This is a genomic window from Streptomyces sp. 1331.2, from assembly GCF_900199205.1.
Taxonomy (GTDB): Bacteria; Actinomycetota; Actinomycetes; order Streptomycetales; family Streptomycetaceae; genus Kitasatospora.
The window spans coordinates 2085656-2143326 of the sequence record NZ_OBMJ01000001.1 but is presented as its reverse complement, the minus strand read 5'-3'; the positions used below and the strand labels follow the sequence as shown (position 1 = coordinate 2143326).

The 57671-nt window shown below is 71.6% G+C and carries 43 protein-coding genes and 1 pseudogene (2 of these 44 running past the window's edge); 21 read left to right on the top strand and 23 right to left on the bottom strand.

Annotated elements, in window-relative coordinates; translation table 11 throughout:
- Together CRP52_RS09005 and CRP52_RS09000 are read right to left on the bottom strand one after the other, a co-directional pair.
- Nucleotides 1-813: the 5' portion of a PucR family transcriptional regulator gene (locus tag CRP52_RS09005; RefSeq protein WP_097235920.1), read on the bottom strand. The gene continues 303 nt to the left of window position 1, outside the view; the window shows 813 of its 1116 coding nt (coding positions 1-813); its start codon is at nt 811-813; the stop codon falls past the left edge of the window.
- 120 nt (nt 814-933) lie between these two features.
- Nucleotides 934-1731 carry a GntR family transcriptional regulator gene (locus CRP52_RS09000; protein ID WP_179852731.1) on the bottom strand — a complete coding sequence of 266 codons (798 nt, stop codon included), beginning with the start codon at nt 1729-1731 and terminating at the stop codon, nt 934-936.
- 274 nt (nt 1732-2005) lie between these two features.
- Here CRP52_RS09000 and CRP52_RS08995 point away from each other — a divergent pair, with 274 nt between their 5' ends.
- Nucleotides 2006-2767, top strand: coding sequence for a tyrosine-protein phosphatase (locus tag CRP52_RS08995; protein WP_097235918.1), 762 nt, complete (start codon nt 2006-2008; stop codon nt 2765-2767).
- A 20-nt stretch (nt 2768-2787) separates the two neighbouring features.
- On the opposite strand, the gene CRP52_RS08990 is transcribed toward CRP52_RS08995, so the two are convergent.
- Complete coding sequence (locus tag CRP52_RS08990; protein ID WP_097235917.1) at nt 2788-3645, bottom strand: ABC transporter permease; 858 nt, start codon at nt 3643-3645, stop codon at nt 2788-2790.
- Entirely contained in the window at nt 3642-4553 is a 912-nt protein-coding gene (locus CRP52_RS08985; protein ID WP_097235916.1) for an ABC transporter ATP-binding protein, read from the bottom strand. Before CRP52_RS08985 ends, CRP52_RS08990 begins: the two co-directional genes overlap by 4 nt.
- 134 nt (nt 4554-4687) lie before the next feature.
- Here CRP52_RS08985 and CRP52_RS08980 point away from each other — a divergent pair, with 134 nt between their 5' ends.
- Together CRP52_RS08980 and CRP52_RS08975 are read left to right on the top strand one after the other, a co-directional pair.
- A complete protein-coding gene (locus CRP52_RS08980; protein ID WP_097235915.1) occupies nt 4688-5866 on the top strand; it encodes a sensor histidine kinase in 1179 nt (392 codons plus the stop codon).
- A gap of 56 nt (nt 5867-5922) precedes the next feature.
- Nucleotides 5923-6549, top strand: a complete 627-nt coding sequence (locus CRP52_RS08975; RefSeq protein WP_373560549.1) for a LuxR C-terminal-related transcriptional regulator — start codon at nt 5923-5925, stop codon at nt 6547-6549.
- An 83-nt stretch (nt 6550-6632) separates the two neighbouring features.
- Here CRP52_RS08975 and CRP52_RS08970 read toward each other — a convergent pair whose 3' ends face one another.
- From CRP52_RS08970 to CRP52_RS08925, 9 genes are all read right to left on the bottom strand, one after another.
- Nucleotides 6633-7742, bottom strand: a complete 1110-nt coding sequence (locus tag CRP52_RS08970) for a hypothetical protein (protein ID WP_218893081.1) — start codon at nt 7740-7742, stop codon at nt 6633-6635.
- Between the two features lie 350 nt (nt 7743-8092).
- Nucleotides 8093-8746 carry a hypothetical protein gene (locus tag CRP52_RS40400; protein ID WP_097235914.1) on the bottom strand — a complete coding sequence of 218 codons (654 nt, stop codon included), beginning with the start codon at nt 8744-8746 and terminating at the stop codon, nt 8093-8095.
- Nucleotides 8747-8919: 173 nt separating this feature from the next.
- Nucleotides 8920-9939: an N-acetylglucosamine kinase gene (locus CRP52_RS08960; RefSeq protein ID WP_097235913.1), complete on the bottom strand. Its 1020-nt coding sequence runs from the start codon at nt 9937-9939 to the stop codon at nt 8920-8922.
- Nucleotides 9940-10116: 177 nt separating this feature from the next.
- Nucleotides 10117-11397: a 6-phospho-beta-glucosidase gene (locus tag CRP52_RS08955; protein ID WP_097239947.1), complete on the bottom strand. Its 1281-nt coding sequence runs from the start codon at nt 11395-11397 to the stop codon at nt 10117-10119.
- Nucleotides 11398-11405: 8 nt separating this feature from the next.
- Nucleotides 11406-12335: a carbohydrate ABC transporter permease gene (locus tag CRP52_RS08950; RefSeq protein WP_097235912.1), complete on the bottom strand. Its 930-nt coding sequence runs from the start codon at nt 12333-12335 to the stop codon at nt 11406-11408.
- A 21-nt stretch (nt 12336-12356) separates the two neighbouring features.
- Complete coding sequence (locus tag CRP52_RS08945) at nt 12357-13370, bottom strand: carbohydrate ABC transporter permease (protein WP_097235911.1); 1014 nt, start codon at nt 13368-13370, stop codon at nt 12357-12359.
- A gap of 27 nt (nt 13371-13397) precedes the next feature.
- On the bottom strand, nt 13398-14753 hold the full coding sequence (locus CRP52_RS08940) for an ABC transporter substrate-binding protein (protein ID WP_097235910.1): 1356 nt from the start codon (nt 14751-14753) through the stop codon (nt 13398-13400).
- A 113-nt stretch (nt 14754-14866) separates the two neighbouring features.
- Nucleotides 14867-16057 (bottom strand): ROK family transcriptional regulator, encoded by a 1191-nt coding sequence (locus tag CRP52_RS08935; RefSeq protein ID WP_097235909.1) that lies wholly within the window; start codon nt 16055-16057, stop codon nt 14867-14869.
- Between the two features lie 547 nt (nt 16058-16604).
- Entirely contained in the window at nt 16605-16958 is a 354-nt protein-coding gene (locus tag CRP52_RS08925; RefSeq protein WP_257032373.1) for a hypothetical protein, read from the bottom strand.
- Nucleotides 16959-17376: 418 nt separating this feature from the next.
- On the opposite strand from CRP52_RS08925, the gene CRP52_RS08920 reads away from it, so the two are divergent.
- Both CRP52_RS08920 and CRP52_RS08915 read left to right on the top strand, forming a co-directional pair.
- The gene (locus CRP52_RS08920; RefSeq protein WP_179852730.1) at nt 17377-18204 is read left to right on the top strand and encodes a helix-turn-helix domain-containing protein; all 828 of its coding nucleotides are present in this window, start codon (nt 17377-17379) and stop codon (nt 18202-18204) included.
- On the top strand, nt 18201-18422 hold the full coding sequence (locus CRP52_RS08915) for a DUF397 domain-containing protein (RefSeq protein ID WP_097235906.1): 222 nt from the start codon (nt 18201-18203) through the stop codon (nt 18420-18422). Before CRP52_RS08920 ends, CRP52_RS08915 begins: the two co-directional genes overlap by 4 nt.
- A 470-nt stretch (nt 18423-18892) precedes the next feature.
- On the opposite strand, the gene CRP52_RS08910 is transcribed toward CRP52_RS08915, so the two are convergent.
- Nucleotides 18893-20248, bottom strand: a complete 1356-nt coding sequence (locus CRP52_RS08910; RefSeq protein WP_097235905.1) for a transcriptional regulator — start codon at nt 20246-20248, stop codon at nt 18893-18895.
- 121 nt (nt 20249-20369) lie between these two features.
- Between CRP52_RS08910 and CRP52_RS08905 the strand changes: the two genes are divergently transcribed.
- From CRP52_RS08905 to CRP52_RS08895, 3 genes are read left to right on the top strand one after another with little or no spacing between them, the layout of a single operon-like run.
- Nucleotides 20370-21422, top strand: a complete 1053-nt coding sequence (locus CRP52_RS08905) for an NAD-dependent epimerase/dehydratase family protein (RefSeq protein ID WP_097235904.1) — start codon at nt 20370-20372, stop codon at nt 21420-21422.
- 17 nt (nt 21423-21439) lie between these two features.
- Complete coding sequence (locus CRP52_RS08900; protein ID WP_097235903.1) at nt 21440-22495, top strand: NAD-dependent epimerase/dehydratase family protein; 1056 nt, start codon at nt 21440-21442, stop codon at nt 22493-22495.
- A gap of 35 nt (nt 22496-22530) precedes the next feature.
- Complete coding sequence (locus tag CRP52_RS08895; protein WP_257032372.1) at nt 22531-23631, top strand: DegT/DnrJ/EryC1/StrS family aminotransferase; 1101 nt, start codon at nt 22531-22533, stop codon at nt 23629-23631.
- A gap of 17 nt (nt 23632-23648) precedes the next feature.
- On the opposite strand, the gene CRP52_RS08890 is transcribed toward CRP52_RS08895, so the two are convergent.
- Nucleotides 23649-24527, bottom strand: coding sequence for a glycosyltransferase family 2 protein (locus CRP52_RS08890; RefSeq protein WP_097235901.1), 879 nt, complete (start codon nt 24525-24527; stop codon nt 23649-23651).
- Between the two features lie 27 nt (nt 24528-24554).
- Here CRP52_RS08890 and CRP52_RS08885 point away from each other — a divergent pair, with 27 nt between their 5' ends.
- The 5 genes from CRP52_RS08885 to CRP52_RS08865 all read left to right on the top strand — a co-directional run bounded on the left by CRP52_RS08885 (nt 24555) and on the right by CRP52_RS08865 (nt 28746).
- Complete coding sequence (locus CRP52_RS08885; protein WP_097235900.1) at nt 24555-25301, top strand: hypothetical protein; 747 nt, start codon at nt 24555-24557, stop codon at nt 25299-25301.
- 10 nt (nt 25302-25311) lie between these two features.
- Nucleotides 25312-26682 (top strand): hypothetical protein, encoded by a 1371-nt coding sequence (locus CRP52_RS08880; RefSeq protein WP_097235899.1) that lies wholly within the window; start codon nt 25312-25314, stop codon nt 26680-26682.
- Nucleotides 26679-27170, top strand: coding sequence for an AAA family ATPase (locus CRP52_RS08875; RefSeq protein ID WP_257032371.1), 492 nt, complete (start codon nt 26679-26681; stop codon nt 27168-27170). The genes CRP52_RS08880 and CRP52_RS08875 overlap by 4 nt, the downstream gene beginning before the upstream one ends.
- 54 nt (nt 27171-27224) lie before the next feature.
- Entirely contained in the window at nt 27225-28037 is an 813-nt protein-coding gene (locus tag CRP52_RS08870) for a pentapeptide repeat-containing protein (protein WP_097235897.1), read from the top strand.
- A 157-nt stretch (nt 28038-28194) separates the two neighbouring features.
- The gene (locus tag CRP52_RS08865) at nt 28195-28746 is read left to right on the top strand and encodes a tetratricopeptide repeat protein (RefSeq protein ID WP_097235896.1); all 552 of its coding nucleotides are present in this window, start codon (nt 28195-28197) and stop codon (nt 28744-28746) included.
- Nucleotides 28747-28757: 11 nt separating this feature from the next.
- Here CRP52_RS08865 and CRP52_RS08860 read toward each other — a convergent pair whose 3' ends face one another.
- Nucleotides 28758-29951: a mechanosensitive ion channel family protein gene (locus CRP52_RS08860; protein WP_097235895.1), complete on the bottom strand. Its 1194-nt coding sequence runs from the start codon at nt 29949-29951 to the stop codon at nt 28758-28760.
- A gap of 502 nt (nt 29952-30453) precedes the next feature.
- On the opposite strand from CRP52_RS08860, the gene CRP52_RS08855 reads away from it, so the two are divergent.
- On the top strand, nt 30454-31098 hold the full coding sequence (locus CRP52_RS08855; RefSeq protein WP_097235894.1) for an HNH endonuclease: 645 nt from the start codon (nt 30454-30456) through the stop codon (nt 31096-31098).
- A 162-nt stretch (nt 31099-31260) separates the two neighbouring features.
- On the opposite strand, the gene CRP52_RS08850 is transcribed toward CRP52_RS08855, so the two are convergent.
- Nucleotides 31261-35211 carry a beta-N-acetylglucosaminidase domain-containing protein gene (locus tag CRP52_RS08850; RefSeq protein ID WP_257032370.1) on the bottom strand — a complete coding sequence of 1317 codons (3951 nt, stop codon included), beginning with the start codon at nt 35209-35211 and terminating at the stop codon, nt 31261-31263.
- Between the two features lie 189 nt (nt 35212-35400).
- A complete protein-coding gene (locus tag CRP52_RS08845) occupies nt 35401-35826 on the bottom strand; it encodes an RICIN domain-containing protein (protein ID WP_257033033.1) in 426 nt (141 codons plus the stop codon).
- Between CRP52_RS08845 and CRP52_RS08840 the strand changes: the two genes are divergently transcribed.
- Both CRP52_RS08840 and CRP52_RS08835 read left to right on the top strand, forming a co-directional pair.
- A complete protein-coding gene (locus CRP52_RS08840; RefSeq protein WP_143685695.1) occupies nt 35825-40861 on the top strand; it encodes an RHS repeat-associated core domain-containing protein in 5037 nt (1678 codons plus the stop codon). The two genes, CRP52_RS08845 and CRP52_RS08840, sit on opposite strands and share 2 nt — an antisense overlap.
- A 26-nt stretch (nt 40862-40887) precedes the next feature.
- Nucleotides 40888-41334 (top strand): hypothetical protein, encoded by a 447-nt coding sequence (locus tag CRP52_RS08835; protein ID WP_097235892.1) that lies wholly within the window; start codon nt 40888-40890, stop codon nt 41332-41334.
- Here the strand turns inward: CRP52_RS08835 and CRP52_RS40775 are convergent.
- Nucleotides 41270-41740 carry a tyrosine-type recombinase/integrase gene (locus tag CRP52_RS40775; RefSeq protein ID WP_373560470.1) on the bottom strand — a complete coding sequence of 157 codons (471 nt, stop codon included), beginning with the start codon at nt 41738-41740 and terminating at the stop codon, nt 41270-41272. The two genes, CRP52_RS08835 and CRP52_RS40775, sit on opposite strands and share 65 nt — an antisense overlap.
- Before the next feature lie 264 nt (nt 41741-42004).
- Between CRP52_RS40775 and malQ the strand changes: the two genes are divergently transcribed.
- Together malQ and CRP52_RS08820 are read left to right on the top strand one after the other, a co-directional pair.
- A complete protein-coding gene (malQ, locus tag CRP52_RS08825; RefSeq protein ID WP_257033032.1) occupies nt 42005-44083 on the top strand; it encodes a 4-alpha-glucanotransferase in 2079 nt (692 codons plus the stop codon).
- Between the two features lie 123 nt (nt 44084-44206).
- Nucleotides 44207-44437, top strand: coding sequence for a hypothetical protein (locus tag CRP52_RS08820; RefSeq protein WP_097235890.1), 231 nt, complete (start codon nt 44207-44209; stop codon nt 44435-44437).
- A 157-nt stretch (nt 44438-44594) separates the two neighbouring features.
- Here CRP52_RS08820 and pepN read toward each other — a convergent pair whose 3' ends face one another.
- Nucleotides 44595-47180: an aminopeptidase N gene (gene pepN, locus CRP52_RS08815; RefSeq protein WP_097235889.1), complete on the bottom strand. Its 2586-nt coding sequence runs from the start codon at nt 47178-47180 to the stop codon at nt 44595-44597.
- Between the two features lie 214 nt (nt 47181-47394).
- Nucleotides 47395-49071 (bottom strand): outer membrane protein assembly factor BamB family protein, encoded by a 1677-nt coding sequence (locus CRP52_RS08810; protein WP_143685693.1) that lies wholly within the window; start codon nt 49069-49071, stop codon nt 47395-47397.
- Between the two features lie 603 nt (nt 49072-49674).
- Between CRP52_RS08810 and CRP52_RS08805 the strand changes: the two are divergent.
- From CRP52_RS08805 to CRP52_RS08795, 3 genes and pseudogenes are all read left to right on the top strand, one after another.
- Nucleotides 49675-50852 (top strand): annotated as a pseudogene (locus CRP52_RS08805) (ROK family transcriptional regulator).
- Nucleotides 50853-51183: 331 nt separating this feature from the next.
- Nucleotides 51184-53088 (top strand): 1-deoxy-D-xylulose-5-phosphate synthase, encoded by a 1905-nt coding sequence (gene dxs / locus CRP52_RS08800; protein ID WP_097235887.1) that lies wholly within the window; start codon nt 51184-51186, stop codon nt 53086-53088.
- 155 nt (nt 53089-53243) lie between these two features.
- A complete protein-coding gene (locus CRP52_RS08795; protein WP_257032369.1) occupies nt 53244-54770 on the top strand; it encodes an ArnT family glycosyltransferase in 1527 nt (508 codons plus the stop codon).
- A gap of 101 nt (nt 54771-54871) precedes the next feature.
- On the opposite strand, the gene CRP52_RS08790 is transcribed toward CRP52_RS08795, so the two are convergent.
- Together CRP52_RS08790 and CRP52_RS08785 are read right to left on the bottom strand one after the other, a co-directional pair.
- Nucleotides 54872-57019 carry a 3-hydroxyacyl-CoA dehydrogenase NAD-binding domain-containing protein gene (locus CRP52_RS08790; protein WP_097235886.1) on the bottom strand — a complete coding sequence of 716 codons (2148 nt, stop codon included), beginning with the start codon at nt 57017-57019 and terminating at the stop codon, nt 54872-54874.
- A 2-nt stretch (nt 57020-57021) separates the two neighbouring features.
- On the bottom strand, nt 57022-57671 hold the 3' portion of the coding sequence (locus CRP52_RS08785; RefSeq protein ID WP_097235885.1) for a thiolase family protein. Its footprint extends 568 nt past the window's final position; only the last 650 of its 1218 coding nucleotides appear in the window; its start codon lies off the right edge, out of view; it ends in the stop codon at nt 57022-57024.

Sequence of the window (57671 nt, the reverse complement as noted above, 5' to 3'; positions counted from 1 at the left end):
GAAGACCAGCAGTTCCTCGGCCTTCAGATGGGTGGCCGACAGGTCCAGGCGCTGCGCGTAGTCCAGCGCGTCCAGCGCCTCCTCGTAGCTGCGCGGCACCCCGCTCGGCCCCGAGTGCCGGCGCCCGGTGGCGACCCGCAGCACCGGGCGGTAGCCGGGGCCGGGGCGCAGCGTCAGGTCCGCGAAGGCGTCCAGCACGGCCCGCTCGGAGTCCGGGGCGATGCAGACCAGCCGGCCGTCCTTGCTGGCCAGCAGGACGTCCCGCTCGCCGAACCGTCCGGCCAGCTCCCGCTCCACCCGGTGCACCAGCGGATGGACGTCGGCGAACGGCTCGTCGCCCACCGCGACCGCCACCGTGTACGCGCCCGCCAGCCGCAGCCCGAAGTGCTCCGCGCGCTCGGCGAGCAAGCCGAGTTCGCTGCGGCCGAACAGCAGGTCGTCGATGAACTCCCGCCTGGCTGCCTCCTCCTGACGGACCGCCAGACGCTGCGCGCGCTCATGGCCCTCGCCGAGCGCGGCCAGTGCTGCGTCGGTGGCGGCCAGGACGGCGTCCACCATCCGGCGCAGCTCGTTGACGCTGCTCGCGGAGGCCGCCCCGGGCAGCGTCTGCCAGGCCCGCCGGGCCGCCGCCAGGCAGTGCGACACCACCTCGCGCAGGCCGTACCCGGCCTCGGCGCAGTGCTCGCCGAGCTTGCGCAGGCCCTCCAGCTCGTCCCGGCGCAGCAGCCGGCCGGTGCGCGAGACGTCGGCGAGCAGGACGAGGTACGCCTCGGCCAGTTCGGCGGGTATGTCGTGGTCGAATTCCTCGGTCATCGCGTCCTGCCATCCCCCGTGCGACCTGGTATTTCGGCGCAGCACACTAGCAGGATCGATACCTCCGCCGGACAGGCCCCGGCCCCGGACGGAGGCCCTGCCGCTCGCTGCTGCGCCGCCCTACCGCTCGCGGAAGTGCAGCACGAAGCGCGCGCTGCTGCCGTCGATCCGCCGCCGCACGTACAGGGCCGGGGTGCCGTCCGGGGTGCAGCTGACGCCCTCGCGGACCAGCAGCGCGGTGCCCGGCGGGACGCCCAGCAGTTCGGCGTCCGCGAGGTCCGCGCCGACCGCCCCGAAGGCCCGCCAGTCGTACTCCAGCTCCACCCCGGCCGTCCGCGCCAGGTCCAGCACCAGGTTCCCCGGGCGGCCCGGCCGGACCAGCTCCGCGGGCAGCGGGCCGAACGGCACCCAGTAGCTGGAGGCCGCCCGGGCCCGCCCGCCCAGCCGGATCACCGAATCCACCCGGGACAGCTCCTGCGGCGTACGGCCCAACTGGCGGGCCGCCTCCGCGTCCTCCGCCGTGCCGGTCACGGGCGGGGCGGCCACCACGAACTCGCCGTCCGCCGTGCCGTCCTCCCGACCGGCCTCGGGCAGGGCGGCGTGCACGCTGCCCAGGTCGAAGCGCTGGCTGCGCGGATCCACCGCGATCGACACCCGGACCGCGGGCGGGCGGACGAAAGTGCCCACGCCCCGGCGGATCTCCACCACGGCCGCCCGCTCCAGCTCCGCCACCGCCTGCCGCACGGTCAGCCGGTTCACCCCGAACTCGGCGCTCAGCTCCGGCTCGCTGGGCAGCCGGGCGCCGGCCGGGTACGCACCGGCGTCGATGCGTTCCTGGAGCCGACGGGCCAGCCGGCGGTACAGCGGGGTGCTCGGGGTGCTCGGGGGGTTCGGAGTGTCCGCGGGGTTGGTCGCCACGGGCTCGATCCTACGAAGCCGACCGCCCGGGCTCGGCCGGTCCGCCGTCCCGTGCGGGTCGCCGTCGCGTTCGGGTGGCAGCCCCGTTCGGGTCGCCGCGGCGCAGCGACGGGAGTGGGATGGAGGGAGCGCAGGGCGCCCGCCGCTTGCCCGGGGGCCCCGGGACGCGTTAGACATCTAGACGTCTAGATGTCCCTTGTCCCGCCCGTCCGGTCCGTCCCGCCCCGCCGGCCCGCTCCGCTCGTCCCGCGCGGCTCCACCGAAAGGCCCCAGCATGTCCCTGGTCAACTTCCGCGACGCCGCCACCCTCGGCGACCCCGAGGGCCGACGGGTCCGCCCCGGCGTGCTGTACCGCTCCGCCCAGCCCTTCCCGGCCGCCGACGAGGCCACCGTCGCCCAGCTGCGGGCCTGCGACATCCGCACCATCGTGGACCTGCGCGACCCGCGCGAGACCCACCCCGCCGACTGGGCCGCCGCCGAGGCCGCCGGGATAGCCGTCGTCGCCGCCCCGGTGAACCCCGCCACCGACGCCCTCACCGCGCGGATGGGCACCATGACCACCGCCGCCGACCTCGGCGACTTCTACGTCCTGCTTGCCGAGTCCGCCCCCGAGGCGGTGGCGGCCGCGGTCGAGGCCACCGTCCGCCCCGGCGCCGTCCTGCTGCACTGCGCCGCCGGCAAGGACCGCACCGGCCTGCTGACCGCCCTCCTCCTGGACCTCCTGGACGTCCCCGCCGAGCGCATCGTCGCCGACTACGCCCGCACCACCGACGCCCTCCCGCAGATCTTCGCCGGCCTCGCCGAGCGCCACCGCACCGCCCTCAACGACGCCGACCACAGCCGCGTCACCGACTCCCAGGGCCGCCACCTCACCATCCCGGCCCCCCTCCTGGAAGCCCCGGCCGAGGCGATGTCCGTCTTCCTCGACCGCGTCCGCACCCACCACGGCGGCGCCGCCTCCTTCCTCCCCGCCTGCGGCGTCCCCGCGACGACCCTCGGCGCCTTCCGCACCAAGGCGGGCGCAGCCACCGCCTGACCGCCGCCGGATTCCCGAGCTCACACGTCCCGCCGCCGCACCAGGACCACCGTCACGGTGACGGCGGCGGCCGCCCACACCCCCATCGTGATCCAGGAGTCCAGCACGCTCGGCGCGTACTTGCCCATCGTGGTGGCGGAGCCGGGCCGGATGGTGAGCCGCGAGACGGTGGAGAGCGGCAGGTGGGTGCCGATCTCCTTCAGCCACCGGTAGCGGTCACCGCCGAACATCAGCGGCAGGATGAACATCACCAGCACGAGCGCCACGATCGAGGCGGTGGCGTGCCGCAGCAGCGCGCCCAGGGCCATGCCGATCAGCGCGCAGACCGGCACGATCGCCGCGTAGCCGAGGACGGCCCGCAGGCAGCCCTGGTCGGTGATGGAGACCCCGACGTGCCGGGAGGCCAGCATCGCGTTGACGGCGAAGAACGAGCCCGCCGACACCCCCGCCCCGGCGAGCGCGGTGATCCCGCCGATCAGCAGCACCTTGGCCGCGATCACGCCCCGCCGGTCCGGTACGGCGGCGAAGGTGGTGCGGATCATGCCGGTGGTGTACTCGCCGAACACGGTGATCGCACCGAGGCTGCCGGCGGCGATCGCCATCAGGTCGCCGGCGATGTTGCCGAGGCCGTGGAACAGCGGGTCGTACGGGGCGCGCTGCTCGCCGAACAGGGGCGCCTGCGGGTGGTCGATGTACGGCAGGTCGGTGTGGACGGCGTTCAGGTTGACGACGATCGCCACCAGCGAGGCGAGCGCCAGCACCCAGTACGTGGACCGCAGCGAGCGCAGCTTGATCCACTCGGCGGCGAGCAGGTCGGCGAATCGGGCGCGCGGCTCGGGGCGGGCGATGACGGTACGGCGGTCGGTCAGGGTGCTCATCGGGCTTCTCCGGCCGGGTACTCGACGCTGTCGGCGGTCAGGGACATAAAGGCGGACTCCAGGGAGGACGTCCGGGCGGTGAGTTCGTGCAGCACCACGCCGTTGCACAGGGCGAGTTCGCCGATCCGCTCGGCGGACAGCCCGGTGACGTCCAGCAACCGAGGTGCTGTGCACCGGACTTCGCCCACAGCGGCCCGCAACACCGCGGCGAACGCGTCGAGTTCGGGGGTCCGCACGGTCACCATGGAGACGGCGTTGCGGGCGGCGAACTCGGCGAGGCTCTCGTCGGCGATCAGCCGGCCGCGGCCGATCACCACCAGCCGGTCCGCGGTGTGCTCCATCTCGGCCATCATGTGGCTGGAGACGAAGACCGTCCGCCCCTCGTCCGCGAGCCGCCGGAACAGCCCGCGCACCCAGAGCACGCCCTCCGGGTCCAGCCCGTTCAGCGGCTCGTCGAAGAGCAGCACGGGCGGATCGCCGAGCAGGGCGCCGGCGATGCCGAGGCGCTGCTTCATGCCCAGCGAGTAGCCGCCGATCCGCCGCCCGGCGGCCTTGCCGAGCCCGACCTCGGCCAGCACCTCGTCGACCCGCCCGAGCGGGATCCGGTTGCTGCGGGCGAGCGCCGACAGGTGCGCCTTGGCGCTGCGCCCGCCGTGGACGTCGCCCGCGTCCAGCAGGGCGCCGACGTGCCGCAGCCCGCGCGGCCGGCCGGCGAAGGGCACGCCGTCGACGGTGACGCTCCCCTCGGTGGGGGTGTTGAGGCCCAGGATCATCCTCAGCGTGGTGGACTTGCCCGCGCCGTTGGGGCCGAGGAAGCCGGTGACGGTGCCCGGCCGGACGGTGAAGGTCAACTGGTCGACGGCCGTGGTGGCGCCGTACCGCTTGGTCAGTCGCTCGATCTCGATCACGGGGGCAACGGTGCCGGTCAGGGCCGTACTCGGGCATCGGGCAGCGGGACACAACCGGGGGCGGCCGCCCCCGCCCCCGGGATTAGTCCCGCGGGCCGATGTGCCGCCGTACGGCCCGCCGCTACCATCGCGTCATGATCATCGAACCCCGCCCGCCCCTGCTCAGGCGCCTGCCCGCCGGCGTGTGGGTGGGGGCGTTCTGGACGCTCGTCGTCGTGTTCCGGCTGTTCACCCGGCGCGACGAGCTGCGCCACCTCTTCGAGTACGAGGGCAACATCGAGGACATGCCGCTGCTGGTCACCGCGGTGGTCACCACCCTGGTCGCGGCGCTGCTGGTGCGCCTGCCGCAGGCCGCGATCGCGGCGGCGCTGGCCGGCTGCCTCTTCACCCTGGGGATGCGCAACGTCCCGGAGACCCCGGTCGTGCAGTTCCTGATCGCCGACGCCGTGGTCGGGTACACCGCGGCCACCCGCTCCCGCACGGTGTCGCTGTTCGCGGCGGCGATGCCCGTCGCCATGCTCGCCGGAATGCTGGCCTGGGGCGCCTGGAACGGGTACCCCGTCAACCCGATGGCCTACGGCGGGCTCGCCGGGACCGTCCTGATCGCCTGGCTGGTCGGCCACACCGTCCACCAGGGCCGCGCGCACGCTGAGGCCCTGCGCGGGCGGGCCACCGAACAGGCGGTGACCGCCGAACGGTTGCGGATCGCCCGAGAGTTGCACGACATGGTCGCCCACAGTATCGGCATCATCGCGATCCAGGCCGGCATGGGCAGCCGCGTCATGGACACCCAGCCCGCCGAGACCCGCAACGCGTTGAACGCCATCGAGGCCACCAGCCGGGAGACCCTGGCCGGGCTGCGCCGGATGCTCGGCGCGCTGCGGGCCGGCGAGAACGAGTCCGCTCCGCTCGAAGTAGCCCCCGGGATGGCCGAGTTGGACCGGCTGGTGGAGCGGAACGCGGGCGCCGGCGTCCGGGTCGCGGTGACCCGCGGCGGCGAGCCGCGCACCCTGCCCGCCGACGTCGACCTGGCCGCCTTCCGGATCGTCCAGGAGTCGGTCACCAACGTGCTCAAGCACGCCGGCACCCGCGACTGCCACGTCACCGTCGACTACCGGCCGCACGAATTGGCCGTCACCGTGGTCGACTCGGGCGCGGGCCGGCCGACCGCTTCCCCCGGCACCGGCTACGGCATCGCCGGCCTGCGCGAGCGGGTCGCCCTGCTGCACGGCGAGTTCACCGCCGGCCCGCGCCCCGGGGGCGGCTTCCGCGTCGCCGCCCGACTGCCGATCCCCGTGGAGGTGGGACCGTGATCCGTGTCGTTCTGGTGGACGACCAGCCGCTCATCCGCACCGGCCTGCGGGTGCTCATGGCCGACGCCCCCGACCTGGAGGTGGTCGGCGAGGCCGGCGACGGCACCGAGGCCGTCGACCTGATCACCCGGCTGCGCCCCGACGTCGCCGTGATGGACATCCGGATGCGCCCCCAGCCCGGCAGCCGGGGGGTGCCCCCGGTCAGCGACGGCATCGAGGCCACCCGCCGGATCACCGCCGATCCGGACCTGCCCACCCAGGTCCTCGTCCTCACCACCTTCGACGACGACGACTACGTCTACGGTGCGCTGCGGGCCGGCGCGAGCGGCTTCCTGGTCAAGGACCTCGCCCTGGAGACCATCCTGGACGGCGTGCGGGTGGTCGCCGCCGGCGACGCCCTGCTGGCCCCCGGCATCACCCGCCGGCTGATCGGCGAGTTCGCCGCCCGCCCCCAGCGGCCCGCCCAGCCCCGGCGGGCCCTCGCCGGCGGCGTCACCGAACGCGAGCGCGAGGTGCTGACCCTGGTCGGCCGTGGCCTGTCCAATGCCGAGATCGCCGCGGAGCTCACGATCAGTGTGGCCACCGCCAAGGCCCACGTGGCCCGGCTGTTCACCAAGCTCGACGCCCGCGACCGGGTCCACCTGGTCATCCAGGCCTACGAGTTCGGCCTGGTCGCGTCGTAGGGCGGGGCCGACACGACGGCGCCGGGGCGGGCCCCCACGGCCCACCCCGGCGCCTACCCCTGGGTGTGTCTACGCCCTGATCGTCAGGGGACGATCGCGTGCGAGATCTGGCAGGCGCTCACCGCGTTCGACCAGGTGCCCTGCATGGCGAAGGAGCCGGTCGCGAAGGCCACGTTCTGCGAGCCGCCGGTGCCACCGACACCCTTCCAGGCGCACTTGTCGGCGTTCTCGGCGCCGGACGAGTCGGTCCAGCCGCCGGCCGGGTTCTGGTCGGTGATGGTCTCCGAGTACTCGTGGCCGTACACCATGGTCACGCCGTCCAGCAGGCCCGCACTGCCGCTGTTGACGTAGTTCTGGCCGCAGGAGGTGCCCATGTCGGTCACGTACGGGTCGTTGGTGAACGCCAGGTCGCCGTACGGGGAGGAGGCCGCGCCACCGCTCAGCGTGGTGTCGCCGTTCCAGTCGTGCCAGGCGCAGAAGTTGCCGGTCGAGGTGTTGAAGCCGTCCGGGTGGGTGCCGGTCGGGGACAGCACGACGTACTGCGCGTTGCGGTTGGACGCGGCCGTGGTGTTGCCGAAGTGCCCGGCGCCCTTGATCGCCTCGTTGGCGATCTGGTTGCCGGTGGCGTTGCTCGGGGCGGAGGCCGAGGTGTCCACCCAGACGCCGGCCAGCGCGCCGCCGGTCGGGTAGCCGACGTGCGCGGCGGTCGACGGGCAGCTGGTGGCGCCCTTGGTGATGCCCTCGCAGTACTGCGTCATGACGCCGGACCAGGTCTCGTTGTTGGTGCCGAGGCCCTTGAACAGCTGCTGCGCGCGGACGGCCTCGCCCGACGGGTCACCGGAGAGGGTGGTGTACCCGTTGGCGTCGGTGCCCTGGGTGCCCCACTGGGAGCCCCAGAAGATCAGGTAGACCTTCGGCGCGCCGGTGGTGACACCGATGCCGTCGACACCGCCGCCGTACTTCAGGTTCGTGGTGCGCTGGGCGGCGGCGGAGTTGGCATTGGCGTGCTCGGCGCTCTCCCTGGTGGGGACGGCGCCGTGCCGGTAGGGGTGGGACTGCCCGGCGAACTCGCTGCCCGGCTGGTCGGCCTGGGCGGCCGGGGCGGCGGCGAATCCGGCGGTGGCGAGCGCCAGCGCGCCGAGCCCGGTCAGGGCCCGGGTGCGCATCCGGCGGGAGGTGGGGGACATGCCCATCGTGAGGGTTCCTCTCTGATGCCGACCGCACGTCGGTAGGGCGCGGCGGCGGCACTGTGGGGACGAAGGGGAGTGCGACGACGGCAGGCCGGAGCAGCGGACCGGCCGTCACGGCCGGTCAGCGACGTTGGGGATGGGGAGCCGGTTTCACCGTCGACGGCCGGAAGCAAAGCAGAGCCGCCGAAACCGGGTCAACGACGTCGAGAGTAAGACCAACCCCAAGGAAGGCCCCCACGGACGTAATGAACGTCAAAAGCTCCCAGTTGGGGCCTGGTTGATGCGCGTAGCAAAGCCGATTATCAACAGTTTCCAGGACCTTCTACACCGTATTCCGCGCCGGGAACGCACCGTCACGGCACCGTGACCTCGCCGATCCGCACGATCCGCCCGTGCGAGTCCAGCACCACGTCGTAGGCGTTGCCGTGGCAGCCCCACGGGTCCGCCGGGTCGCGTTCGGCCAGGCAGTCGTTGAGGTGGGTGATCAGGTCCTCCAGCGGGACGGACCTGGCCGGGTCGTCGTGCGGGCGGTCGACCAGGGTGGCGGTCACGCCGGCCGCCGCGAAGCCGTAGTGGACGGGGGTGCCGGTGGGGGCGTAGCGGGCCGGGTCGCAGGTGTAGCGGGCGGGTTGGGCGGTGAGCTCGGCGGGGCCGGCGGCGACGACGACCAGGACCTCGTGGCCGGGGCTCTGCGCGGGAGCCGTGCAGTCGGCGGCGGCCCGGGCGGGCCCGGCGGCGGTCGAGGCGGCGGAGTCGGCGGACGACTCGGAGGAGGGCTCGGAGGAGGGTTCGGAGGAGGGTTCGGCGGCGGGGGAGTAGCCCTCCTCGTCCTCCTCCGCGAGGAAGTCCTCGTCGTCGAGGAAGTCGTCCGCGCCCTCGTCGGCGACCGCCGCGGCCGAGGCGGCGGCCACCGCCGGCCCGGAGTCGGCGGGCGTACAGCCGGACAGCACGGCTGCGGTGCCGCAGGCCAGCAGGGCGGCGGCGAGGAGGTTGCGGGGCACGGCCATGGCACAAGTCTCCCCGGGCGGCGGAGGAAGTCGGTACTCGGGTTACACGACCGGCGCCCGGACCGCAGTTCCCGCCCGGCGCCAGCGCGAAACCTCCTCCCCGTCCCGCTCTGGACAAGCCCTCCCCCGCCGGACGTGCGGATCCGGCGGGGGAGGGAGCTGTTGAGCCGCCGTCAGGCCGCCACCGTCCGCGGTCCCTCGTACGCCTGGCGCAGCCGCTCCTGCGCCTCCGCGCCCATCTCCAGGTGGTCGAGCCCGAGCAGGGCCGCTCCCAGGACGGGCGGTGCGACGACGACCCGCGGTTCGGCCAGCGGCGCGGCCTTCGCGAGGCGGGCCGTCAGGTTGTCGAGCAGCAGCGGTTGCCGGGAGGCGAGCACGCCGCCGCCCAGGACCACCGGGGCCGGGGAGTCCAGCAGCCCCAGGCGTCCCAGCGCGACGACGGCCAGCCGGACGATCTCGTCGGCCTGGCGGTCGATCAGCTCCAGCGCGACCCGGTCCCCGTCGCCGGCGACCGCGAACAGCACCCGGACGAGCTCGTGCAGCCGCGCGCTCGGCAGCTGCCCGAGGTGGACGGCCTCGGCGACGGCGCCGGCGGTGGGCAGGCCGAAGTGCTCGGCGATGGCCGGGGCGAGGGCGGTGGGCCCGCCGCGGCCGTCCTCCGCGCGGACGGCGTGCCACATGCTGGTGATGGCCAGGCCGGAGCCGCCGCCCCAGTCGCCGGTGAGTTCGCCGAGGGCGGGGAAGCGGGCGGTGCGGCCGTCCGGGAGGAGGCCGACGCAGTTGATCCCGGCGCCGCAGACGACGGCGACCCCGCGCGGGCTGTCGGTGCCGGCTCTGAGCAGGCCGAAGGTGTCGTTGGCGACGGTGTTGCTGACGCCCCAGGGGTGGGATTCGAGGGCGTCGCGCAGCGCTTGTTCCTCCACCGGCAGGTCGGCGTTGGCGAGGCAGGCGCTGACGTGGCTGGTGAGCACGCCGTCCCAGCCGGGGTGGCCGGCCTGGGCGGCGGCCTGTTCGACCAGCGGGGCGAGGCCGGCGACGGCTGCGGCGCCGCCGATCTTCTGGGGTTCGAAGCCGCCGCCGCGGGCGGTGCCGAGGATGCTGCCGTCGGCGCCGATCAGGGCGACGTCGGTCTTGGAGTTGCCCGCGTCGATGGCGAGTACGCCGGGCAGGAGTGGTTCGGGCTGGTGGGTCATCGGTTCCCCGCGGCTCGTACGTGGCCCGGCCGTCAGTCGCGGCCGGGTGCCCGGCCGGTCAGTCGGCGGCCGGTGCGGCCCGGCCGGTCAGTCGGCGGCCGGGGGTGGACGGTCTCCTCGCGACGTGCCGGCCCGCGTCCCGCTCGGAAGCGCGGGCCGGGCACGTCGTGGGCCGGGTCAGGCCCAGGCGAGGTGCTCGCGGTTGTGGGCGAGCAGTCGGTCCGTGAGCCGGTCGGCGAGTTCGATCTGGCCGACCAGCGGGTGGGCGAGCAGGGCGTCGAAGACCCGGTCGCGGCCGCCGTGCAGGGCGGCGTCGAGGGCCAGGTGCTCGTACGCGGTGACGGCGGCGACGAGCCCGGCGTACAGCGGTTCCAGCGGGCGCTGCGGCAGCGGGCGCACGCCCGCCGCGTCGACCTCGGCCGGCACCTCGATGACGGCGTCGTCGGGCAGGAAGGGCAGCACGCCGTCGTTGCGGGTGTTGACCACCTGGACGGAGGTGCCGCCGCCGGTCCCGAGCAGTGCCGCGATCAGCTGGACGGCGGCCTCGGAGTAGAAGGCGCCGCCGCGCTTGCCGAGCAGTTCGGGCTTGGTGTCGAGGGTCGGGTCGGCGTACAGCTCCAGCAGCTGCCGTTCGATCTCGGCGACGTGGGCGGCCCGCGAGCCCTGTTCCCTGAGCTCGGCGACCACCGCGTCGTGCTGGTAGAAGTACCGCAGGTAGTAGGACGGTACGACGCCGAGCCGTTCGATGACGGCCTGCGGCAGGTGCAGGTCCTCGGCGATCTCCTTGCCGAAGCCGCCGAGCAGGTCCGGCAGCACCTCCCGCCCGCTCGCGGAACCCGGGGCGTCCAGCAGCGTCACCCCGCGCTCCCAGGTCAGGTGGTTCAGCCCGACGTGGTCGAGCCGGACCAGCTCCGGGTCCACCCCGAGGTGCACGGCGAACTTGCGCTGGAAGCCGATGGCGACGTTGCACAGACCGACGGCCTTGTGGCCGGCGGTCTGCAGCGCCCGGGTGACGATGCCCACCGGGTTGGTGAAGTCCACGATCCAGGCGTCCGGGTTGGTCCGGCGGACCTGCTCGGCGATGTCGAGGACCACCGGGACGGTGCGCAGCGCCTTGGCGAGCCCGCCGGCGCCGGTGGTCTCCTGCCCGACGCAGCCGCACTCCAGCGGCCAGGTCTCGTCCTGGTTGCGCGCCGCCTGCCCGCCGACGCGCAGTTGCAGCAGGACGGCGTCGGCGTCGGCGACCCCGGCGGCCAGGTCGGTCGTCACGGTGACCACCGCGCCGTGCCCCTGCCGGGCGAAGATCCGCCGGGCGAGCCCGCCGATCAGCTCCAGCCGCTCGGCGGCCGGGTCGATCAGCACCAGTTCGCTGATCGGCAGGGTGTCACGCAGCCGGGCGAAGCCGTCGATCAGTTCCGGGGTGTACGTCGAACCACCGCCGACGATGGCCAACTTCAGTGCGGACATCAGCCCTTGACCCCTGTCAGTGTCACGCCTTCGATGAAGGCCTTCTGAGCGAAGAAGAAGAGGACGATCACCGGCGCCATCACCAGCAGGGTGGCGGCCATGGTGAGGTTCCAGTTGGTGTGGTGCGCGGCCTTGAACGACTCCAGGCCGTAACTGAGCGTCCAGGCCCCGCGGTTGTTGCTGGCGTAGATCTGCGGGCCGAAGTAGTCGTTCCAGCAGTAGAAGAACTGGAACAGTGCGACCGCGGCGATGGCCGGCTTGGCCATCGGCAGGACGACCCGCAGCAGGGTGCGCAGGTCGCCGCAGCCGTCGATGCGGGCGGCCTCGATGTACTCCTTGGGGATGGTCAGCAGGAACTGGCGCAGCAGGAAGATGGAGAACGCGTCGCCGAAGGCCATCGGGATGATCAGCGGCCAGAGCGAGCCGCTCATGCCCATCTGCTTGGCCCAGAACAGGTACATCGGGATGACGGTGACCTGCGGCGGCAGCATCATCATCGCGATGACGGCCATCAGGGCCAGGTTGCGGCCGCGGAAGCGGAACTTGGCGAGCGCGTAGGCGACCGGCAGGCTGGAGACGATGGTCAGCAGGGTGCCGAGCCCGGCGTAGAGCAGGGTGTTGCGCCACCAGGTGAGGAAGCCGGGGGTGTCCCAGACCTTGCTGTAGTTGCCCCACTGCCAGCTGGCGGGCCAGTAGTCGGTGGTGAGCGCCTGCTGGTCGGTCATCACCGAGGTGAGGAAGACGAAGACGAAGGGCAGCAGGAAGAACAGCGCGGCGGCGACGGCCAGCGCGTGCACGGCCACCCAGTTGAGCAGGGCGCGGCGCCGGGCGGCCCGGGCGGCGGGGCCGCCGGGGCGGGAGCGGCCGGTGCGGGAGCGGGAGGGGCCGGTCGGGGCCGGCGCCGTGGTGAGCGTGTTGCCGAGAGTCATGATCAGGTCCTCACTGGCCCGCTAGTCGTCGCTCGCCAGGAAGCCGGAGCGGCGGCGGAGCAGGATCGAGGTGACGGCCATCGAGATGGCGAACAACACCAGGGCGACGACGCAGGCCGCGCCGTAGTTGAAGCGCTGGAAGCCGAGGTTGTAGACCATCTGCGGCAGCGTCCAGGTGGAGCCGTTGGGGTAGCCGGGCTCGAACTGCTGGCCGGAGTTGCCCGCGATGCCGCTGGCGACCTTCCCGGCGACGATGGCCTGGGTGTAGTACTGCATGGTCTGGATGACGCCGGTGACCACCGCGAACATGATGATCGGCGAGATGTTCGGCAGCGTGACGTACCGGAACCGCTGGAAGGGCCCGGCGCCGTCCAGTTCGGCGGCCTCGTACTGCTCCTTGGGGACGTCCAGCAGCGAGGCCATGAAGATGACCATCAGGTCGCCGACGCCCCACATGGCGAGCAGGGTGAGCGCGGGCTTGGACCAGTCCGGGGAGGCGAACCAGCCGGGCTGCGGCAGGCCGAGCTCGCCGAGCAGGTGGTTGACCGGGCCGGTGCCGGGGTTGAACAGGAAGGCGAAGGCGACGGTCGCGGCCACCGGCGGGGCCAGGTACGGCAGGTAGAAGAGCGTGCGGAAGAAGCCCGCGCCGGTCTTGACCTTGGTGATGAGCATCCCGACGCCGAGGCCGAACAGGACCCGCAGGCTCACCATGACGACGACCAGCCACAGGGTGTTGCGCAGGCCCTGCCAGAAGGTCGGCAGCTGGTTGACGACGTAGTCCCAGTTCTTCAGGCCGTTGAAGGTCGGCGAGCCGAAGCCGTTGTACTGGGTGAAGGAGAAGTAGGCGGTGGAGACCAGCGGGTAGACGAAGAAGACGCTGAAGCCGATCAGCCAGGGGGAGAGGAAGGCGAGGGTGCGGACCGCCTCCCGGCGGCGCTTGCGGCGCAGCAGGTGCTGCGCGGCGGGCGCCGCCGGGCCGGTCGGGCCGGCATCCCGGGAGGTGCTTCCCTTGCGGGTGCCGAACGCGAGTGACATGGGAGCTCCGTGGGCCGTTCGCGGCGCTTACTTGGCCTGGGCGATGTCGGTGTCGATCTGCTTGGCCGTGGCGGTCAGCCCGGCCTGCAGGTCGGTCTGCTTGCCGGACTCGTAGTCGTAGCCCAGGTTCTGCAGGGAGACGATGTAGCCGCCGCCGTTGACGGCCGGCGGGGTGGTGCCGGAGTTCGGGTTCTTGGCGACGTCCAGGAACGTCCTGAAGTTGTCGTCGGCGACGAGCTTCGGCGAGTCGAGCGCCTCGAAGGTGCTGGGTACGTTGTGGATCGCGTTGGCGAAGCTGACGACCGCGTCGGTGTCGGTGGTCAGGTACTTGACGAACTCCCAGGCGGCGGCCTGCTTCCGGCTGGTGCTGGCGATGCCGACGATGGTGCCGGTCTGGTAGCCGCGGCCGTAGGTGTCCGCCTGGTCGTCCGGGACGGGGAAGGCGGCGGTGGCCCACTCGAAGCCGGGCTTGTTCTCGGCGAGCGAGGCGGTGCGCCACTCGCCGTCGATGGCCATCGCGACCTGGCCGGTGTGGAAGGGGTTCTTGGCGCTGAACTCCTCGCCGAAGGTCGAGCGGAACCTGTCCAGCTTGGCGTAGCCGCCGAGCTGGTCGACCAGGCCCTTCTGCCACTTGAGCATCGCGGCGACCTTCGGGTCGGTGGCGATGGTCGACTTGCCGTCGGCACCGAAGTAGGAGGCGCCGTACTGGCCGAGGTAGTGCTCGGTGGTGGACTCGTAGCCGTGGTAGAGCGGCATGAAGCCGAGCTGCTTGTACGAGTCTCCGTCGGCCTGGGTCAGCTTGACGGCGTCCTCGGCGAACTCGCTGAAGGTCTTGGGCGGGTGGGCGATGCCGGCGTCGGCGAAGGCCTTCTTGTTGTAGTACAGGCCGTACGCGTCGCCGAGCAGCGGCAGCGAGCACTGGTTGCCCTGGAACTGCGTGTAGTTGAGCATCGCGGCCGGGAAGGTCTTGGCCGGGTCGATGCCGCTCTTCTGCAGCAGCGGCTTGAGGTCGGTGAAGGCCTTGGTGGAACAGAACATGCCGACGTTGTTGGTGGTGAAGGAGGACACCACGTCGGGCGCGTCGTCGCCGCCGGCCCGCAGCGCCTGGTTGACCTTGTCGTCCGGGACGTTGCCGACGGCCTTGACGTGGATGTTGGGGTGGGACTTCTCGAAGGCGGCGATGTTGTCGTTGATCGCCTTGGTCTCGTTGTCCTGGCTCCAGCCGTGCCAGAAGGTGATGGTGACGTCCTTGCCGCTCGCCGAGTCGTCGGTGCCGCCCGAGTCGCTGGACCCGGTGCAGGCGGTGGCGAGCAGGGCCAGGACGGCGCTGCCGGCGACGGCGACGATCGTGCGGCGGCCTCTGCGGGAGGTGGTGGCGTGCACTTCGAGGTCCTCCTGGGGGGTGCGCGGGCAGGCGTCATTGCCTCGGGCCCGCGTTCGGGGGTCGGGAGAGGGGGTGCAGGTGGGTGCAGGTGCGGGGAGCGTCAGTGGGCGGGTCAGTGGGTGGAGAAGACCGCCTCGCGGGCGTCGGACAGGGCCCGCTGCAGGGCGCCGAGCAGGACCGGTGAGCCGGGCAGGGCGCTGCTGCGGACCTCCGGTCTGGCGATGGAGATCCGGGCCAGCTCCTCCTCGACCAGCGCGCGCAGCCGTTCCCCGCCCGCGCTCGGCACCGCCCCGGAGAGGACCACCAGCTCGGGGTCGACGACGGAGACGATCACGGCCAGGCCGACGGCGAGCCGCCCGGCCAGCTCGGCGAGGAGGTCGTCGCCGGCGCCCGGGGTCGCCAGGGCCTTGGCGATCGACTCCTGCGCGGTGGGCGCGCCGAGCCCGTGCTCGCGGGCCAGCGCCCGGACGGCGGATGCGCCGACGAGGGCCTGGAACCCGCCGAACTTGCGCCGCCGGGCGTCCCATTCGACGGGGGAGTCCGGCACCGGCATGTAGCCGACCTCCCCGGCGCCGCCGGTGAACCCGCGGTGCAGCCGCCCGGCGATCACGATCGCGGCGCCGACCCCCGCCTCGGCCCAGAGCAGGACGAAGTCCTCGAAGCCGGCCGCCGCACCGGAGGCCTGCTCGGCGACGGCGGCCAGGTTGACGTCGTTCTCGATCGACACCGGCGCACCGATCGCCTCGGTCAGCTCCTCGACCAGCCGCGGGGAGTGCCAGCCGGGCAGGTGGGAGGCGTAGCGCAGCTTGCCGGTGACCGGGTCGGGAGCGCCGCCGACCCCGATCGCGACGGTGCGCAGGCTGCCCTCGGCGAGCCCGGCGGCCCGTACCGCCTCGGCCACTGCGGCCGCCACTCTCGGTACGGTCTCGGCGGCCGGGACACCCTTGCTGGTCACGGTGTGCTCGGCCAGCGTGGCGCCGGTGATGTCGGCGACCGCGACCCGGATCCCGCTGTTGGTGACGTCCAGCCCCGCGACGTACCCGGCGGCCGGATTCACCTGGTACAGCTGCGCGTTGGGCCCCGGCCCGCCCGCCGTGGTGCCGACCGGCAGCACCAGCCCGGCCGCCTCCAGCCGGGCCAGCAGCTGGGAGGCGGTGGGCTTGGACAGCCCGGTCAGCGTGCCGATCTGGGTGCGGGACAGCGGCCCGTTCTCCAGCAGCAGTTCCAGGGCGGCGCGGTCGTTGATGGCCCGCAGGAGGCTCGGCGTACCGGCGAGGGGGGCCTTGGAGGTGCTCTTGGTCATGCCCGGCATCCTCCCCTCCCGACCGATCGACGTGAACTGTTAGGAAACTTTCCAGTTGCTTGGCACAGGACCGTACGGGCCGCGTCAGCGGAGTGTCAATGGTCGGCGCAGCCGAGGATGCCGAAGCGTTACGGGCAGCAAGAGGCCACCCACCCACCCACCCACCCACCCACCCACCCACCCACCCACCCACCCACCCACCCACCCACCCACCCACCCACCCACCCACCCATTCCGCGACGAACCTCCAACACGGCGGGCTCATTGAGGTTGAGCAGCGGAAAAACGAACACTTGAAAAACGGCTGGGCTCGCGTCCAAGGGGCGCGAGCCCAGCCAATATCGGATACCCCACCCACCTGCCCCGCCGGAAATGCGCAATCGGCGGCCCCGGCCAGAGTGGCCGGGGCCGCCGGCGCCAGAGCTGGGGAGCGCTCCCCTCTGGCCTAACCCACAATCGCCGCGATGGGCGGGTGGCCCGGCCGACAACGGCCGGGCCACCCGAACCAGGGAAAGCAAGCGATCAATGCGAACCGGGCGGCCGAAAGTCAGGCGGCTTCGGATTGGTTCATCGCGGCAGCTCTCGGTTGCGCGAGCCAGACCAGTCGCGAAGTGATTCCCGGGCGCCCGGCGAAATGGCGCAAGACTCGATCAGGGGACGCCAGGGTCATGCGCGCCCGTCCGTCGACGCTGATCACGTGCGTCGGCCCGGGATCATCGACGAGCCCCCAGGCCACGACCCACCCATCGGCGTCCGCGAAGCCCTCGCCGCACACCTGGACGACGGCGAACATCCGAGGCGCGGTGTCCAGTACGAGCCCGCACAGCTCCTGGTCGAAGGTCGGGTCGGCCGACAGTCGAGGCGTGACCGGGCGGGGGTTTTGCGAGTGCTCAGCAGTCATGGATGTCCTTAGGAATGTAGCGCCGTGATGTCGGCGGCCAGTTGAGAACAACTGGCCGCCGACACCACGACTCATCGCCCGCCGCCCACACTCGGTTGAGCGGGTTGGGTGGGCAGGGGTGCCGCGGATGGGGTTCTCGCTCCTGCCTTGTGGTGATGGGGGCTCGGGGGGTCAGAAGGGGCGCGAGTGGGCGAGATCTGCTGGCTGACCCTCCGTAGTCCTGCACTCACAGCATGTCCCCTGACTATGTTTCAGTGCAACCCATACGACGGGTGAAATGAAAACATTCACTTCGAATGTGATTTCGGGTGCGTTGCACCCACTTGTGTGGTGGCGTGCAGGCTCGTCGGACGGGCACACTGACCCACTGATACGCAGAAGGGCATCCGTCATGGCTACAAGTGAGCGAGTACCGACCGTGCGTCAGCGTCGCATCGCCGCAGACCTTCGACGTCTGCGCGAGAGGAAGGGGCTGTCAGCCGAGCAGGTTGTCAGCAAGGTCCCCGGTCTCAACCTGCCGAAGCTCAGCCGCTATGAGAACGCTCGTTCAGGAGTCAAACCGGAGATCGTCGAGGCGCTGCTCGACCTCTACGAGTGCGATGAGGGACTGCGCGAAGTCCTGTTGGAGATCGCCCGTCAGAAGGACCAGCGCGGTTGGTGGAAGGGCTACAGCGACACCATCAATCCGCTCTACACCGATCTGATCTCGATGGAAGCGCAGGCCGTTGAGATCAAGGCATTCGAGCTGACCTTCGTCCCGGGTCTTCTCCAGACGCCCGATTACGCGACCGCGATCATCTCCAGACTCTCCGCTGTGTCCACGGGCGTGGACGCCATGGTCGATGTCCGGATCGCGCGACAGCGGGTGCTCACCAGGATGGAGAACCCAGTGAAGCTGTGCGCCGTCATCCACGAGTCGGCCCTGGCCATAAACGTCGGCGACGACGTGATGCGAGAACAGCTCAGCCGGCTCGTGAAGATGAGCCGCCTGCCGAACGTCCACATCCAGGTCATGCCGGCGACCGCCCGGCCGAACCGAGGATTCAACGGCGCGTTCACGCTCCTTGAGTTTCCACAACGCGCCCTCGACATCGTGCTGACGCCAGGCATGGTCCGCAGCAGCTGGGTCGAGGACCCAGCGGAGGTGGACATCTACCGAGGCAGCTTCCACGAGATCATGGCCGCGGCCCTGAACGTGGACGACTCCCTTGAATTCATCACCCAGAAGAGGGACGAACTTCCATGACCATCGCGAATGCATCCACCCTGAACGTGACCTGGAGGAAGTCCAGCCGAAGCAACGAACAGGACAACTGCGTCGAGTTCGCCTTCCCGGCCGGCCAGGGGTCGTTCGTTCGGGACTCGAAGGACCCCGAGGGGCCTGCCCTGGCCCTGACCGCCGAGGCACACGCCACCTTCATCGCAGCGGCGGCTTACGGCGAGTTCGACTTCGGGCTCGTCTGACAGCACGCCCAAAATGGCTGCGGTCCGGCGCAGATGAAGTGCGCCGGACCGCGCTTGCTGTTCTACCCCGCCCTCTCGCTGATCTACCAGAGGGACGTCCAGTGGCTGGCTTCATACGCCCCGAGCAGGCTGGGAGCGTATCCTCTACGACTTCGTCAGGTTTGTTCGGGTCGTCCACCGGTGCCGGCTTTCGACAAGCGGCCGACCCTAGGACAACGGGTCCAAGAAGAGCAGGTGACACGCCCAACCGCCGCTGGGACTGCAGCAGTCGGTGCGGGCCCAGCCCACCCGACAGGGCGGAGTCCGACACCGCGGACAGCATCACCTTAGGCCGTGTCACCGTCACCCTGCCTCGCCTGGACGAGCCGGGCCTGTACCTGCCCAGCGTCACTTCCCGGGACTCCACCCGGGGTATCCTCCAGGACTTCCAGCTCGGCTGCCCCGACCGTACGGCCTGGTGCCATCTGGTCCTACAAGGACGCAAGCTCGGCGGCTCGCTGGGCGAGTTCGGGGGCACCGGGGATTCCTCGCCTGCTGTAGACAGCCATGGTCGAGTGCACCGTCCTCAGCTCCTTCCTGTTGCGGTCGGACGCCACGCCGTCCATGAGGTCCAGGCACTGGTTCCACAGGATCACGGCCTCCTCGTGACGGTGCTGGGCGGCCACGGACTTGGCGAGGTTCGCAAGGGTCAGGCCGCGAACCCGCTGGTACGTCGACACTACGCGGCCCTCCAGCGCCGCACGGTAGTGCCGTTCGGCGGCCCGGTGCTCCTTCATCTCGGTCAGGGTCTTGCCGGTGTGCGATGCCACGGTGGCCGCGACCGGGCCGGAGGCGGCGGCGTAGGAGGGAACGCCGTCGTCGCCGGCGAGCATGGCGTCCTCGGCGGCCAGGAGCGCCCCGGCGGCGTTCTTGCTCTGGCCGCTCGCTCCGTAGGCCCGGGCGGCTGTCACCAGCAGCAGCGCTTCTGTCTTCTGGTCGACCTTCCCTTGGGCGCGTGACAGCGCAGCCTCGGCCAGTTCGGCGCAGTGCGTGGTCTGGTTCAGGTCGAGAGCCTGGTGGGTGAGGGCGCGCATCATCCAGGCCCCGTGACCTGCGGGGTCGGACTCGCAGGCGAGTTGGTAGCCGAGCAGGTAGAACCTCTGAGCGGCGCCCTCGCGGCCGAGGTCGTGGCACTTCCATCCGACCAGGGTCGCCAGCTCGGCCGCCGCCCCGTATGCGCTCCTCCGGACCTCCTCGGACGGGAACGTGGCCTGGAGCATCGGCACGACGGCGTCCGCCAGGTAGGACGACACGGTGGACAGGCCGTGGCCGCCGCCCAGCCTCTCGTCGGCCGTCCTGAACATCTCAGTGAGCTGCCGGACGGTGTGCACCTCCTCGGCTCCGGCCCTGCGGCCGCCCTGTGCGGTCCGCAGGGCGGCGGCGACGGTCTGGTGGTCGTAGGTGAGCGGGAGCCCGACTGTCGCGGTGGAAAAGGCGAGAGCGAGGAAGTCGCGACGGTGGAGCATGACAAGTCTCCCGAGGTCGGCAGCGGTTGCCAGAGGATCAGGGGCCATGGCCTCCCCGATGGCCGGGAAGCCTAGACCGATCTCGGCGGTCGTCACCTTCCGCTTCGCCATTCTCGTCAAAGCCTCGGCAAGGTAGGTCGCCGTTCTGCCTGTCGGAGTACCACCCCTCACCCAGGAGAGCACGGCCGACCGTGAGGTGTGCAGCGTCTCCCCGGCCTCCGCCGCGACGTTGCGGACCACCTTGGCCAGGGCTTCGTACGTACACCCGGCTTCCTCGATGACGGCCGCCAGCTGCCGGTTCGGTCCCTTACGTCCAGTCAACTCACGCTCCCAGCGCCGATCTTGAACAGGTTGAACGGGATGAGCGGGCCATCGCCGTACCGCCTGAGCGTGGCAGACGGTTCACTGACTGCACATACCCGCACTTCAGAGGAGGTCCCTCATGGCCGGCGTGTTCTTCGACCCGCGCCTGCGCGAGCTGACCGGCGCCGGCGTGCTGGTCACCGGTGGCGGTGGCCTGGTGGGCAGCCGCATCGTCGCCCAGCTTGCCGCGTTGGGGGCCAAGCCGATCGTCCTGGACCGGTTCGACGCCTACCCGAATCCCGTTCGCGACCTGTTCCAGGTGGACCAGCACAGCGTCCAGGTCGTTCTCGGCGACGTGCGCGAGCGGGCCACCGTGACGTGGCTCGCGGGCCGCGCGGACTACGTGATCCACGCCGCCGCGTACGCCGACGTCGCTGCCTGCACGCGCCGGCCCGACACCGCGTTCGCCGCCAATCTGCACGGCACTCAGACCATCCTGGACGCGGTGACGGCCTCGTCGGTGAAGCGGCTGGTGTTCGTGTCCTCCGCCTCCGTGTACGGCGACGGCATCCCCATGCAGGACGGTGCAGCTCGGTTCGCCGAGGACCAACCGCTGACCCCAATCTCGGTTTACGCCAACACTAAGTTGTGGGGCGAGCACCAGGTGCGCCTGATGCTCGGCGGCAGCGGCACGGAGTACTCGATCGTCCGGTACTTCTCGGTCTACGGTGACCCGCAGATTCCCAAGCCCCACTCGCACTCCTGGATGGTGCCGTGGCTGGCCCTGTCCGCCCACACGGGTCGGCCGATGCGGCTCAACGGCGGCGGCCACCAGGTGCGCGACATGGTCCACGTCGAGGACATCGCGCACGCCACCCTCCTCGCCCTCGTCACCGACCAGGCCGCCGGACAGACCATCAACATCGGCACCGGGATCCCCACCTCGGTCCGGCGGATCGCCGAGCTGATCGCCACCCACTACCCCTGCGCTGCGTTCGTCGACACGCCGATGCCCGAGGGTGACCCGCGCGGCGGCTGTGCCGACACCCGCCGGGCCACCGACCTGCTCGGCTGGCGTCCCACGATCGCCCTCGCCGAGGGCATCGATCGCTACGTGAACTGGCTCAGGACCACGCCAAACGCCATCCCTGACTGGTTCACCGCCCCGACCGCCGCCGCTCTGGCCGCCTGAACGAAGGGACCACTTCCATGCGCGTCGTGCTGCTCGGCGGAGCCGGATACATCGGCTCCGTCGCCTCCCACCACCTTGTCTCCCTCGGCCACCACGTCACCGTCGTGGATGGCCTGATCTACAACCGCGGGGACGACCCCGGCCTGCTCCTGCCCAACGCCGCCACGTTCGTCCACGGCGACCTGCGCGACTCCGACCTGCTGGCCAGGGCCTGCGACAGCGCGGACGTCATCGTGCACCTGGGTGGGATTGTCGGTGAACCGGCCTGCCGGCTGGATGAGGAACTGGCCGTCGAACTCAACTACGCTGCCCCGATGCTCGCCGCCGAGGTCGCTGCTGGCGCCGGTGTCGGCCAGTACGTGTTCTTCTCCTCCTGCAGTGTCTACGGCGAGCGCGGGGGCACCGTGGACGAGGACACCGAGCCCAACCCGCTGGGGATCTACGCCCGGACCAAGGTTCTCGCCGAACGGCGCCTTCCTGAAGTCCTCGACGGTGTCGCCAGGTTGACGAGCCTTCGGCTGGCGACCGTCCACGGCTCCTCGCCCCGCCAGCGTCTGGACTCCGTGGTCAACTCCATGGCGTCGCGCGCCGTCGCCACCGGGCGCATCCCGCTCAACGGTGGCGCCCAGCGCCGCCCGCTCGTCCACGTCCGCGACGTCGCCCAGGTGCTCGCCGCGGTCCTGGAGGGCGACCTGATCGGGGCGTGGAACGTTGGCAGCGACGAGGAGAACCACACCATCGCCGACATCGCCGAGACCGTGGCCGCCATCGTGCCCGGATCGAAGATCCAGCGCGGTCCGGAGCGGGACGAGACCGATGCCCGCGACTACCAGGTCAGCTTCGCCCGCCTGGCGCGCCACATCCCCGGGGCTTGCTCCACCCCCCTCAAGGACGGCGTGCGGGAGATCGCCGACCTCCTCGCCAGCCGCAAGATCACCGACCCGAACGAGCCCCAGTACGACAACCATCGGGGCCTGGCGGACGCCTTCACCGCGGGCGAGGTGCGGACCCTTCGCACACCCGCGTGCCAGCGGTACCGGTCCGAGTACACCGCCGCGTGGGGGCAGTCATGACGACGGCTGCAACATTCCTGCCGTGGAACCGTCCCTTGCTCGGGCAGGAGGAGGAAGCCGAGGTGCTGGACACCCTGCGCTCGGGCTGGCTCACAGCCGGCCCGAAGGCGACCCGGTTCGAGGCGGCGGTGAAGGACGCCCTCGGGGTGGAGGAGGCGTTCGCCGTCTCCTCGTGCACCGCCGCCCTCCACCTCGCCCTGCTGGCGGCCGGGATCAAGGCGGGCGACGAGGTGATCACGCCGAGCCTGACCTTCTGCGCGGCCCCGAACGCCATCGTCCAGTGCGGCGGCACCCCGGTGTTCACGGAGATCGATCCCGTCACCTACAACCTCGACCCGGAAGCGGCCGAGAAGGCGATCACCTCCGGGACAAAGGCCATCGTGGTCATGCACTACAGCGGCCAGCCCTGCGACCTCCTGGCCTTCCGCAAGCTCGCCGACGACCACGGTCTGCTGCTGATCGAGGACGCCGCCCACGCCCTGTACGCCTGGCGCGACGGCGTGCGGGCGGGCAGCGTCGGCGACCTGGCGGTGTTCTCCTTCTACGCCAACAAGGTCATCACCTGCGGCGAGGGCGGGATGATCGTCGGCCGCAGCGACATCGTCCAAGCCGCCCGCCTGCTCGGTCGGCATGGCATCGACTCCTCCGTGTGGCAGCGGCACGGTAAGCGCCGCACCGCCGACTACGAGGTCACCGTGCCGGGCCTGAAGTACACGATGCCGGATATCACCGCCGCGGTCGGCCTCCAGCAGTTTCGGAAGCTCGCCGACTTCACCGCGCGCCGGGCCCAGATCGCCGCCTCCTACGACCGGTCCTTGGCAGGCCTTCCAGGGCTGCGGCTGCCGACCGTTCTGGACGGCGTCCGGCACGGCTGGTTCCTCTACCCCGTCCTGATCGACCCGGCCGGCGGCCGGACCCGGGACACGGTGGCCGGCACCCTCCTGGACGAGCACGGGATCGGCACCAGCGTGCACTTCCAGCCGGTCCACCGCCTCGCCGCCCACCGCTCCCCGGACTGCCACCTGTCCGTGACCGAGCAGATTGCCGCCCGGCAGCTGTCCCTGCCCTGCTACCCGGCCATGACCAGCACGGACGTGCAGCGCGTCATCGACGCCATCCACGCCGTTTGGACCTGACTGCGCCGGGCCGGACGTCAGAACACCGGCGGCCGGCCCAGCTTCGCCATCCGCCATACCGTGCTCCACCGCATCGGACGACGCGGAGGACATGCGGTGCGGACTCCCTCGAAGAAGCCGGACCACCACGCCCTGAGACCGGACAGCGGCGGTCGGCGGACCAGCGCGTACAGCGCCCAGGAGGTGAGGTAGACAGGCACGAGGGCCGCAGGAAGGTGGCGCTTGGCCAGCCAGACCCGGTTCCGCGCCGTCATCCGGTAGTAGGCGGCGTGCCGGGCCGGGTCGGTGCGGGGATGCTGCAGCACCATGTCGGCGCGGTAGTCGATGTGCCAGCCCGCGTCCAGCGCGCGCCAGGCGAAGTCGGTCTCCTCGTGCGCGTAGAAGAACGGGGCGGGGAAGTCGCCGACCTGGTCGATCACGCTCATGCGGATGGCGTGACCGCCGCCCAGGAACGTGGTGACCGGTCCGGACTGCATCGGATCGCTGGCGCCGAGGCGGGGCACGTGGCGGCGCTGGGTGAACCCGGTCTCGTCCGCGATCCGGAAGGACACGATCCCCAGCCGCGGGCCCTGCTCGAAGGCTTCACGGATCAGCCGGAAGGTGTCGGTGCGAGGCAGCAGGCCGTCGTCGTCCAGGACGACCAGCACGTCCGTGCCGCCCAGCTCGCGCAGCCGCTCGACGCCGGCGTTGCGGCCCCCGGGGATGCCGAGGTTCTCCGGCAGCTCCACGGCGTCCACCCAGTCCGGCAGCTCGGGCAGCTTCACGCCCTGCCCGAGCACGACGGTCCGAACGCCGCTGTCGCCGCCCTCCTGGGCCCGTACCGAGTCCAGCAGCGCCATCAGCTCCGCAGGCCGGTTCCCCATCGTCAGCACCACCACGCCCAGCGTGACGCCCATCGCACCCGACCTCATCAGGAATCGTTCATGATCTCGCCGACACCGCAGCCCGGGAAGACGCCGCTGCGCGCGCTGGCCAAAGCAGGCCGGCTCCCGGACCACCAGTACATGGACCGGACCACGCTGGCCTGGATCGCCGGTAACCGTCCCACCGGTCCGGGTGTCCGGGCCACCATGCCACACCGTCCGCTCCTGCTGGTACCCGAAGGCTCCTGGTTCGCCCGTAGGGAGGCGGTCGACTCCATCCACGGCGTCCGGCACGGTGCCCGGGTCGCGCTCCTGGTGCAGTTCCTCGCCCACGATCACGGCATCGACCCCGGCCGCACACAGGCCCTTGCCGTCTCGGCGGCCTGCCACGACTGCCGACGCCACCACGACCGCGACGACCCGGGCCACGGACAGCGCGCCGCCCGCTGGCTCGCCGAGCACACCGCCACCGTGGCCTCCGCCCTCGGCACCCGTCCCACGCCCGAGGCGATCACGGCCGTCGCCCTTCACGACGTCGCCCACCACGCTTTCACGGACGACCGGGCGAGCGCCTACCGGCAGCACCAGGACGCGGTGGACCTCCTCAAAGGCGCCGACGCCCTCGACCGCTACCGGCTGCCCCTCGCCCGCTGGTGGCCCGACCCCAAGCAGTTTCGCCTGCCCGTCCCCGCCTGGCTCCACCTGCTCGCCCACGACCTGGTGGTCCACAGCGAACAGGCGCGCCTCGACGGAGCCACCGACGCCTTGGCGCTGGAGCACGCGCTCCGCGTCACGCTGTCCGAGTAGGAGGAACCCCTTGCACGCCGAATGGGACTACGCCCACACCGACTACGGCGCCCTGCCCGCCCGCCCGGCACCGGCGGGGCTCGCCGACACCGACGCCGAGTGGTACCAGCGCCTCGAACAGGCCCCCAGCGGAAGGCTGTTGCGCGACAATGCGATGCTCCGCTCGCTCTCCGCCGGCACCCCGATTCACCTCCTGCACCTGACCCGCGACCTGGCAGCCGTGCGAGCCAGCGGCCACCTGCTCGCCTCCACTGGCTGCCTGGTCGGCGCCGTCTACGGCTCCCCGCTCACCCCGGCACCCGGCGGCGCGCTGCGGCCCCACAATCTGGGCTCGTACCTGCTGGAGAGCCGAGGCAGGCTCGTGAGTCGGAGCAACAGCACACCACTGGTCATCGAGGTCACCCCCACCGGCCCGGCGCCGTTGAAAGGGCTCGACTACCTGCGTCTGGGCGGCATCCACCTGCGGGCCTACCAGCAGTGTCGCCACGTCCTCACCGCTGCCGAGGACACCCGGGTGCTGCGGTCCGTCGTGGACCGGGTTCGCGTCACGGCGCCGTTCCTCGACACCCTCCTGCGCAACGCGGGCGGCAACACGACACCAGACGTACCGTTCATCGATGCGCTCGCCGCCGCGATCCCGGTCTTCCCCTACCTCGGATACCTGTACTTCGAGACCGTCGCCGAGTACCTGATGCTCAACTCCACCAGCCGGGCCACCCGCGAGTACATCGACCGCGGGGAGCTGAACAACCGGCTCTACAAGGACCTCGCCCTCTCCGCAGTGGACGGCATGGGCACGCTCTTCGACCTCGGGCGGTTCCACCCGGACCACGCCCGGCTCCTCGACCTCGTCGCTCGCATCGAGCCCGGCCTGGTCGCCTCGGTCCCCGGCTACGTCCGCCGGCGCCTGTCCTACCTCTTCGCAGCCACGTCCCTCCCCCCTTGCCAGGACATTCGGGATTTCACGTTCCACGAGGCGGCCGACCTGGGCACGCTGGCCGAGACGGCGCCGCACCTCCTCGGCCAGCTGATCTTCCGGGAGATCCGGCTTCTCGACCGCTACCCACAGCTCTACCACTGCTTCGAGCAGGCCAAGGCCCTGGAAGCGTGGGCCTACTGGAACAAGGAGGGCATCTCGACGCCGTTCAACGGTGTCAGCCCCAAGGGGGAGATCGGAATCAACCCGGCCTACCCCAATGCCCGCTTCACGGTCTGGACGGCCGAGTCCTGTGCCCGGGGGCTTCTCCACCCGGTCGAGCAGGTCGCCGCCGTCCCGGTCCCTCGGCTCGTGCCTTGGCTGGTTGCTCCGCTACGCGACAGAACGGAGGAGGAACGGTGGATCAGCCGGTCCCTGGTTCCACTGCAAGCGGCCCCAGCTTGATCGTTCTACGCGGCAACTCGGCTTCCGGGAAGACCAGCACGGCCTGGCGCGTTCGATCCCTGTTCGGCGACGGGCTGGCGATCATCTCGCAGGACAGCGTCCGGATCAACGTCCTCGGGGAGCCCGACATCCGAGGCGGAGTAAATATCGAAATGATCGACGCCATGGCGAGGATCGCCCTCGGCCGGGGATACCACGTGCTCCTGGAAGGCGTCCTCGCGGCCGACCGGTACGGCGACATGCTCCACGGGCTGCACCGCGATCACCCGGGCCGCAGCAGCTTCTTCTACCTCGACATCCCGTGGGAGGAGACCCTGGCCAGGCACTCGACCCGGAAGAAGGCGCAGGAGTTCGGACCGGAGGAGATGCGCGAGTGGTACATACCGCACGACGTACTTGTCGATGTCGGTGAAGTCGTCATCGGTCCGGAGAACACCTTGGACGTCACGGCGTGGTTGCTCCTCGACACGGTGCTCACCTCCACGTAGCCGTCGCCGCCTGCGAGTTCTCCGGCTTCTGCCGGGGAGCCCAGGCCGGTCATCGTGACTTTCGACAACCGGCCGACCTGGGACAGCTGCTCCAAGAAGAGCAAGCAGCCCGTCCAACCTCGCCCGGCCCGCACCGCGCGGGTGCGGGCCCGGCCCGACAGAGCGGAGCCCAACCCCGTGGACAGCAAAACCTTCGGCCGTGTCACCGTCACCCTGCCCCGCCTGGACGAGCCCGGCCTGTACCTGTCCAACGTCACTTCCCTGGACTCCGCCCGGGGCATCGTCCAGGACTTCCAGTACGGCGACACCGAGCTGCGGGACCTGGACCTGACCGACACCAGCCTCATCACCGGCCGGGTCAGCGGGCTGCGGGCCGACCGCGTCCAGTTCGACAAGGTCCGCCTGGACTCCGTCGAGTTCGACACCTGTGACCTCGCCACCGCCCGCATCAGCGACAGCAAACTGTCCCGCGCCGTCTTCCGCAACTGCAAGATCATGGGAGCCAACCTCACCGGCCTGACCCTGGACAATGTGCTCTTCGAGAACTGCAAGCTCGACTACGCCGGCTTCGAGCAGGTCCGGGCCACCGGGCCGGTTGCTTTCTCCAAGTGCGTGCTGACTGAGGCTTCGTTCACCGGCTGCGACCTCGGCGGCACGGTCCTCGACGCCTGCGCGCTGCGGCTGGCCGAGTTCGGCCGAGGCAAGTACCAGGGCCTGGACCTGCGCGGCAACGACCTGACCTCGCTGCGGGGCGTCGCCAACCTCGCCAGGGTGATCATCGACCGGGCCCAGCAGGCCGAGCTTGCCGAGGCCCTGATCGCGGAACTGGACGTGACCTTCGGCGACACGCTCGACGAGCGCCGGTGACCCGAACCCCCGGCTTGAACCTCGCCATCGCCCACATCGACCCCGCCGCCCTCATCGAGCGGTGCGAGGTGAAGCTCCCGGACGGCCCGGCGCCGCCACTGGCCTCGCGGAGTGCTGCCGACGCTCGTTTGATCGGCACCGAACGACGGAGGGTCACGTGCTTGACCACCTCATCACTCACGACGACAGCCTGCGGATGGTCCCCACCGACCGGAACGAGCTGACCACCGCGGTCGGCCAACTCCACGAGGAACTGCGGGCCTTGCCCGAGGGGAGCGACCCCGCGCGCGCTCGGGTCCTGACCAGGTGGATCGGCATCGGCCAGATGTGCCTGGGCAACCACGAGGAGGCCCGTGCAACACTCCGGCGGTCGCTCGACCTCGCCGCAGCGATCGGCAACACCCGGGCCGTCGTCGCCACCGGGCTCAACCTCGGCGACGCGCACCGCTACGCCGGTGACGTGCGGACTGCGGCCGCGCTCTACCGCAGTGCCCTGAACACCGCGCGAAACCAGCACCCGGAACTGGTCGACTTCGCGCTTCAGCACACCGGAAAGCACCTCATGGAGCGCAGCGACCTCGCGGACGCCCAGGCCCATCTCCAAGAGGCGCTGCGGCTGCGGATCGCCAAGGAGGAGGCCGGGCTGGTCGAGTCCACGCAGGCCGCACTCGCCCGGGTTGGAGCTGCTGATCGGGCCGGTCCCCGGTAGGGCCGCCTCCGCTACGGCGTCGGCTCCGGCCTCGGCAGCGGGATCGGCTCCGTCGCCTTGAAGCGGGCCGAGTTCGGGTCGGCGAGGGCGGAGGGCGCCGCCTGCTCGGTCGCGGGAGCCGCCGCCGGCGCGGCCGCCGACCCGGCTGCCGCCGCCGAGGCCGCTGCTGCGGCCGCCGCAGCCGCCGCCGTTGGGGTCTCCTCCTTGACCTTGATCCCGGCCTGGTCGAAGGCCACCTTCACCCGCTGCCGCAGCGCCCGGGAGACGGCCGGCGCCTTGCCGGGGGCGGTGCGGGCCTCGACACGCACCGTCACCGAGTCCGCCGCGACCGACTCCACGCCCAGGATCGACACCGGCGCCCAGACCAGCTCGTCGTACGGCGCCTCCTTGGCCAGCTGCTCCGCGCTCTGCAGGATCAGCTCCTCGGCCCGCAGCAGGTCCTCCTTGGACCCGATCTGGATGTCCACCGAGGCCGTCGACCAGCCCTGGCTCATGTTGGCGATCCGCTTGACCTCACCGTTGCGGATGTACCAGATCTCGCCGTTCGCCCCGCGCAGCTTGGTCACCCGCAGGCCGACCTCCAGGACCGTGCCGTTGGCCACCCCGGTGTCGATCTCGTCGCCGACGCCGTACTGGTCCTCCATGATCATGAAGACCCCGGAGAGGAAGTCCGTGACCAGGTTGCGTGCGCCGAAACCGATCGCCACACCGGCCACACCGGCACTCGCCAGCAGCGGCGCCAGGTTCACCCCCATCGCGGAGAGCACCATCAGCGCCGCCGTGCCGAGGATCGTGAAGGAGGCCACGCTGCGCAGCACCGAGCCGATCGCCTCCGAGCGCTGCTGACGCCGCTCCGGGTTCACCACCCCGGTGTTGGCCAGCAGCCCGCCCAGCCGGCTCTCCTCCTGGTGGTCCGGGGTGCGCGCCATCCGCCCTATCAGCTGGGTGATCAGCTTGCGCACCATGGCCCGCAGCACCAGCGCCAGCACCACGATGAGGACGATCCGCAGGCCGGAGGCCAGCCAGCCCTGCCAGTGCGTGTCGAACCAGCTGGCGGCCTGCTTGGTGGTGTCCGAGACCTCCTGCGCGCTGGTCGGGATGCGCAGGTCCGGCAGCTGCGGCGCGGAGGGGCTGGGGCTCGGCGTCGTCGGGACGGAGGGCGTCGAGGACGCATCGGACAGACCGGTGGCGCCGGAGCGGAACACGGGCGGACCTTCCTTGCAGGGAGCGTGTCGGGCCCGCGCCGCCGCAAGCGGCCCACGGACCGTGCGCCTTAGCCTATCCGGCGCCGAACACCCGACCGGACACGCCGGGGTGACGGCCGTGACCGAGCGAGAAGCCTCCACAGGGCGTACACACAGCCCCGGACGCCCCGTCAACGCACCGGTGCGCTCCCCCGGAGTCCCGGCCCGGACCCGTCCCACCAGGGCCCGAACACTGCTCCGACCGGCCGATCGGTCCCCCGGGAGGGCCACCGCGCCGCCCCGCCCCCCGCCCGCCGGGGCGCCCGGGTGCAACCCGACCGTCCCCCGGGCATACCGGCTATGACGGAGAGCACACCCGGAGTTCACGGCAGGTCCGTTACACAGGAGTGGTGGCGCCGTACAACGGCGTAAGGCGACACTGGGGGAGATCGCGCACTCGTTGTGCGATCCAACCGCTCGTCCCGGCGCGAGCCACGCGCCGCAGGCGTCCAAGGAGGCATCCGTGCCGCATGTCCTGGTCCTCAACGCGTCCTACGAGCCACTCGGCGTCGTATCGATGCGCCGCGCACTCATCCTGGTCCTCAATCACAAGGCGGTCAGCCTGGAGGACTCGGAAGTCACTCTGCACAGCGCCACCAGCGCCCTTCCGGCGCCGTCCGTCGTCCGTCTGACCCGCTTCGTCCGGGTCCCGTTCTGCGGGCCCGTCCCGCTCACCCGCCGGGCGCTGTTCGCCCGCGACCACGGCCGCTGCGTCTACTGCGGGGCCGCCGCCACCAGCGTCGACCACGTCATCCCGCGCAGCCGGGGCGGCCAGCACCGGTGGGACAACGTGGTGGCAGCCTGCCGCCGCTGCAACCACACCAAGGCCGACCGCCACCTCACCGAACTCGGGTGGCGGATGAAGCGCCCACCCGCCCCGCCCAGCGGCCTCGCCTGGCGGATCATCGGCACCGGCATCAAGGACCCGCGCTGGCGCCCCTACCTGGAGCCGTACGGCGGTGCCGACCAGCTGCGGGCCCCGCAGTGGGGCGAGTACGAGCACCACGACCATACCGAGCCCAACCACTCGGTCCCGATCGGCCGGGCGCACGGCGCCCACTCCACCCCCGTCCGCCGCGGCGAGCAGCCCGAACCGCTCTCCGCCTGACCCGAGCGACACAAGGGCCCGCCCGTCTCACACCGTCGGTACGCGCCTCATGGGCCGCCGCGCCCCCCGCACCGGGGGCCGGCGGCCCGCCGCCGTTTTTCGGGGCCCGGCTCGCCGCCGGATGTCCCGCCGGGTGGGGTGTCCGGCCGGGCGCCCGTGCCGCTACTGCTTCGGCGCCGTCGCCGGGGGAGCCGTGGGCGCCGCCGTGGCGCCCGGAGCGCCGCCGGGCTGGGCGGGCGGCTGGCCGGCCGGGGGCTGGGGCTGGGCCGGCGGGGTCACCGCGTAGAGCTCGACGCCCCACAGCGAGTAGCCGTACTTGGTCGCCCGCGCCACGCCCTGGACCCGGACGAACCGGACGCCGGGCGCGTCGAACCGCACCGTCTCGTCGCCGCCCTTGCCGTTGTCCACCGTCGCCGCGTCGGTCCAGGAGTTCCCGTCCGCCGAGACCTGGATCCGGTACGAGGCGGCGTACGCGGCCTGCCAGTGCAGCACCGCCGCGCCCAGCCGGGTCGCCTGCGGCAGTTCCAGCCGCACCCAGGCGTCGTCCTTGGCCGGCGAGGACCAGCGGGTCTTCGGGTCGCCGTCGGTGACCGCCGAGGCCGGGAAGTTCGCCGTCTCGTCGCCCGAGGAGGTGGCCTTGGCGCCGAGTGCCAGGTCGGCCCCGCCGGTCGGCGGCACCACGTGCACCTGGAGCACCTGCTTGACGGTGGTGGTCCCGGCCACGAACTGCACCGGCACCTGGTACGTCCCGGACGGTGTCCCGGGGGCGGCGCTGACCAGCAGCGGCACGCCGACCCGGCCGCCGCGCGGCACGGTCACCGGGCCGGCGGACGCCACGGTCAGGCCCTTGGCGGTGGCCGGCACGTCGGCGCGCAGCTCGCCGGTGGTGCCCTCGGGGCGGCCGGCCTCCACGGTGGCCCGGGTCTGGACGGGCGCGGCCGCGCCGGTGACCACGTCCAGGGCCGGGTCGGAGAGGCTGAGCCGGGCCGCCGGGGCGTCCGCGTACCAGGGGATGACCTGGTTGACCACGGGCGGGTCGCCGCCGGGCTTCCAGGTCAGCCGGAACGCATCGGCCACCTGCCCGCCGGCGGGCAGCTCGTTGTAGCCGGGCTGGATGGTGCCGATGTCCGCCCAGGTGCCGTCGGCCCGCCGCACCGCGAGGGTGGCGGTGGCGCGCACACCGGGGTCGGTCAGCACGGTGAGCCGGTCCAGCGGACGGGCGGCGCCGAGTTCGACGGTGAGCGGTGCGTCCTGCGCGGTCGGCGCCTTGGCGGCCCGGTACGCGGTGTCGGGGTTGCCGTCCAGGACGGCCGCGGCGGAGGAGCCGGGCAGCGCGTCGGGCCCGCCGCTGACGCTCGCCGGGGCCTCGTCCGGGGCGGTGACGGTGAACTCGCGCACCGCGACGGCGGTCTTCTGCGCGGCGGTGGCGCGCAGCCGTACGGCCCGGACCACGGTGCCGGGCGGGAGCTGGGCGCTGATCGTCTTCTGGTTCCTGACGACGGCGAGCTGCTTCCAGCCGCCCTCGCCGGTGGAGTACTCCAGCACGCCGTCGCGGATGTAGTCGTCCACGGCGGTCTGGGCGTCCGGGCCGTCGCCCCAGCCGCCCATCAGCACGGTGACGTTGCCGACCGGGCGGCCCGCGCCGAGGTCCAGGCCGACCGCGTCGCCGGGCTGCGGGGGCGCGGAGCTCCAGTAGAACGTGTCGGCCAGGCCGTCGGCCATCAGGGCGGGCAGGTGGTCGTGCGCGGTGCCCATGGTGGTGGTCGGGGCGACCCCGCCGCCGCCCACGCCGGCCCAGTTGTCGGCGGCGCGGACAGCGCGTTCCAGGAACGGGCCGAGCACGCCGGGGCCGATGCTGGCCGGTGCCCGGTCGAGCTGTTCGCGCAACCGGTTGAGCTCGACCCGGGCCTTCCAGGCCGCGGTGCCGTCGCCGCCGTGCTGGGCCAGCAGCATGTCCAGGGCGGCCTGCCCGGCGAGCCCGTAGTCGCGCAGCGGGCCCAGCCAGGGCGCGGCCTCGCCGGCGAGCTGGGCGGTGGCGGGGGTGCCGGCCAGGGTCTGCTGGGCGGTGGCCATCGAGGCGAAGGCCTGCCGCAGCGGGGTGGCGGCCTCGATCAGCCGGCCCAGGTCGGGGGCCACGCCGGAGGTGGGTTCGGCGGCGGCCCAGAAGCGGTCGAGCAGCGGTGTCAGGTAGCCGGACTCCTGCTTGGACAGCGGCGAGGAGGTGCTGTTGCCGGCCAGCGCGGTGACGGCGGGCAGCGTGCTGCCGGCGGGCGTGGCGGCGGCGCCGGTGGGCCCGGCCAGCGAGCGGACGGCGGCCTGCCAGGACTCGTCCGGCTTGTACGCGGTCGGGTTCCAGGCGAAGTCGCCGGCCGTGGCGATGGCTATCCGGGAGGCGACCGGCTGCTGCATCGCACCGGTCAGCATGACGGCCGAGCGGGTGGCGACGCCCGGTTCGCGCCCGGTGTAGGCGCCGAGGAAGAGCCGGTCCGGGCTGGCGTCGTTGACCGGGTAGTTGTCCATGGTGACCAGCGGGTGCCCGTACAGGCCGGCGGTGTCGGCGGTCTGCGCGGCGGTGATCTTCTCCGGGATCACCCCGACCCCGCTCCAGGCCACCTGCGCGCCGTCCGGCAGCGCGGCGGCCAGCGCCTTGCGGTACGGCGTGGCGCCCTGCTGGTGGTACTCGGTGGGGACGACGGACAGCGGGGCCAGGCCCGGGTTCTTCGCGATCAGCCGGTCCTGCACCTTCTTGACCAGCTCGGCCTGCGCCTTGGCGGCCGCGGCGGGGCCGGTGCCGTACTCGTCGCGGTCGTCGTCGCAGTGCCACTCGTCGTAGCTGACGTCCAGGAACTGCAACTGGAAGGCGGTGAAGCCGAGTTGGCGCAGCCCGTCCAGCTTGGCGACCAGCGCGTCCACGTCCTTGGCGGAGCTGAAGCAGAGCGACTGCCCCGGGTCGATCGCGTAGCCGAGCGTGACGTGGTTGCGCCGGGCCCGGTCGCCCAGTTCGCGCAGCTCGCCGGCCTGGGCGGCCGGGTAGGGGGTGCGCCAGCCGGAGAGCCGGAACGGGTCGTCACCGGGGGCGTACAGGTAGAAGTTCTGCTTGGAGCGGCCGAGGAAGTCGACCTGCTCCAGCCGCTGCTGGGCGGTCCAGGGGGTGCCGTAGAACGCCTCCGCGGTGCCGCGCACCGGCGCGCCGGTCGGCCAGTCCCGCAGCGTGATCCCGGGCAGGCCGAGCCCGGCCGCCCCCGGCGCCTGCCCCTGCCCGGCGGGGACGGCGGCGAGCAGCTGGCGCAGGCTCTGTGCGGCGTAGAAGGTGCCGGTGGCGTCCACGCCGGACAGCACCACGGCGCCGTACGTCCCGCCGCCCTGGGCAGGCAGCTGACCGGCCGACAGCACGTAGCCGCCGACCGGCATGCCCGCCGTGGAGGGCCCGGTGCCGTCCTTGGTGCCGGCCGCTGCGGCCAGCTGCCGCAGCACCCGGTCCACCTCGCCGTCGGCACCCTCGGCGGGCCCGCCGACGTACACCACCAGCGAGCCGGCGGCCGGCGTCCCGCCGTCCGGCTTCGGCGTCACCTCGGTCGTCCCGGCGACCTTCAGCACCTCGCGGACGGCCAGCACCGCCCCGGGGTCCGCCTTGGGCGCCGCCACCAGCGTCACGGCCGCCGGCACGGTGACGGCCCGGCCGGCCACCGTCTGCTCCTGCGGGCGCGGGAACACCTGAGGATCGGTCACGCTGCCCAGCGGCGTCTGCGGCGCGGTGCTCACCACGTCCGGCCCCGGCTCCGCCGCGTACGCCGTCGGCAGTGGCCCGGCCAGCAACCCGCCGACCACCGCCGCGGCCGCGACCCCGGCCGCGATCTGCATCGCCCGCAGCCCCGGCCGCCCCGCCGCCCGCTCGGCCCGCTCCGCCCGCACCGACGCCAGCAGCGGCTCCGTGCCCTTGAGGTCCGCGATCAACCGGTCCGCCGCCCGCGGCGCCAACTGACGGCACGTCCGCGCCGTGGCCCGCCGCGCGGCCAGCGCCGCCGGGTGCTGCAGCACCTCCCGCAACGCCGCACTCTGCTCCAACTGCGACCGCAGCCGCCGCCCGGCCACAACGGACACTCGGGCTTGCACAGGAGCCTCCTCGCCAGGCCAGAACCACATCGCCGCCACCCCACCAGCTCCCCGACCCGGTGTCAACGCCGCCGACGGCTATGCCTCCCTTGCCCCGATTCCTCCCCTTACCACCCTCACCCCACAACCCAGCGGGCCCGCACCACCGGTCGGCGGCACGGGCCCTGGCGTCCCCTCAGGACATCGAGGTCAGGAACGCGGTGGAGCGGGCAGCGCAGCAGTCCGCAGCATCGGCATGCTCCACTGCTGGTAGGCCTCGTCCTTGCAGTCCGACAGCTGGAGCCGTGTCCCCCCGGCCGCCTGCCCGCCGGGCGGCAGACTGAAGCAACGGCCGGAGGCCGGGTGGTACAGCGCGTTGTTCGCGAGCGGGATCCACCGCTGTTCCGAGGTGCCGTAGCAGGTGCGGTACTCCAGCGGCGTACCGGCGGCCGTGCGGGCGTCCACCGGAGCGATGCACCCGCCCTTGACGCGGACGGTGCCGTCACTCCCGAGCGAGAGCTGCTGCGCGTCGCTCTCGTTGCAGCCCACCAGCAGGATCGGGTTGCCGTCGGCGGTACCGGCGTTGACGTCGTCCACGCACATGCCGGAGTCGGTGCCCGAGCGGATGGCCTGCATGCCGGTCAAGTGGTACCTGCCCGGGCAGAGCGATCCGGACCCGGTCAACGACTGGTTCAACAAGATCATCGTGCAGTCCGTCACCCAGGAGGACTCGGTCGCCGGCGGCCAGCCGGCGGTCGTCACCGACTACGAGTACCCCGGCGGCGCGGCCTGGCACCGCAACGACTCCGAGATGGCCGATCCCAAGACCCGCACCTGGGACCAGTTCCGCGGGTACGCGACGGTCATCACCCGCACCGGTAGCGGCAGCGGCGTCGAGGCCCCGCGCACCAAGTCGGTCGCGACGTTCCTGCGTGGCATGGACGGCGACGTCCTCGCGAACAAGAGCACCCGCCAGGTGTCCGTGAGCGACGTCCACGGCGGCACCATCAAGGACGAGAACGCGCTGGCCGGTTTCATCCGGGACTCCGCCACCTACAACGGTGAGAACGGCGAAGCCCTCTCCACCGTCGTCTCCGACCCGTGGCTCGGCCCCGTCACGGCTACCCGCGCCCAGTCCGGCGGCATGCCCGCGATCACCGCGAAGGCCGTCAACGTCCTCAAGGTCACCAACCGCGACAAGCTGGCCAACGGCTGGCGCACCCGCGAGCGCTCCACCAGCTACGACTCGACCCCCTTCGCCCGGCCGCTGACGGTCTACGACAACGGGGACACCGCCCACCCCGAGCAACTGCTCTGCACCTCCTTCGAGTACGCAACCGGCCCCGGCGGCGCCCCGACCCAGCTGGCCTCGCGCACACTGGTCCTCAAGGGCGCGTGCGGCCAGACCGCGACCAAGGACAACACGGTCGCCGACACCCGGGCCTACTTCGACGGCCTGGCGCTCGGCCAGTCCGGGGCGACGTCGGAGCAGACCTCGACCGAGGTCCTGGAGCGCTACGACGCGGCGGGCAAGCCGGTCTACCGGGCCACGGCCCGCGCGAGCTTCGACACCTACGGCCGCGTGATCAGCACCGTCGACCCGACCCGCACCGACGCCACCCACCCGACCGGCGCCGAGACCAGGACCGCCTACTCCCCGGCCACCGGTCAGCTGCCCACTCAGGTCACCCACACCAACCCGATGGGTTGGCAGACCGTCAGCACCCTCGACGTGGGACGCGGCTCGGCGCTCAAGATCCAGGACGAGAACGGCCGGGTCAGCGAGCAGGAGTTCGACTCCCTCGGTCGCGCCGTGGCCGGGTGGAGCCCCGGCCACGAGCGGAGCGCGTTCCCCGACCGCCCGAACCGCAAGTTCTCCTACTCCGTGAACGGCGTCAACGCGCCCTCGCTCGTCCTGAGCCAGGCGCTGATGGGCGACCTGGCGACGTACACCTCCAGCTTCACCATCTACGACGGCCTCGGCCGGGTCCGCCAGACCCAGGCCAGCACGCCCTCGGGCGCCACCGGCCGCATGATCACCGACTCGCTGTTCGACTCGCACGGCTGGCAGATCAAGACCAGCGCCGCCTACTACAACGACCAGGCGCAGCCCAGCGGTCAGCTCTTCCTGCCCAACGGCGGAGTCGAGCCGGACGGCAAGATCCCCTCCCAGACCGTCCAGACGTACGACGGCATGGGTCGGGTCACCGACTCGGCCTTCCTGTCCTACGGCGTCGAACAGTGGCGGACCCACACCGACTTCGTCGGCGCCGACGAGGTCCGCACCACCCCGCCGGCCGGCGGCTACGCCTCCGCGACCATCACCGATGCGCGCGGCAACACCGTCGCCCTGCGCCAGTACAAGAGCAACACCCCGACCGGCGCGTACGACGAGACCACCTACGGCTACACACCGGACGGCAAGGAGTCCTGGCGCAAGGACGCGGCCGGCAACCTCTGGGCGTACGAGTACGACCTGCTGGGCAGGCCGGTGAAGTCCACCGACCCGGACTCGGGCACGGGCACGACGGCGTACGACGACAGCAAGAACCTCGTCACCGTCGCGGACTCCCGCGGCAAGAGCGCCACCACCGTCACCGACCTGCTCGGCCGCACCGTCGCGGCCTACGAGGGCACGGCGGTCGACCCGGCCAAGAAGGTCGCCGCCTGGACCTACGACACACTCGTCAACGGCAAGCCCACGTCCTCGACCCGGTACGTCGGCGGGGTGGATGACGACCACGCCTACAAGTCGGAGATCACCGGCTACGACATCGGCTACCGCGAACTCGGCTCCAGGACCACCATCCCGGCATCCGAGGACAAGCTGCTCGCCGGCGTCTACCAGACCGACAACACCTACGACGCCGCAGGCCGCCTGGCCACCACGACGATGCCGGCGGTCGCCGGCCTGGCGCGGGAGAAGCTGACCTTCGCCACCGATGTCATGGGTCAGTTCGGGGGGCTCAGTAGCAGCATAGGCTTCGCCAGAACGACCTTCGTGGCCGATGTCCGCTATGACCCCTATGGCCGGCCGTACCGCACCACGGTGGGCGGCGCAGGCGCTCAGGTGGTCGCCACGATGCTGATCGACGACGCCACCGGCCGGGTCACGCGCTCGATCCTGGACAAGTCGACCGCCCCGACGGCTCACGTCGACTCCGTCGACTACACCTACAACCCGCTCGGCCAGGTCACCTCGGCCCGCGACGCCCAGGACGGCCAGGTCGCCGACCTGCAGTGCTTCACCCACGACTACCTCGGCCGACTCACCCAGGCCTGGACCGACACCGGCACCCAGACCACCAAGCCGCAGCCCAGCGTGCCCGGGGTGGGCGCGTGCGCCAACACCGACGGCCCGTCGGTGAGCGGCGGCGAGCCGAGCGTCGGCGGCCCGGCCCCGTACTGGCAGCAGTACGAGTACGACCTCATCGGCAACCGCACCAAGCTGGTCCAGAAGGACGTCAACGGCGACGCCGGCAAGGACGTCACCACCACCCAGACCTTCGGGTCCGGCCCCAACACCCCGTCCACCGACCCGAAGACGGGCGGCGGCACGGGCGGCCCGCACGCGCTGATGAGGTCCACCCAGAGCGGTCCGGCCGGCACCGCGGTGACCTCGTACACCTACGACGCCGCGGGCAACACCACCTCGATCACCGACACCCCGGGCACCAGGACACTCACCTGGAACGCCCAGGGCAAGCTCGACCAGATCACCGGCACCGGCCAGAGCGGCGCGACCAGCTACCTCTACGACGTGTCCGGCAACCAGCTGATCCGTCGTGACTCCGGCAAGACCACGCTCAACCTGGGTGCCGACCAGATCACCCTGGACACCACGAGTGGCACCAAGGCGGTCACCAACGTCCGCACCTACGCGGCGCCCAACGGCATGTCCATCACCCGCACCACCACCGCCGCCGGCAACTCCACACTCGCCTACCAGGCCGCGGACCCACACGGCACCAACGGAGTCCAGTTCGACGCCACGACCCTCGCCCACCTCCGCCGCCCCACCGACCCCTTCGGCAACGAGCGCGGCACCCAGCCGGCTGCGGGCGCCTGGGCCGGCGACAAGGGCTTCGTCGGCGGGACCAAGGAGAAGTCCACCGGCTTCACCCTCCTCGGCGCTCGCGAGTACGACCCCAAGACGGGCCGCTTCATCAGCCCCGACCCCATCACGGTGGCCGGCGACCCCCAGCAGTGGAACGCCTACGCGTACGCCAACAACAGCCCGATCAACAAGTCCGACGCCAACGGCCTGCGCCTCGACTGCAATCAAGCCTCCGAATGCATCGGCTGGTACTCGGATTCAAACGGTGTGACCACCGATGTGAAGCAGATCAGTCCCCGAGGGAACGATGATCCGCCCACGGCAGAGGTGCAGAACGCGCAGAACGCTGTCGACACCGCCAACAAGGCTCTCAATGAGGGCAAGCGCAAGCGCGACGAGCTCGTCCACAAGGTGGTCGACATCGTCGGTGATCTGATCGGCTTCAACGACGCCCGCGACTGCTTCACCAAGGGCGACGTGATGGCCTGCATCAACACCGCCCTCAACGTGGTGCCCTGGGGCAAGATCTTCAAGGCGATCAAGGTCGGCATCCAGGCCCTCAAGATCTACAAGGAGATCAACAAGGCCTACGACGTCATCCGGGCCGGCGAGCGGACAGCCAAGGAAGCCGAAGCCGCACTGGTCACCGCCAAGACGGCAGCGGCTGAAGCCCGTGCAGCCGAAAAGGCTGCAGCCAAGGCAGCAGAAGAAAAGGCGGCAAAAGAAACAGCAGCCGACGCGGCCGGCACAGAAGCCAAGGCAGCCAAGGCCGAGGCGGACGAACCCAGCCTCGCGAAGTGCAACAGCTTCCCCGCCGCGACCCTGGTGCTGATGGCCGACGGCAGCACCAAGCCCATCGGTGACGTCCGCGACGGCGACGTCGTCATGGCAACCGACCCGCAGACCGGCGAAACCCGCCCCGAGCTGGTCACCGCCACCATCACCACCCCCGACGACAAGGACTTCACCGACCTCACCCTCACCGACGACGCCAACCCCCGCGGCCCGCCCACCGCCGACCAGGCGAAGATCACCTCCACCTACCACCACCCCTACTGGAGCGAGACCCGCCAACAGTGGGTCGACGCCGGCGAACTCACCCCCGGCGAACACCTCCGCCACCCCGACGGCACCACCCGCACCATCCAATCCGTCCGCAACTACTCCGACGCCGTCACCACCCACAACCTCACCGTCAAACAGCTCCACACGTACTATGTGCTCGCGGGGGCCACGCCTGTCCTGGTGCATAACTGTGGAAATGCAAGTGCTGACGACCTTTATGCGGCAGCCACAGGAAATGCCAAGGGCCAGTTGACGCCCGCTGGCCGAGCCCTTCAGAAGCATGGAGATCCCAGCCCTGGAAATATCGCTAAGCGCGGACAGGCGCACGTTGATCGATACGACTTTGGCAAGGTGAATAATAGCCAGAGGTCCGAGATCGCTGATGAGATGATTCAGGAGATCCTCTCGCATCCGAATGCCACCGATACGCTCGATACATCGGCATCCGCCCATTATGGCGGCGTCACCCGAGATATCAAGATGCCTGGTGGCTGGGGTGCGCGGTGGAGCATGCGTGGCGGGAATCTCACCTTTGAAGGGTTCCTCTAATCGAGCCGAGAATTGGAGAGGTAAGGATGCACTACCAACGTGAGGACTTCCTGGTAGACGGGGCGCTGCGTGATCTCTGCATCCTTGACGCCAACGTTGAGGACTGGCAGCGGATTATCTCTTCGCTCTCATCTTCTGAATGGGAGGTGTCGTTCACTACGACCCTTTCAGAGGAGTCCCCGGGAGTTCTGGCCAACGCGAGGGAGCTGTTTGAAACACTTGCTATTGATGGGGAGGCTTCGGCCACATTGGCGATCCTTGTTGATGGCATATGGTTCACGTGCTACTTCTTTGACATGGAGGAGGTCGAGTTCACCTTCGATCCCGGGGACGTGTCGGACGAGACCTCTTTCCGGTCGGTAGAGAGATTCATGAAGTGGCTCGGCGATACTTGCGAAAGGCGAGTGATTATGACAATGGAAGGCACTGATCACCGTTCAATGCCTGCTCTTCTGGAGTACGCACCCGCTTAACACAGAAGCCCTTCCGGAGTTGGTTCCGGAAGGGCTTCGTGGCGTCTTGACGGCAGTAGTTGACGGCAACGTCAGCGGACGGGTGCTGCACAAAGTGGCGGGTCGTCGCCGTCGTCGGGATCGGTGGCGGCCTCGGGGGCTTGCCGAGCGTGCGGCTGAGGAGGTCAATGGCGTCACACTGGAGGCGGAGCCGGACATGGGCGTACACCGTCGCGGTGACGCCGATGTGGGCATGACCCAACTGCTCCTTGATGACGACGAGTTCGACGCCCTGTTCCAGGAGGAGGGTCGCGGTCGAGTGCCGCAGGTCGTGGGTGCGCCATGAGGCGCGGTGGTTCGAGTGGAGGTGAGAGACCTTTACCGCTGATCCCGTCGCAGCAGGGCGGTGGAGCTGAGGGGGCCGCATCCGGGTGACGCCGGGGAGGGTGGGAGCAGCCCTGACAAAGCCGGGACGGGCCGGTACTGCCAGAGGGTCCGGGTTCGGCGAGCGGGGCCGAGAAGGGTTCTCCCTTGTCTTGCCGCTGACGCCCTGATCCACCGCCCGCCGTCGTGTCGCGCAGCGTCGTCGGGTGGTTACCCGGGTAGGACTTGGGAGTCCTGACCGGGCGTAGCCGAGACATCGCAGGAGCCGCGAGTGGCCGCTTACCACGACAGTGACGGAGCCGAGCAGGTGCCGGCCCAGGATGCCCCGCCGCCGCCCGCCGAACTGCTGGCGCTGGCGCAGGCGTACGGGGTGGACACCCGGTACCCGGGGCCGGGCGGGCAGACGGTGGGGGCGCGGACGCTGGTGGCCGTGCTGGCCGCGCTGGGGGTGGCGGCCGGCACGCCGGAGGAGGTGCGGGAGGCGCTGGAGCGTCACCGCGCCTCTGTGCAGGGGAGGTTGCTGCCGCCCTGCGTGGTGGTGCGGCAGGGGCGGCGCACCGCGCTGGACGTCCCGGCGGACGCCCGGCTGCACGTGGAGCTGGAAGGCGGAGGGAGTTGGGAGCTGCCGTGCGGGCACTCGCACTGGCTGCCCGCCGACCTGCCGCTCGGCCGGCACGTCCTCAAGGCGGAGTCCAACGGCGCGAAGGCGGAAGCGGCGCTGATCGTCGCCCCGCAACGGCTGCCCCAACTCACCGGCCGCAGCTGGGGGTTCCTCGCCCAGCTGTACTCCGTTCTGTCCGACCGCTCCTGGGGCATGGGCGACCTCGGCGACCTCGCCGAGCTGGCCCAGTGGGCGGGCGCCGGCCTCGGCGCGGGCTTCGTGCAGATCAACCCGCTGCACCAGGGACTGCCGGGCACCCCCTCCGACCCGTCGCCCTACCGCCCTTCCTCCCGCCGCTACACCGACCCGGTGCACCTGCGGGTCGAGGCCGTCCCCGAGTACGCGTACCTGGACGGCAAGCGGCGCGACCAGGCCGAGGAGCTGACCCGCCGCGCCGCCCGGCTGCGCGAGGAGGTCCTCGGCCACGACGGCCTGATCGACCGCGACGCCGTCTGGGCGCTCAAGCGCGAGGCCCTGGAGCTGCTGCACGAGGTGCCGCGCGGGCCCGGCCGGCAGGCCGCGTACGAGGCGTTCCAGCGCCGCGAGGGCGAGTGGCTGCGCCGGCACGCGCTCTGGAACGCCCTGGCGGAGGTGCACGGCGCCGACTGGCACCACTGGCCGAAGGGTCTGCGTCACCCGGACGGCCCACACGCCGAACAGGCGGAGAAGGAGCACGCGGAACGCGTCGAGTTCCACCGCTGGCTCGCCTGGCAGGTCGACCAGCAGCTCGCCGCCGCCCAGCGGGCCGCCCGCGAGGCCGGCATGCCGGTCGGCCTGATCCACGACCTCGCCGTCGGCGCCCACCCGGACGGCGCCGACGCCTGGGCCCTGCAGGACGTGCTGGCCGGTGGCATCTCGGTCGGCGCTCCGCCGGACGCCTTCAACGCCCACGGCCAGGACTGGGGCCTGCCGCCCTGGCGCCCGGACGCCCTCGCCGAGGCCGGTTACGCCCCGTACGCGGAACTGCTGCGGGCGACGACGCGGCACGCCGGGGCCCTGCGCATCGACCACGTGATGGGCCTCTTCCGTCTCTGGTGGGTACCGGCGGGCCACCCGCCCACCGAGGGCGCCTACGTCCGTTACGACGCGGAGGCCATGCTCGGCGTCCTGGCCCTGGAGGCGCACCGCGCCGGGACGGCGGTGATCGGCGAGGACCTCGGCACGGTCGAGCCGGGCGTCCGGGAGGAGCTGGCGGCGCGCGGCGTGCTCGGTACGTCCGTGCTCTGGTTCGAGCGGGACTGGCAGGCCGACGGCGGCATCCTGGCCCCGGACGCCTGGCGCCCCGGCTGCCTGGCCACCCTCACCACCCACGATCTGCCGAGCACCGCGGCCCGGCTCTCCGGCGAGCACGTCGAGCTCCGCCACCGGCTCGGCCTGCTGGCCCGCCCACTGGGCGACGAGCAGGAGGAGGCGGCCGAGGAGCTGGCCGACTGGCGGTCCGAGCTGACCCGGCTGGGGCTGCTGCTGCCGGGCGAGCCGCTGTCGATGCCCGCGCTGTACGGCTTCCTGCGGGCGACCCCGGCGCAGCTGGTCGGCGTCTGGCTGCCGGACCTGGTCGGCGACCCGCGCCCGCAGAACCTGCCCGGCACCTGGGACCAGTACCCGAACTGGCGCCTCCCGGTCGCCGACGGCTCCGGCACCCCGATCACCCTCGACCGCCTCACCACCACCCCCACCGCCCCCCTCCTCGCCACCCTCCTCACCCCGCCCACCCGGCCGCACTGACCCCTACCCCGGGGGCCGCCCACCCCGGCGGCCCCGGGGCACCCTGCAGCGCCCCACAGCCCCCACCCCCACCAGGCGGACCCCGACGCGCGCCCTCCCATAAGCCCCGGGTAAGTTGGAAACGTGGACAAGAGGAACGCTTTGCGAGCCGGCGCGGTCTCCGCAACGGTCACGCTGATGATGCTGCTGTCGTCGCCCGCCATGGCCTTCACCAGGGACGACGGCGATGACCCCGGTACGTCCGGCCTGAGTGTCGGCCAGACCCTCGGCCTGTACGTGTTTCTCCCGCTCGTCGCCTTCGCGGTGATCGCCGGTCTGGCCGGCCTGCCGTACGGCAAGGGCAAGAAGAAGTAGGCCCGGCCCCGCACGCGCCAGGCTGCCCCCCGCACGCCGGCACGCGCCAGGCCGCGCGCGGCAGCCGCACGCCGCTCGCCGTCCGCCAGGACCCCGTACAACCCCGAAGGGGCGCCGGACGACCCGTCCGACGCCCCTTCCGGCTTGTCACCGATCGTCAGCGCGCCCCCGCCGCACGGTCGACCGCCTGCGCCTTGAGCGCACGCTCGATCCCGGCCCGGGCCTCGATGACCTGCCGCCGCAGTGCCGGCGCCGGCTCGGCCGCGGCCAGCCACGCGTCGGTGGCCTCCAGGGTCGCGGCCGTCACCTGCAGCGCCGGGTACAGCCCGACGATGATCTGCTGCGAGATCTCGTGGCTGCGGGTCTCCCAGACGCCCTTGACCGCTGCGAAGTACTTCGCCGCGTACGGGGCGAGCAGTTCGCGCTGGTCGGACTGCTGGAAGCCGGCGATCACGGCCTCCTGGACGTAGTTGGTCAGCTTGTCCGACTCCACCACCGACGCCCAGGCCTCGGCCTTGGCCTCGGCGGTCGGCCGGGCGGCGCGGCAGGTGGCCGCGTGCTCCTGGCCGGCCGCGGTGTTGTCCCGCTCCAGCTCGGCGGCGATGAGCGCCTCGTCAGCCCGCCCGGTGGCGACCAGCCGCTCCAGCAGGGTCCAGCGCAGCTCGGTGTCCACCGCGAGGCCCTTGATCTCGACGGAGCCGTCCAGCAGCCCGGCGAGCAGTGCGAGCTGACCGTCGGTCCGGGCGACCGCGGCGAGGGCGCGGGCCCAGGCCAGCTGGTGGTCGCTGCCGGGCTCGGCGGCACGCAGGTGCTCCTCGGCGGCGGCGGCCCAGCGGGCGAGGCCTTCCTCGCGCCAGTCCGGGTCGGTGTACGCGTCGAGGGCGAGCTTGACCTGGCGGTGCACGGACTGCACCACGCCGATGTCGGACTCGCGCCCGATGCCGGAGAGCGCGAGCGACAGGTAGTCGCGGGCGGCGAGTTCGCCGTCGCGGGTCATGTCCCAGGCGGAGGCCCAGCACAGCGCGCGGGGGAGCGATTCGGTGAAGCCGCCGAGGTGTTCGGTGACGACGGCCAGCGAGTCCTCGTCGAGCCGGATCTTGGCGTACGACAGGTCGTCGTCGTTGAGCAGCACGACGGCCGGGCGGTGACGCCCGACCAGCTGCGGCACCTCGGTGCGCGGCCCGTCGACGTCCAGCTCGACCCGCTCCGTCCGCACCAGCGAGTCGCCGTTGAGCTCGTACAGGCCGATGGCGATGCGGTGCGGCCGCAGGACGGCCTCGCCCTTGGCGCCGGCGGGCAGCGCGGGGGCCTCCTGCAGGACCGCGAACGACTCGATCTCGCCGTCCGTGTTCAGCACCAGCGACGGCCGCAGCACGTTGATGCCGGCGGTCTCCAGCCAGGCCTTGGACCAGGCCTTGAGGTCGCGGCCGCTGGCCTCCTCCAGGGCGCCGAGCAGGTCGCTGAGCCGCGTGTTGCCCCAGGCGTGGCGCTTGAAGTAGGCCTGCACGCCCTGGAAGAAGGCGTCCTGGCCGACGTAGGCGACCAGCTGCTTGAGCACCGAGGCGCCCTTGGCGTAGGTGATGCCGTCGAAGTTGACCTGGACGTCCTCCAGGTCGTTGATGTCGGCCATGATCGGGTGGGTGGAGGGCAGCTGGTCCTGCCGGTAGGCCCAGGTCTTCATCTGGTTGGCGAAGGTGGTCCAGGAGTGCGGCCACCTGGAGCCGGGGGCCTCGGCCTGGCAGACGGCCTCGGCGAAGGTCGCGAAGGACTCGTTCAGCCAGAGGTCGTTCCACCACTCCATGGTGACGAGGTCGCCGAACCACATGTGGGCGAGCTCGTGCAGGATGGTGGCGGCGCGGGACTCGTACGCGGCGTCGGTGACCTTGGAGCGGAACACGTACTGGTCGCGCAGGGTGACGGCGCCCGCGTTCTCCATCGCGCCGGCGTTGAACTCCGGGACGAACAGCTGGTCGTACTTCGCGAACGGGTACGGGAAGTCGAACTTCTCCTGGAAGTAGTCGAAGCCCTGCTTGGTGACCTCGAAGATGGCCTCCGGGTCCAGGAACTCGCGCAGCGAGGGCCGGCAGTAGACGCCGAGCGGCACCTTCTGCTCGCCGTTCTCGTAGCTGTCGAAGACGCCGACGTACGGGCCGGCGATCAGCGCGGTGATGTAGCTGGAGATCCGGCCGGTGGGCTCGAACTTCCAGACCTGGGTGGCACCGTCGCCGACCGGCTCGGGCGTCGGGGTCGGCGAGTTGGAGACCACGACCCAGCCGGTGGGGGCGGTCACGGTGAACGTGAACGCGGCCTTCAGGTCGGGCTGTTCGAAGCTGGCGAAGACACGGCGGGCGTCCGGCACCTCGAACTGGGTGTACAGGTAGGTCTCGCCGTCGACGGGGTCGACGAACCGGTGCAGGCCCTCACCGGTGTTGGTGTACGCGCAGTCGGCGACGACCCGCAGCTCGTTCTCGGCGGCCAGGTTCGGCAGCGGGATGCGGCTGTCGGCGAAGCTCGCCGGGTCGAGCGGCGCGCCGTTGAGGGTGATCTCCTCGACGCTCGGGGCGACGAGGTCGATGAAGGTCTCCGCACCGGGCGTGGTGGCGGTGAACCGGACCACGGTGGTGGACCGGAAGGTGCCGCCTTCACGGGCCGAACCGAGGTCGAGCTCGATGTCGTACGCGTCCACGTGGAGGAGGTCCGCCCGGGTGCGGGCCTCCTCGCGGGTCAGGTTTGTGCCGGGCACTCGCTGCACTCCTTTGTCAGGCTGATGGTGCGAATCCTCGCATGTCCCAACGCACGGGCCCGCCGAATAATCGCAGGCGGGGCGGGCCCGGGCCGTTCGCCCGTGCCCGCCCCGCCCGCGCCGGTCGCGACCTGGGGTGATGTCCCCCGGAGTCGCCTCCCCGGCGTCCGGTGTCACCTCCCCGTGTCACTTCCCCGGGGTCACTTTCCTGGCGTCACTTCTTCCACTTGGTCAGCGGACCGTCCGAGGAGCTGTAGCGACGGAAGGCGTACACCGCGGCGCCGTCGTCCGAGATCAGGTACTCGGAGGTGCTGCTGCCGATGTCGAGGCTGTTCGGCATCGCGAGGGTGCCGATGTCGGTCATCGAGCCGTCGGTCGGCGAGAGCGTCACGAGGCGGGCCGGCTTGTCGTAGCCCTGCTCGACGACGGCGCGGATCTTGCCGTCCTTGTCGGTGCCGGACACCAGGCGCATGTCGTTGCTGGACGAGGACGTGGTGGCCGACCAGAGGCGCTTGCCGGTGTTCAGGTCGTAGGCGTTGATGCCCGGCTTGGTGCCGCTGACCTGGACGTACAGGGTGGAGCCGCTGACGACGTTCCGGGTGATGGCCTCGTCCTGGCCGGACAGGCGCAGGCTGTCCGAGCCGGGCTCCTTGACGGACATCTGGGTGCCCGGCTTGTTGTCCTTGTCGAACGGCAGGACGTAGTCGCCCTGCGGGCCGTTGGTCATCAGCAGCACGAGCGGCTTGTCCTGGACGACCTGGTCGACCTGCTCGATGCTGCCGGTCAGGGTGATCGGCGTGCTGGCGGCCTTGCCGGTGTCGGCGTTGACGATGACGAGCTGCGACTTCGGGCCGCTGCCGCCGTAGCAGCGGTCGCTGACCGCGATCTGGGCGCCGGCGGTGCGGCCGCGCACGGTGCAGTCCTTGTCGCGCGGCTGGTACTGCCAGGCGGGCTGGCCGTTGGCGATGTTGAGGGCGCCGACCGCGTTGCCGCCGATGGCGACCACGTTCTCGGTGACGCTCAGCGTCGGGGAGGACATCCGGTCGGCCGAGACCTTGACGCTCCAGAGCAGCTTGCCCTGGGCGAGGTCGACGGCGCCGACGGTGGAGCAGTCGCTGTCACCGGTGTTGAAGGAGACGGCGGCGATGTTCTTGGAGTTGGCCGCGTACGAGGCGGTGCACATCTCCTTGCTGCCGGCCGGGACGGGGATGGTCCAGGCCTCCTTGCCGTCCGTCAGGTTGTAGGCCTTGATGCCGCTGCTGTCGACGCGGATGGCGTACTTGTCGGTGCCCCAGACGCCGAGCATCTGGTTCGCGCCGTCCGTGTTGGCGCCCTTGGGGGCGTTCCAGGCGACGTTGAAGCCGGCGCCCTTGCCGCCGGGGCCGGGCGCGGGGCTGTTGTTGCTGTCCGGGCCGGCGCTGGTGGTGTCGTTGGCGTTCGGCGTGGGGCTCGGGCTGGGCTCCTTGAGCAGCACGACCAGGGCGATCACGATCGCGATCGCCAGCACGCCGCCGATGATCCCGCCCCACAGCATCACGGGGTTGCGCTGCTTGGGCGGCACGGGAGCACCGGGGTAGCTGTACCCGGGCTGCTGCTGCGGGTAGTTGTAGCCGCCGGTGTTGTAGCCCTGCCCGGGGTCCGGGGCGCCGTACGGGGCACCGGGCACCGGGTCGTACGGGCCGACCGGCGCACCGGCCGGGGGCGGCGGGGCCTGGGTGGGGAAGCCGGTCGCGGTCGGCGCGTACGCCGCGTACTCGGCGCCGCCGACCGGCGGTTGGGCGGGCGGCTGCGCGGGCGGTGCCGGCGGCTGGGCGGGCGGCGGCCCGGCCTGCCCCGGGATGGCCGAGCCGTCCAGCTGCGTCATCTGGTCCGCGACGGCGGCAGGATCCACGCCGCCGCCTGGCGGGCGTCCGAACGAGACGCCCCGGTTGTCCTGCGGACCGCTGCCAGGCGTTTCGCCTGCCCCCGGCGTAGGGTGATCCCCTGCCATCTGATTCCCCGTCATGTCTGGATGCGTCCCCCTGCCGGTACCGTCCTCGGTTCCGGTGGGACGCCTGAGAAGTGGGCACCATGGTAGTGGTGCGTGGTTTTCGGCCGCTGCCAGGACCGCCCAACCCCGACGTCACAGGTCCAGGCCGCGCAACACCTTCACCCCCCGATCACCCACCCCCCACCCCCGACACCCCGACGTGACCCGCCCCCGCGCCCGGCCATCCGGCCCCCGCCCCCTGACTCTGCCCGCCGCCAGGCGCCCCCCATCCCCGGCCATCCCGCGCCCGCCCCCGCGCCCGGGCATCCGGCCCCCGCCCCCTGCCTCTGCCCGCCGCCAGGCGCCCCCCATCCCCGGCCATCCCGCGCCCGCCCCCTGCCTCCGCCCGCCGCCAGGCGCCCCCCATCCCCGGCCATCCCGCGCCCGCCCCCGCCCCCGGGCCGTACCCTTCAGGAGTTGAAGGGGAAGCCCGGCGGAGGGTTCCCCGCCCTGGGAGGGTGGATCATGTCGACGGACACACCGGGCTCGCAGTCGTCCCTGCACCGGGCGAACCTGGAGCGGGTCCTGCGCGCGGTGCGGATGGCCGGTTCGCTGACCCAGGCCGAGATCGCCCGGGGCACCGGCCTCTCCGCGGCCACCGTGTCCAACATCGTGCGGGAGTTGAAGGAGAGCGGCACCGTCGTGGTCGCCGACACCTCCTCCGGCGGCCGCCGCGCCCGCAGCGTCTCGCTCAGCGGGGACGCCGGCATCGTGGTCGGCATCGACTTCGGCCACACCCACCTGCGGGTCGCGGTCGGCAACCTGGCGCACCGGGTGCTGGCCGAGGAGAGCGCCCCGATCGACGTGGACGTCTCCGCGCAGCAGGGCTTCGACCGCGCCGAGGCGATGGTGGAGCGCCTGCTGGCGCAGGCCGGTTTCCGCCCGGACAAGGTGATCGGCGTCGGCCTGGGCGTGCCCGGCCCGATCGACGTGGAGACCGGCGCGCTGGGCTCGACCGCGATCCTGCCCGGCTGGACGGGCATCGCCCCGGGCAAGGAGCTGGGCGAGCGGCTGGGCATGCCGGTGCACGTGGACAACGACGCCAACCTCGGTGCGCTGGGCGAGCTGGTCTGGGGGCCGGCCGCGGACTGAGCGACCTCGCGTACATCAAGGTGGCCAGCGGTGTCGGCGCCGGCCTGGTGGTCAACGGCCAGATCTACCGCGGCCCGGGCGGTACGGCGGGTGAGATCGGGCACATCACGCTGGACGAGGCCGGGCCGGTCTGCCGCTGCGGCAACCGCGGCTGCCTGGAGACCTTCGTCGGTTCGCGCTACCTGCTCTCCCTGCTCAGCTCCACCCTGGGCCCGGACCTCTCGTTGCCGCGGGTGGTCGAGCTGGCCCAGCAGGGCGACCTCGGCTGCCGCCGGGTGATCGCCGACGCCGGCCGGCAGATCGGCACCGGTGTCGCGACCCTGTGCAACCTGCTCAACCCGCGCCGGGTGATCCTGGGCGGCGACCTCGCCGAGGCCGGTGAGCTGGTGCTCGCCCCGATCCGGGACTCGGTGGCCCGCTACGCGATCCCCAGCGCCGCCCGCCAGCTCTCGGTGGTCCCCGGCACCCTCGGCGGCCGGGCCGAGGTACTGGGCGCACTGGCGCTGGTGATGAGCGAGATGGGCGAGTCCGGAGCCCTCGGCCGGTCCTAGCACCTGCCGAACCACGAACGGCGCCCGCCGAACCACGCCCGGCTCCCGCTAGGACCGCACCCGCCGCCGTCCAAGCCGCACCCGCCGACGTCCCCCGTCATAAAGGTGGTCGAACACCCGGGCGTCAACCCACGGTGACGCGCATCCCCCGGCCGACCTCCGGGAATGGCAGTGACCGAACGGTGGCACCGGGCGCGCCGCTCGGTGCCCGGCAGGCGGACATTAGACTCGACCGGTCGGTACCGGCCGCGACCACCGGCCTGCCGCCGGACCGGGCAGCGACGCCCGTCGGACCGTCCGTGGTCCGCGAACACTGAACGAGGAGGAACGGGTGGCCCTGCTGACCCGCATTCGGGGACCGCGCGATCTCGACCGGCTCACGCCCGGACAGCTGGCCGCACTGGCCCAGGAGATCCGGACCTTCCTGGTGACCGAGGTCTCCAAGACGGGCGGCCACCTCGGCCCCAACCTCGGCGTGGTGGAGCTCACCATCGCGCTGCACCGGGTCTTCGACTCGCCGCGCGACCGCATCCTCTTCGACACCGGCCACCAGAGCTACGTCCACAAGCTGCTCACCGGCCGCCAGGACTTCTCCCGCCTGAAGATGAGCGGCGGCCTGTCCGGCTACCCGTCGCGGGCCGAGTCCGAGCACGACGTGATCGAGAACTCGCACGCCTCCACGGTGCTCTCGTACGCGGACGGCCTGGCCAAGGCCAACAAGATCCAGGGCAAGGCGGACCCGGTCGTCGCCGTGATCGGCGACGGCGCGCTGACCGGCGGCATGGCCTGGGAGGCGCTCAACAACATCGCCGACGCCAAGGACCTGCCGGTCGTCATCGTCGTCAACGACAACGAGCGCTCCTACTCGCCGACCATCGGCGGTCTGGCCAACCACCTCGCCACCCTGCGCACCACCCAGGGCTACGAGCGCTTCCTGTCCTGGGGCAAGGACGCGCTGCAGCGCACCCCCGTGGTCGGCCAGCAGCTGTTCGAGACGCTGCACGGCGCCAAGAAGGGCCTCAAGGACTTCATCGCCCCGCAGGGCATGTTCGAGGACCTCGGCCTCAAGTACATCGGCCCGATCGACGGCCACGACCTGACCGCCCTGGAGTCCGCGCTGACGAAGGCGCGCGGCTTCGGCGGCCCGGTGATCGTGCACTGCCTCACCGAGAAGGGCCGCGGCTACCACGCCGCCGAGAACAACGACGAGGACCGCTTCCACGCGGTCGGCGTGATCCACCCGGACACCGGCCTGCCGGTCAAGAGCTCGGGCAAGGACTGGACCTCGGTCTTCGGCGAGGAGATGGTCGCGCTCGGCCACGAGCGCGAGGACATCGTCGGCATCACCGCCGCGATGCTGCACCCGGTCGGCCTGGCCCCGTTCGCCGAGGCCTTCCCGGACCGCATCTTCGACGTCGGCATCGCCGAGCAGCACGCCGTCACCAGCGCCGCCGGCCTGGCCACCAACGGCCTGCACCCGGTGTTCGCGGTCTACGCGACCTTCCTGAACCGCGCCTTCGACCAGGTCCTGATGGACGTCGCCCTGCACAAGCTGGGCGTCACCTTCGTGCTGGACCGCGCCGGTGTCACCGGGACGGACGGCGCCTCGCACAACGGCATGTGGGACATGTCGATCCTCCAGGTGATCCCGAGCCTGCGGCTGGCCGCCCCGCGCGACGCCGACCAGGTACGGGCGCAGCTGCGGGAGGCCGTCCAGGTCAAGGACGCCCCGACGGTGGTCCGCTACTCCAAGGGCACGGTCGGCCCGGCCGTTCCCGCGGTCGGCCGGGTCGGCGGCATGGACGTGCTGCGCGCCGCCGAGGAGCCCTCCGGCGTCCACCGCGCCGATGTGCTGATCGTCTCGGTCGGTGCGATGGCCCCCACCAGCCTGGAGGTCGCCGACCTGCTGGCCGCCCAGGGCATCACCGCCACCGTGGTGGACCCGCGCTGGGTCAAGCCGGTGGACGCGGCCCTGCCAGGCCTGGCCGCCGAGCACCGGGTGGTCGTCACGATCGAGGACAACGGCCGGGTGGGCGGCGTCGGCGCGGCCGTCGCCCAGGCGCTGCGGGACGCGGACGTGGACCTGCCGGTCCGCGACTTCGGAATCCCGCAGGAGTTCCTGGACCACGCGAGCCGGAACGAGATCCTGGCGGAAATCGGTCTGAACGCCCCGGACATCGCCCGCAAGGTGACGGCCCTGGTCGCCCGCCTGGACACGGCGCGGGTCGAGGCCTGACGAGGGGCCTCGGCGACGCGGTTCGCCCGTGCTCCGATCGGCCGACGACTGTTCGTCGTAATGTCGTAACAGTTCGTCACGGAACAAGCTGACAATCGCACTGAAAGGCGGGACCGGCGCGGATCGCGCCGATCCCGCCCGGTAGGTTGTCAACCGTGCCGACCCCCACCCGCCTCCGCCTCGCCGGACTGGCCGACCGCCTGCCCGAGCGCGTCCGTACCCACGTCCGTACCGGGTACTGGACCAGGCTGGTGCCGGTGCTCACGCTGGTCGCGCTGCTCACCCACATCCCCTCCTTCGCCCGGCCCGTCTGGAGCCCGGACGAGGGCTTCCTGGCCACCCAGGCCCGGATGCTGGCGGACGGCGGGGTGCTCTACGACACCGTGGTGGACCGCAAGCCCCCGTTGCTTCCCTGGCTCTACCAGGCCTGCTTCGCGGTCTTCGGCTCCGCCTCGCTCTGGCCGCTGCGCACCCTGGCCGTGGTGGCCCACCTGGTCACCGCGATCTTGCTGGCCTCGATCGCCCGCGGCCGCTGGGGCAACCGGGCCGGCGCCGGCGCGGGACTGCTCTACCTGCTGGTCTCCATCGGGCTCTCCCCGGAGGACACCCAGGCGGCGACCTTCGAGGTCTTCATGCTGCCCGCCATGGTGGCCGCCTTCCGGTACGCCGAGCGGCGCCGCTGGCTGGCGGCGGGCATCGCGGTGGCGCTCTGCTCGCTGACCAAGCAGACCGGCGGCGCGGTGCTGCTGCCGGTGCTCTGGATGTTGTTCCAGGACGCCCGCCGACGCGGGGTGCGCTGGCCGCCCGCGCTGTTCAAGATCGGCTTCGGCTTCACCCTGCCGATAGCGCTGGTCGCGGTGATCCTCACCAAGCCCAAGGGCTTCCTCTTCTGGGTGGTCACCGGCAGCGGCGACTACGCCACCTTCGGCGGCGCCTGGCTGCAGATGATCGGCCGCGCTCTGGGCAACTCGGCCATCCTGGCCGCGGCCGGCCTGGGCTTCCTCTACCCGGTCGGACGCCGGCTCTGGCTCAAGCACCGCCACCGCCCGCTGCCGGTGGCCGGCGAGGAGCACGGCTCGACCACCGACCTGTGGGTGTGGCTGCTCTCCTCGGTCGTCGCGGTCAGCGTCGGCTTCCACTTCTTCGGCCACTACTACCTGCAGCTGATCCCGCCGCTGGTGCTGCTGGGCACCGGGGCGGTTGCCACCTCGGCGATCCGCTGGAAGCCCGTCCTGGTGTACACCACGGTGGCCGCCACGGTGTTCTGGGGCCTGGCGCTGGCCTGGCCGGGGGAGCGGCTCAACCGCACCACCGAGGTCGCCACCGCCGTCGCCGCGCAGACCACCCCCAAGGACACCGTGCTGGTCTGGGGCATGCACCCCGAGCTGTATTGGCTGGCCGGCCGCAAGCCCGCCACCCGCTACCTGACCGCCGGCTTCCTCACCAACTACAGCGGCGGCAAGGACGGCAGCCAGAACGTGGGCGAGCAGTTCAGCGTCTCCAACGCCTGGCAGACCTTCGACAAGGAGCTGGCCAACGGTCTGCCCGAGGTCGTCGTCGACGACTCCGGCATCGCCCCGTACCAGCCGGTCATGGTCCCCCGGATCGAGAACCTGCTGGACACCCACTACGAGATGGTCGGCGTCTTCGCCGACACCGTGGTCTACCGCCTCAAGCACTGAACGTCCCTACGCGCGCCCCTCCTGAAGAGGCGCCCGTACACACGAAGGAGCCCCGGTGACCACCAGGTCACCGGGGCTCCCGCGTTTCACGGAGCTACGCCCTACGCGGGCACCGAGGCCACGCCGGGGGCCAGGAACGGCTTGCCGTTCACCCGCTCCGAGACGCCCTCACGGTCCAGGTACGGGGTGATCCCGCCCAGGTGGAAGGGCCAGCCGGCACCGGTGATCATGCAGAGGTCGATGTCCTGCGCCTCGGCGACGACACCCTCCTCCAGCATCAGGCCGATCTCCTGCGCGACGGCGTCCAGGGCACGGGCGCGGACCTGCTCCTCGGTGAGCACCGAGTCGCCGAAGGTCAGCAGCGCCAGCACCTCGGGGTCGAGGACCTGCTGCCCGTCCACCCAGGTGTAGAAGCCGCGCTTGCCGGCCTTGACCACCTTGGCGAGGTTCTCGGAGACGGTGAACCGCTCCGGGAAGGCGCCGTGCAGGGTCTCCGACACGTGCAGCGCGATGGCCGGACCGACCAGCTCCAGCAGCACGATCGGGGACATCGGCAGGCCGAGCGGCTCGACGGCCTTCTCGACGTCGGCGATCGGGGTGCCCTCGTCGATGATGCCCTGGATCTCGCCCATGAAGCGGGTCAGGATCCGGTTCACCACGAACGCCGGGGCGTCCTTGCAGAGCACCGAGGTCTTCTTCAGCTTCTTCGACACGGCGAAGGCGGTGGCCAGCGACGCGTCGTCGGTCTTGTCGCCGCGGACGATCTCCAGCAGCGGCAGGATCGCGACCGGGTTGAAGAAGTGGAAGCCGACGACCCGCTCGGGGTGCTTCAGCTTGGAGGCCATCTCGGTGACCGACAGCGAGGAGGTGTTGGTCGCCAGCACACAGGTCGGCGAGACCACGTTCTCCAGGTCCGCGAAGACGGTCTGCTTGACGCCCATCTCCTCGAACACGGCCTCGATGACGAAGTCCGCGTCGCCGAAGGCGACGGCCTTGTCGAGCGAGCCGGAGACCAGGCCCTTGAGGCGGTTGGCCTTGTCGCTGCCGATGCGGCCCTTGGAGAGCAGCTTGTCGATCTCGGCGTGGACGTAGCCGACGCCCTTGTCGATGCGCTCCTGGTCGATGTCGGTGAGGACCACCGGCACCTCCAGACGGCGGGCGAACAGCAGCGCCAGCTGCGAGGCCATCAGACCGGCACCGACGACGCCGACCTTGGAGACCGGGCGGGCCAGCGACTTGTCCGGCGCACCGACCGGGCGCTTGGCCCGGCGCTGCACCAGGTTGAAGGCGTAGATGCCGCTGCGCAGCTCGCCGCTCATGATGAGGTCGGCCAGGGCCGCGTCCTCGGCGTCGAAGCCGGCCTGCAGGCTGCCCTTCTCGGCGAGGTCGGCGTCCTTGACCAGGGCGATGATGTCCAGCGCCTTGTACGCGGCCGGAGCGGCCCCGTGCACCTTGGCGTCGGCGACCAGACGGCCCCAGGCGACGGCGTCGTCCCAGGCCTTGCCGCGGTCGATCGCCTCGCGCTCGACGACGACGTCGCCCTTGAGGACCTTGGCGGCCCACAGCAGCGACTGCTCCAGGAAGTCGGCCGGCTCGAAGATCGCGTCCGCGATGCCGAGCTCGAACACCTCCTTGCCCTTGAGCTGCTTGTTCTGGTTCATCGAGTTCTCGATGATGACCTTGATCGCCTTCGAGGGGCCGATCAGGTTCGGCAGGATGGTGCAGCCGCCCCAGCCGGGCACGAGGCCCAGGAAGACCTCCGGCAGCGAGAAGGCCGGGACGCCCGCGCTGACCGTGCGGTAGGTGGCGTGCAGGCCGACCTCGACGCCGCCGCCCATCGCCGCGCCGTTGTAGAAGGCGAAGGTGGGGACGGGCAGCGCGGCGATCCGCTTGAAGACCTCGTGGCCGCCCTTGCCGATCGCCAGCGCGTCCTCGTGCTGCTTCAGCAGCTCGACGCCCTTGAGGTCGGCGCCGACCGCGAAGATGAACGGCTTGCCGGTGATCGCGGCGCCGACGATCTTGCCCTCGGCGGCCTCGGCCTCGACCTGGTCCAGCGCCTCGGACAGCTTGAGCAGCGAGCCCGGGCCGAAGGTGGTCGGCTTGGTGTGGTCGAAGCCGTTGTCCAGGGTGATCAGGGCCAGCTTGCCGGCCTGCAGCGGCAGGTCCAGGTGGCGCACGTGCGCGGTCGTGACGACCTCGCCCGGGAACAGCTCGGCGCCGTGCTGCAGGAGCTCAGTGGTGTTGGTCATGCTCACTTACCACCCTCGAAGTGCGGGTTCTCCCAGACGATGGTGCCGCCCATGCCGAAGCCGATGCACATCGTGGTGAGGCCGTAGCGGACGTCCGGGCGCTGCTCGAAGCGGCGGGCCAGCTGGTTCATCAGGCGCACGCCGGAGGAGGCCAGCGGGTGGCCGAAGGCGATCGCGCCGCCGTACGGGTTGACCCGCTCGTCGTCGTCCGCGATGCCGTAGTGGTCGAGGAAGGCCAGCACCTGGACGGCGAAGGCCTCGTTGACCTCGAAGGCACCGATGTCGTCGATGGTCAGGCCGGCCTTGGCCAGCGCCTTCTCGGTGGCCGGGACCGGGCCGATGCCCATGACCTCGGGCTCGACGCCGGCGAAGGCGTAGGAGACCAGGCGCATCTTGACCGGGAGGCCGAGCTCCTCGGCGACGTCCTCGGCGGCCAGCAGCGAGGCGGTGGCACCGTCGTTCAGACCGGCCGAGTTGCCCGCGGTGATGTTGCCGTGCGGACGGAACGGGGTCTTCAGACCGGCCAGGCTCTCCATCGTGGTGCCCGGGCGCAGCGGCTCGTCCACGGTGGCCAGGCCCCAGCCGGTCTCGCCGACCTCGGGGTTGGTGTTGCGGATCGAGATCGGCACCAGGTCGGGCTGGATGTCGCCGT

Excerpts from the sequence above, each read along its gene's own strand:
- CRP52_RS08995 (WP_097235918.1), top strand. The coding sequence starts at position 2,006 with ATGTCCCTGGTCAACTTCCGCGACGCCGCCACCCTCGGCGACCCCGAG.
- CRP52_RS08990 (WP_097235917.1), bottom strand. The coding sequence starts at position 3,645 with ATGAGCACCCTGACCGACCGCCGTACCGTCATCGCCCGCCCCGAGCCG.
- CRP52_RS08980 (WP_097235915.1), top strand. The coding sequence starts at position 4,688 with ATGATCATCGAACCCCGCCCGCCCCTGCTCAGGCGCCTGCCCGCCGGC.
- CRP52_RS08975 (WP_373560549.1), top strand. The coding sequence starts at position 5,923 with ATGGCCGACGCCCCCGACCTGGAGGTGGTCGGCGAGGCCGGCGACGGC.
- CRP52_RS08970 (WP_218893081.1), bottom strand. The coding sequence starts at position 7,742 with ATGGGCATGTCCCCCACCTCCCGCCGGATGCGCACCCGGGCCCTGACC.
- CRP52_RS40400 (WP_097235914.1), bottom strand. The coding sequence starts at position 8,746 with ATGGCCGTGCCCCGCAACCTCCTCGCCGCCGCCCTGCTGGCCTGCGGC.
- CRP52_RS08960 (WP_097235913.1), bottom strand. The coding sequence starts at position 9,939 with ATGACCCACCAGCCCGAACCACTCCTGCCCGGCGTACTCGCCATCGAC.
- CRP52_RS08950 (WP_097235912.1), bottom strand. The coding sequence starts at position 12,335 with ATGACTCTCGGCAACACGCTCACCACGGCGCCGGCCCCGACCGGCCCC.
- CRP52_RS08945 (WP_097235911.1), bottom strand. The coding sequence starts at position 13,370 with ATGTCACTCGCGTTCGGCACCCGCAAGGGAAGCACCTCCCGGGATGCC.
- CRP52_RS08935 (WP_097235909.1), bottom strand. The coding sequence starts at position 16,057 with ATGACCAAGAGCACCTCCAAGGCCCCCCTCGCCGGTACGCCGAGCCTC.
- CRP52_RS08925 (WP_257032373.1), bottom strand. The coding sequence starts at position 16,958 with ATGACTGCTGAGCACTCGCAAAACCCCCGCCCGGTCACGCCTCGACTG.
- CRP52_RS08915 (WP_097235906.1), top strand. The coding sequence starts at position 18,201 with ATGACCATCGCGAATGCATCCACCCTGAACGTGACCTGGAGGAAGTCC.
- CRP52_RS08905 (WP_097235904.1), top strand. The coding sequence starts at position 20,370 with ATGGCCGGCGTGTTCTTCGACCCGCGCCTGCGCGAGCTGACCGGCGCC.
- CRP52_RS08900 (WP_097235903.1), top strand. The coding sequence starts at position 21,440 with ATGCGCGTCGTGCTGCTCGGCGGAGCCGGATACATCGGCTCCGTCGCC.
- CRP52_RS08890 (WP_097235901.1), bottom strand. The coding sequence starts at position 24,527 with ATGGGCGTCACGCTGGGCGTGGTGGTGCTGACGATGGGGAACCGGCCT.
- CRP52_RS08885 (WP_097235900.1), top strand. The coding sequence starts at position 24,555 with ATGATCTCGCCGACACCGCAGCCCGGGAAGACGCCGCTGCGCGCGCTG.
- CRP52_RS08840 (WP_143685695.1), top strand. The coding sequence starts at position 35,825 with ATGCCGGTCAAGTGGTACCTGCCCGGGCAGAGCGATCCGGACCCGGTC.
- CRP52_RS08845 (WP_257033033.1), bottom strand. The coding sequence starts at position 35,826 with ATGCAGGCCATCCGCTCGGGCACCGACTCCGGCATGTGCGTGGACGAC.
- CRP52_RS08835 (WP_097235892.1), top strand. The coding sequence starts at position 40,888 with ATGCACTACCAACGTGAGGACTTCCTGGTAGACGGGGCGCTGCGTGAT.
- CRP52_RS40775 (WP_373560470.1), bottom strand. The coding sequence starts at position 41,740 with ATGCGGCCCCCTCAGCTCCACCGCCCTGCTGCGACGGGATCAGCGGTA.
- CRP52_RS08790 (WP_097235886.1), bottom strand. The coding sequence starts at position 57,019 with ATGACCAACACCACTGAGCTCCTGCAGCACGGCGCCGAGCTGTTCCCG.